Genomic DNA, 45025 nt, shown 5'->3' on the forward strand with positions numbered 1-45025 from the left:
CAATGATCTACTTGTTGGTCAAGCAACTTGCTTGCGACAACTTAATTAATAATACAGTGTCATGTTTGAAAAGTCAACAACTAATTTTTATAAATTATTTATTGCCTGTTGCTTAATGCAACTCCTTAAAAACCCAACTCAATTAATATACATGAATACACTACTCAGGTCAACACATTTCTACAAAAAAAGAAACGTGTCGAGCGACACGCTTCTTTTTGTTTAAAACTATTGACTATCTGAATTACCATCGGATTCATCGTCAGAATCATCTTGATCAATTGTTTGCGGCTGACCACCCAATTCAGGGGCATCCGTTTTATATTCAGTTGACTTACCCTTGTTCTTATTCAGAGCTGACGTTGGCTTCTTCTTATCAGATTCTTCTAACGCCTTCATCGTATCTGACTTCTTATAAGAATAGTCACTTGCCTTATCTGGCTTATAACCAGGTAAGGTATGGAAACGTAAGAGGTCTCCTGTCTGCACTTGATCAGAATAGCTTAAACTATCGTTAACATACTTTTGATTATCATCGATAATTTGCTTAGCTCGCAAATCTTCCTTTGGATCAATCTTAGTACCGGTTGAAGTAACATAATAATCACCACCGTACTTAATATAATCCTTAGAAGCAAAGGTACTATTTCTGAATGGTACCACTTCTTTACGATCCTTAGCTAACAAGTCTTGCCCAAATTGAATGTTATTCTTGGTTGAAATGCCCAACAAGTGCATCAAAGTTGGCATGACATCAATTTCACCACCATAAGTGTGATTAACGCCACCCTTACCTTCTAATCCAGGTGAATGGACAATAAACGGTACCTTTTGCCAATTAGCCAAATCATAAGGTGTTACTGAATCCTTACCCATTAGCTTTGCAATCGCATCTGGATGGTTTTCTGAAATACCATAATGATCACCGTATAGCACAAGCACTGTATTATCATACATACCTGAGTCTTTTAGATACTTCTCAAATTCACCAAAAGCTTGATCTAGATAACGCGCTGTTTGGACATAGCCATCCACGGTCTTGTCACCTGTCTCAGTTTTTTCAATTGAAATGTTCTCTTTGTCCAAGTCATATGGGTAATGATTAGTCACTGTAATCATCTTGGCATAATAAGGTTGTGGTAGACGTTCCAAATATTGCGCAGATTCCTTCAAGAAAATCTTGTCTTTCATCCCATACCCAATATTGTAATTATCTTTATCACCACCCTCAAAGAATGGCTTACTAAAGAAATAATCATAACCCCAGTTCTTATAGGTGTTATCACGATTCCAGAAACTAGCGACATCCCCGTGGAAGGCCGCTGTGGTATAACCCTTTTGGTCCAAGATATTTGGCACCGCTTGGTACGTATTCGTTGAACCATAGTTCACCATTGAAGACCCAGATTCAGTTCCATACAAACCAGTTTCTAACATGGTCTCGGCATCTGCGGTTTTACCTTGTCCAACTTGGTTGTAGAAATTATCAAATGATAATGAATCTTGGCTATGGTAGAAACGATTAATATTAGGCGTTACTTCTTTCCCATCAACCTTATAATCAATCATAAATTGTTGGAAAGATTCCAAATGGAACATAATCACATTCTTGCCCTTTAATGAACCGTAGTATTCAGGGTTTGGTGTCGTTTGATTCTCTTTAACAAACTTATCAACCTTTTCTAAAGTTTGAGGTGTTGCTTGTTTTTTAACTTCTGCGGTCTTTTGTGTTTTATAGATGTTATAAGCCGCGTACTCGTTTAATCCGAGATATTTAACAATATAGTTATTGTCAAAAGTTCGCACCAACAAACCAGAACGGTCTGTTTCAGCGAGACCATAACCAACAAACATCAAAAAGACTCCTAAGATCGTGGTCAAACCAGCAATGCGCTTACGAACTGTCTTACGATTAACGTGAATTTGCTTAAACGCAATCAATAAGACCAAAGCCACTAAGTCAGCAAAAATCAGGAAATCGGTCCCTTTAATAATACCGCCTAACGCCAGTCCCAAGTTATTTCCAGCCGCCCCACTTGAACTCATAATATTCAATGATAGGAAGTCTGAAAATTCTCGATAATATAACACATTTGAAAACAGCCAAATTGACTGTAACAAATTCATGAAAAGCATCGTCCAATAAGATGCTTTCCCTCTAAAGTACAATCCCAAACTGATAAAAATAATCGCCGTTGGAATCGGATTTAATATCAACAAGAATTGCTGCATTGGCCCTTTGGCCCCTAGGCTAAAATCATTTTGGTACACTGAGTAGGTTTTTAACCAAACAAAGAATACATTCAAAATGAAAAAGCCCATTGTTGAATTAAAAAGAAATGAACTACATTTTTTTGCAGCACTCGTCACACGTTGCATGTCTACTTACCCCATCTTACATAATCATAAGTTAAATTATATGTGAAACACATTAATCCATACTTAACTTACTTGCTTTTCTGCAATTGCTTAGAAGTCGTTGGAATATTGAAAGCAAAAATTCCTGCAAACATTCCAAAATAATACGTGATCAAGCGCCATAGTATCATCGCAATCACAAGTTGCGCATGTGATGGTAAGAATTGTGCAAACAAAACTGAAAATCCAATTTCAGCCCCACCAGCGCCACCAGGAATTGGAAATAGTGAAATCACCATCACAATTAACACATTTAAAGCCATCACTAATAACAAATCAACATGGTTCGCCCCTAATCCCAATAAAATAAAATAAGGAATTAGGTAAAAAGCCATTAATTGCACAAAAGTCACGGCCATCGCTTTAAGCACTGGCATGTAGTTTTTGCGCATCATATCACTTTCTTGATGAAAATTAGCAACCTTTTCTTCAAGAACATTTTGCCATTGGTTTGCCTTTTTTTCTGAAATTGGTCGCACCACTTTAGTAAAGGTTTGCACTAACCAATCGGTTGCCTTAGGCCAGTACATGACCATCAAGAGTGCAATGATGACAAACAAGTGCACTAGAAAACCTAAAAAGAGCACAACCGTCCAACTATGAATCGTTTCGGTTAAATACTGATACCCAATAACCAAGGCAATCAGAAAATTAACGACAATCATCCCTTGATAAATAATAAATTTCATCGTCAAAATAGAGCCAGCGCGACCAACGTCAATACCAGACTGGGCCAAAGCGACCATTTGCATAGGTTGTCCACCCGCAGCAAATGGCGTGATGCCATTCCCTAATTGTTCGACCAATGGCACCCGTAACGCATCTCGCCAAGATATTTTCTCATGAATATCATCCACGAAAATTTTGACAACCACTGCTTCTAAGACAAGATAGATAATCATTGCCAAAACAGCTAGTGCCAGCCAGCCCCAATTTGCATTACCCATACTATGCGCAAATTGTTCCCAGCTCACATCACGAAAGGACCACCAAAAGATAATCACACCCAAAACAAGCATTAAAACAAAAACGATACTATTTTTTTTTGTCATTTTTTGACCTCAGCTTGTTCCGTATAAAATTTTTGCCAAATTTTTGCCACATTATCTGCTGAATAACGTTCTGAAGCCGCTAAGGCATTATTTGAAAGTTCCTTTTTCAAATCAGCATCTTGTTCAATTTGCTCAAGCGCTTGTTGCATTCCATCACGGTCAGTTGCTGGCAAATAATAGCCTTCAATAATTGCTTTGTATAAATCTAAGTCACGCAAAACAGTTGGCGTTCCCGTGCTAAAGGCTTCCAATGCTGACATTGGAAAGAGTTCTGTATAACTTGGTAATAAAAAGACATCTGCCATATTGTAATAGGCATTCATCTCGCTCCGATCAACAATACCCGTGAAAGTCAAATTCTCCGGCGGATTATCAACCACACGCTTTAGTTCCTCATACCCTGCCGTCATGGCACCAAAAGAAAAACCACCAGTCCAAACGAATTGCCACTGTGGATTTTGTTCAGCTAACTTAATGAAATCCCAAACACCTTTACGCTCTTGCACTTGTCCAACACCGAGAATAATATATTGGTCTGCTGTAAACCCAATTTTTTTGCGCCATTCGACGCGTTCTTCATCAGGTAAGGGATAAAAAGTATCTTTTGAAACGAAATTAGGAATATACGTGACCTTTTCACGTTTAACCCCTAGTGCAACCAATTTATCGATAAACGTTGGATTAACAACCACGATATGATCCATGCGCTTATAAAATGTCATGACATACCAATAAAACATTGATTTAATTGGTTGCGGTAATTTAATTGAATCTTCGAGTGTTTCAGGCAAAAAATGCACGTAACCAATTTTGCGTCCACGTCCAGGCAAAAAAGTACTGATGAAAAAAGTGGGATTAATTGTGTGGTAATGACTGATATCAGCTCGACTGTATTTATTGAATGTTAATGGAAATTCATTTGGAAATTTAGCTTCCAATAAATTAACTAGCTCTCGATAGGCTGAACCAACCCCTTGACCTGGTACGGTTTCAGCCGCAGAAAACATCGTAATTTTAATCATTTTGTTCTCTCCTAAATGGATGTAAAAATGAGCGAACATATTCAGCATTGTTCATCTCAGCGCTTTCATCATCCTCATCATCGTGGTAAATCTCGATTGCTTCTTGATAGAAGTCATAGACCCCTTGACCAAATGTTTTTTCATCAATTTGATGTAACAAATTAGCTCGAGCGTCTGGCTGCCCCAAGATTTGTCCAGCTTGTTTAGCTTGCAGATACTTCACTAATGCCGGTACGAGTTCGTAAGGCTCGTCAACAAGCGTTCCGATATTTTCATCATGAATCAGATCATCCATGTATTCACTACGGATCGCCACAACCGGTGTATCAGCAGTAATTGACTCAATAAAAGTAATCCCTTGTGTCTCAGATGTCGAAGCAGAAGCAAAGACGTCTCCTAACCGATAATAGCTATACGTATCATCGTGCTCAATTTCGCCAACAAAAATAACACTATCCTTGATGTCCAAACTTGCTGCATGTTCCTCTAAAGCACTACGAGCTGGACCATCACCGACAATGATAAATTTAGCAGTTGGTACATCTTGCAAAACCATCGCAAATGCTGATAGTACAGCATCGATGTTTTTTTCAAAAGCAACACGTCCAATTGACACAACAATCGGTGTCTCAGGCGTTAATCCCAACTGATCATATAACGCAGCACTCTTGTCTTCACTAGCGGCATGTGCAATTTTAACACCCGTTGGAATAATGACAACCGGTGCTTCCACTTTATAAGCTTGTAACGTTTCAAATGTTTGACGCGATGGTGAAATAATTCCCGTCATCCCGTGCATAAAGTTACGTGCAATCACTGCCACGCCTCCGGGTCGAATAATCTTACCATTCGCAATGTAATGCAAATAGTCCTCATAGTTCGTATGGAAAGTATGGACAATCGGAATTTTCATTTGGCGTGCGACAAATTTTCCAATCATGCCTAGAGAAAATTCAGTTTGAGTATGCACAATATCTAACTTTAGATCTTTAGCAATTTGTAGCGCTTGAAAGCCACCACGATAAGTCATACGACGGTCTTTAAACCACACAAAAGGAACACTTGAAAAGCGATAAATATGCGGTTCCACCATGTCTTCATCCACTTTAGGATCTGTCGACGTAAAAATGTATACTTGATGCCCTTGTGCTTCAAGTTGTTCTTTCAATGTTTTAATTGACGTTGCAACCCCTGACACCTGCGGGAAATAAGTATCTGTGAACAATCCAATATTCATGCCTAATCACCTTTCAAAAAGTATAATCTATTTATCCATTTTAACAGTAATACCGATAAAGGTATAGTTTACCGGAAAGGAGTTTTCTTCTGATAGCTTCCCCCTTGGAACTAAAAAAAACCTTAGCATTCCGCTAAGGTTTTTTAATATTTAATTTGAATGTTGCTCACTCCATGCTTTTGGATCCAAACGCCATTCTTGTAAAGCATTCAAATCTTCTTCTGACAACACACCAGCCGTCTTTTGAACATCAAGCAAAGCAGAATAAGTTGTCAACGGAGAAAACTGCGTATCGGCTGCTGCAAAGTTTGTATCGGCTGCTGGTAATTCATAAGAGAAAATTGATAGTACACCCGCAACTTCACTTCCTTCACGACGGACTGCATCAACAGCACCTAAGACAGAACCACCAGTTGAAATTAAATCGTCAATGAGTACAACTGAATCATCTGATGTAATTGCACCTTCGATTTGCTTTCCAGCACCATGGTCCTTTGGCTTTGAACGGACATAAACCATTGGTAGGTCTAATACTTCTGCCACCCAAGCAGCATGTGGAATTCCAGCCGTCGCAACCCCACCAATGGCTGTTGCTTGTGGATATTGTTCCTTTACCAATTCAGCCAATCCATTCGCAATTAAGCGGCGGACTTTTGGAAAGCTAATCGTCTTACGATTATCTGTATAAATTGGGCTCTTCAAACCTGATGCCCATGTAAAGGGATCATTTGGTTGTAGCTTTACAGCTTGAATATCTAATAAGGCTTGTGCTACTTCTTTTTTATAATCAGTCATGTTTAAGCTCCTTGCGTAAATTCAGTCATTACTTTTTGATATGCGGCTACTGGATCAGTCGCTTGGGTAATTGAACGGCCAACCACAATGCCATCAGCTTGCATTTCCTTAGCTCGGCCTGGTGTCACCACACGGCTTTGATCGCCCGCAGCATCCCCCGCCAAACGAATGCCGGGTGTAATTGACAAAAAGCCATCTGAGGTTGCAGCATGAATTGCTTCTGATTCAAAGGCAGATGAAATTGTACCATCTAACCCGGCTTCATCAGCCAAACGTGCCAAATGTGTCACTGACTCAGCCATCGTTGCTTGTACAAGTTGAGTTGCTTGCATACTTGCTTCAGAAAATGATGTTAATTGTGTAATCCCAAGCAACTTAGGCGCTTGTACGCCCACAGCTTGTGCACCTTCTTTAGCTCCGGCAACTGCACCTTGCATCATTTCAACACCACCCGCCGTGTGCAATGTTAAATAATCAATATCTAAACGGGCTAAATTACGTACAGCATGGGCCACCGTATTTGGAATGTCATATAATTTTAAATCCAAAAAGACGGTAAATCCGGCTGCTTTAATCGCTTCAATAAAGCTAGGACCTTCACGATAGAATAATTCCATGCCAATCTTAACTGCTGGGCGCACATCTGTTGGGAATTGATTCAAAAAGTCCCATGCTTGCGTTTTATCTTCAAAATCTAAGGCAATAAACACTTCATTCATATACTGAAACTCCTATTTCTATAGTTATGTATGCCAGCAAAGCTGGCGGGTAATATGCTTAACGCATTGCTTCAACATCGAATGAACGACCTTCAAGCACACGCAATAAGGCTGAAACTGTATCCAAATTCGTAAACAATGGAATGGCATTTTCAATGGCTGTATTACGAATCTTACGTCCATCACTTTCAGCAAGTTCATCTGCTTGCGTTGTGTTAATGGCGATTTGCAAACGACCATCACGCAAAGCAGTCACAGCATTGTTTTCAGATTCAGAAATCTTGTCCACAATTTCAACACGTAAGTCATTTTCGGCGAAGAACTTTCCAGTTCCTTCCGTTGTTACTAACATAAAGCCAAGACGGTCGAAACGCTTAGCCAATGCTAATGCTTCTTCCTTGTCATTATCAGCCACTGTTAGCAACACCGTTCCAAATTCTGGAATCTTGATATTTGATGCTTCGAAAGCCTTATAAAGCGCCTTCTCGTATGTGCGGTCAGATCCCATAACTTCACCAGTTGACTTCATTTCAGGTCCAAGCAATGAATCAACCATTGGTAACTTCGTAAATGAGAAGATTGGTGCCTTCACATGTACTTCGTCACTTTCAGGAATCAAACCAGTTTCAAATCCCATATCGGCAAGCGTTTCACCCAACATCACACGTGTTGCGAGTTGTGCTAACTTCAAATGTGTCACCTTTGAAATGAATGGCACCGTTCGAGATGCACGTGGATTCACTTCAATGACATAGGCTGTATTGTCATGAATAACGAACTGTACGTTCATCAAGCCAACAGTGTTCATGGCTTTCGCCAAGGCGATTGAAGCAGCTGTCATTTCGTCCTTAACCTTTTGGCTCAAAGATTGCGATGGATAAACGGACATTGAATCACCAGAGTGGACACCTGCACGTTCAACGTGTTCCATAATTCCAGGAATTACGGCTGTCTCACCATCTGATAGCACATCAACTTCTGCTTCTTGACCAACTAAGTATGAGTCAATCAACACTGGATGATCATTTGAAACTTGCACGGCACGTCCCATATAATCAGCTAATTCATCTGAATTTGACACGATTTCCATGGCACGTCCACCCAAAACATATGATGGACGAACAAGTACTGGATAGCCAATTTCTTCAGCAGCTGCCAAGGCGCCTGGGACTGTTGTTGCAGTCTTACCAACTGGTTGTGGTAATTGCAAAGTCTTAATAACTTGATCAAACTCTTCACGGTCTTCAGCACGGTCCAAATCAGCAACTGATGTTCCAAGAATATGAACACCATGTTGTTCCAATGGCGCAGCTAAGTTAATCGCTGTTTGACCACCGAATTGTACAACAACACCCTTTGGTTGTTCTAATTCAATCACATTCAAAACATCTTCAAGCGTCAATGGTTCAAAATAAAGCTTGTCTGAAACTGAGAAGTCAGTTGAAACAGTTTCTGGATTTGAATTCATAATAATGGCTTCGTAACCAGCAGCTTGAATCGCCTTAACTGCATGAACTGTGGCATAGTCAAACTCCACACCTTGTCCAATTCTAATTGGCCCTGAACCCAATACCAAGACACTTTCACGATCAGTCTTAGCTGATTCATTGACTTGTTCATAACTTGAGTAATAGTAAGGTGTTTGTGATTCGAATTCAGCTGCCACCGTGTCTACCATCTTATAAACAGGTTGCAAGTTGTTTTGATCACGTAGTTCCTTAACTTCATGTTCAGTCTTGCCCCATAGCCCTGCCACTGTGCGGTCAGCAAAACCATTCTTTTTAGCAAGTTCCAATGTCTCAATATCACCAACATTAGCTTGTAATGCTTGTTCAATTTCAATGATGTGCAACAATTTGTCTAAGAAGAACAAATCAATTTGAGTCCGGTCATGAATTGCCTCAGGTGTTACACCACGACGGAGCAATTCTGCAACCATAAAGAGACGGTCATCACGAGCTGGCATCAAAGCATCTAATAAGTCAGCATCTGTTGTGCCTTCAAAACGCATGTCATCAAGCCCAGTCACACCAATTTCAAGCGAACGAACAGCCTTGTTCATCGCTTCTTCAATGTTACGACCAATGGCCATGACTTCACCAGTTGCCTTCATTTGTGTACCCAAACGACGATCCGCTGTCACAAACTTATCAAAAGGCCAACGCGGAATTTTAACAATGACATAGTCTAATGCAGGTTCAAATTCAGCCATTGTTGTTCCTGTAACTGGATTTGTAATTTCATCTAAAGTTAAACCAACGGCAATTTTAGCGGCCATCTTAGCAATTGGATAACCAGTTGCCTTTGATGCTAACGCTGATGAACGTGAAACACGTGGGTTAACTTCAATAATGTAATATTTGTATGACTTTGGATCCAAAGCCATTTGGATATTAACACCACCCTCAATATTCAACGCACGAATAATCTTCAACGCTGCATCACGCATCATTTGATATTCACGGTCTGAAAGCGTTTGAACCGGTGCCATAACGATTGAATCCCCAGTGTGAACACCCACGGGATCAAAATTTTCCATTGATGCCACAATCAACGCATTGTCGTCTGCATCACGCATCACTTCAAATTCAATTTCTTTAAATCCAGCAATTGAACGTTCGATCAATACTTGTGTAACTGGTGACAATTCAAGTCCATTTTCAGCAATTTCAAGTAATTCATTGTAGTTGTTGGCGATTCCACCACCAGTTCCACCTAATGTGTAGGCCGGACGCACAATCACGGGATATGAATGTGTATCAGCAAAATCAAGTGCTTCTTGAACAGTTGTTGCAATTGTTGATTCAGGAACTGGTTCGTTCAAACGTTCCATCAAATCCTTAAATTCTTCACGGTCTTCAGCTTCTTCAATGGCTGACAATTTTGTTCCTAGCAATTCAATGCTAAGTTCGTCCAATACACCAGCTTCGGCCAAATCTTTCGCCATGTTCAAGCCAGTTTGTCCACCTAGCGTTGGCACAATTGCATCTGGGCGTTCTTTACGTAAGATACGTTCCAAGAACTCTAAAGTCAAAGGTTCGATGTACACCTTATCTGCCATTTCCGTATCAGTCATGATTGTTGCTGGGTTTGAGTTAACCAAAACAACTTCATAGCCTTCTTCTTTCAATGACATTGCAGCTTGTGTTCCTGAATAATCGAATTCAGCAGCTTGTCCAATCACAATTGGTCCAGATCCAATCACTAAAATCTTTTGAATGTCTTCGCGCTTAGGCATTTGTTTGGTCCTCCTTGTGAGCAGCAATCATTTCTAGGAATTCATCAAATAAGTATTCAGCATCATGTGGTCCTGGCGCAGCATCGGGATGATATTGCACTGAGAACGCTTGATGATTTTTCAAACGTAGCCCTTCAACTGAGCCGTCGTTAATTTCATATTGCGTCACTTCAAGATTTGTTTCCTGAACTGAATCACCATCAACCACGTAACCGTGATTTTGTGATGTGAAATTTGTCTTACCTGTCAAACGGTCCTTAACGGCGTGGTTAAATCCACGATGACCAAACTTCATCTTCATTGTTTGGGCCCCATTAGCAAGTGCAAATAATTGGTGTCCCAAACAAATTCCCATTAATGGCAATTTTTCTTCTAGTTCACGAATAACATCTTGGATACCAGCAACTGATTCAGGATCACCAGGTCCATTTGATAGCAAGACACCATCAGGGTCAGCGTCCAAAATTGTTTGTGCATCAACTGTTGCTGGGAAAACTTGTACATTCACATTACGACGCGCTAGTGAACGTAAAATTGAATTTTTAAGTCCAAAATCAATCAACGCAATCGTTACGCCATCAGTTGGATTGACGTACATGTTTTTACTGCCAACTTCAGCAACTTGATTTGTTGGCAATTCAGTTGCTTGTAAGTCTGAAATAGTTGAATCTGTTACTTCATCAACAATGATTGCCTTCAAAACACCATAATCACGCAATTCTTTTGTTAATGCACGTGTGTCAACGCCAGTAATTCCTGGCAAGTCATGACGTTCAGCCCATTCAGCAATTGACATTTGTGAACGCCAGTTCGATGGACGACGCGCAATTTCATGCGTCACAATCGCAGAAGCTGCTGGCTTAAATGATTCAAAATCATCACGATTAATCCCATAGTTTCCAATCAAAGGATAGGTAAAAGTCAAAATTTGACCATAATATGAGAGGTCAGTGATTGATTCTTGATAGCCTGACATACCAGTGTTAAAAACAAGTTCTCCAACAACTGGCTTTGTTGAACCAAAGCCTTCACCGGCATATACTGATCCATTTTCTAGTACAAGATAGCGCTTCATATCTGCTCCTTTTTATTGTGCTGATGCGTCGTAAACAACTTCCCCATTCAAGAAAGTCATGCTTGTTTGTCCGTAAATCGTTTCGCCGATAAATGGTGAGTTAACACCCTTTGAAACAAATTCATCGGCTGTAATAGTGTGTGCCTGATCAATATCAAACAAACTCATATTCGCAACTTGACCAACGGCTAAAGTCGTTGGTGCGTCTAAATTAAAGTCCTCAACTGGATTAGCAACCATCCAAGTCAATAATTGTTCCATCGTGGCAACACCTGAACGTACTAAGTGGGTATAAAGTAATTGGAAACTTGTTTCAATCCCAGTAATTCCAAATGCTGCACCCATAAAGCTACGATCTTTTTCTTCCACCGCATGTGGGGCATGGTCAGTTGCAACCATGTCCAATGTGCCATCTAACAATCCGGCAATCACTGCTGTACGATCTTCTGGTGTTCGTAGCGGTGGATTCATCTTGAATAAGGCGTTGTCTCCATTAATATCTGTTTCATCTAACAATAAGTGATGTGGTGAAACTTCTGCAGTGACATGCACACCTTGTTGCTTGGCAATACGAACCAACTCAACTGAGGCCTTCGTTGATAAATGGGCCACATGATAGTGAACACCCGTTGCTTTTGCAATCACTAAGTCGCGGGCAAGTTGTGATGACTCACCTAATGGATCCATTCCAGGCAACTCTAACTCTTCTGAGCGAGCACCTAAGTTCATCACCCCACCATCAACCAAACTTTCGTCTTCAACGTGGGCAACCAATGGACGGTTCACACTTGCAGCTGCACGCATCGCATCACGCATTGTCTTGGCGTTTTGAACACCCTTTCCATCATTTGTGAATGCAATTGCACCAGCATCGGCTAGCGCTTGGATGTCATCCACTTCTTCTGAAGTTAGACCGGCTGAGATAGCAGCATATTGCTCTACATCGATCACGGCATTTTTTTCGTTCAAAGCTTGCACTTGTTTAAATGTTTCAACTGTACTTGGTACAGGATTCAAATTAGGCATTGCAAGTACCGTTGTGAATCCGCCACGTGCAGAAGCCTTTGAACCTGTTTCAATCGTTTCTTTATACTCAAATCCTGGCTCACGGAAATGAACGTGTACGTCAACCAAACCTGGCGTCAATAACTGCCCTTTGGCATCAATCACCTCATCCGTTTTCACCATCAATGTTGGAGCCATTTCAGCAATCTTACCATCACGAATAACAATATCGGTCTGAACAAGTTCATTATCATGCTTTACTACGCGTGCGTTTTTAATCTTCAAACTGGTCATTTTTATTCTCCTCAATATCCATTTGCAATGATCATTTAGAATTAGGTACAAAAAAATCCGAGAACATAAGAGTCCTCGGATTTTTCATCAATTGCATGACTGTCGCTTTAGCATAAAGTTAGCCCACTTCAGTCGTGTCAATTTATTCAAAAACCATACCCTTACTAGCCTCTCTGGACTTAAAATTAAAAGGTCATTCGTTGTTGATATAAATATAACATCATTTTACTGAAGAGTAAACTTTTACACTGAAAATATATATTAGTAAAACATTTAACTAACTTTGTTTTCACTCAAAATTTGAATAACTAGTTGATCCATCTCTGGTGGTCGCGTCCACTCTTGATAATGATCAATCGCAACTTCTGCCGGAATGTCAAAATGTTCATTCACAAACTGCTCATATTGCTGAACACTATTAGAGTGTGGAATATTTAACTTTAAAATACGCACTTCTGAAATCATGCCTTCTTCAACTGCATATTCAGCTTGACCATTGTGTAGTAAATTACCAATTTCTTTATATTTAGAGCCATCTAGTCGTGTAATTTCTTCGATAATATCTAACGTTTGAAATCCTGCTAACGCCATGATGTGCCTCTTTCGCCCTTGCTAACGCAATTCAAAATATCTTAGTTAACACCTACTTGTTCTTCAACAACCTTCACAATTTTTTCTGCGTATTGTTGTGCTAATTCATCTGTAGGTGCTTCAACCATGACACGAAGCAAGTCTTGCGTTCCTGAAGGTCGTACTAGGACACGTCCATTACCGTTCATTTCCGCTTCAACACTGGCAATCTCATCCTTAATCTCTGCGTTTTCTAGTGCGACTTTCTTATCTTGCACTTGTACATTAATTAAGACTTGTGGATAGCTTGTCATTTCAGCCGCCAAAGCTGAAAGTGGCTTACCAGTTGCTTTCATCACATGTAATAATTGCAAGGCCGTCAATAGCCCATCACCAGTATTCGCCCAATCCAAGAACACCACGTGTCCTGATTGTTCACCACCAAGGTTGTAACCTGACTTAACCATCTCTTCAACGACATAACGATCACCAACATCAGTCTTAACTGACTTAATATCATTTTCAGCCATTGCCTTATACATACCGATATTTGACATAACCGTTGTGACGATTGTGTCTTGCTTCAAACGACCATTTTCTGCTAGATACTTTCCAGTGATAAACATGATTTTATCACCATCGACGATATCACCATTTTCATCAGCAGCAATCAAACGATCACCGTCACCATCAAAAGCCAAACCAACTTGTGCATTGTTTTCAACAGTGAAGGCTGAGATTGCTTCAGGATGCGTTGAACCAACACCCTTATTAATGTTCAAACCATCAGGGGTTGTAGCCATTGTATTGAAGTCAGCATCTAAATCGGCAAACAAATTAGTGACTAAGTTTGACGTTGCACCATTAGCTGCGTCAATCGCAATTTTCATACCTGACAAGTCATCAGGAATAGTTGTTTGTAGGTATGAAAGGTATTTAGCACCACCTTCAGGGAAATTAGAAACTGTTCCTAATCCTTGAGCTGATGGTCGAGGCAATTCGTCAACGGGTGCATCTAGCAAGACTTCAATTTCACCTTCAAGTTCATCTGAAAGCTTAAATCCATCTGAACCAAAGAATTTAATCCCATTGTCTTCAGCTGGATTATGTGATGCTGTAATTTGCACCCCTGCATCAGCATTCTGTGCTTGTACCAAATAAGAAACACCAGGTGTTGAAATAACTCCCAAGCGTAAAATTTCAATCCCAACTGAAAGCAAACCAGCAACAAGTGCAGATTCAAGCATTTCACCTGACATACGCGTATCACGACCTACCAATACACGCGCTTGGCGATCTTCGGCATGGCGCGTCAACACTGCACCACCCATACGTCCTAAACGGAATGCCAATTCAGGTGTTAACTCTTGATTAGCAACTCCTCTAACGCCATCTGTTCCAAAATAGTGTAAATCTACCATAATTAATTTTGCTCCTTAGGTGTAACAACTACGGTTACATTGTCTGGTTCCATTTTAACATGCTTCTTTGTCGGCAAGTTTAAATTAAGTGTCTTGGTCTGTTCAATATCTTTCAAATCAATATCTAATTGAACATCTTTCACTTTTTCAATATCGTCTGTCTCACCGCTAATCGTCACTTCATTCACATCAGCATCAACATTGAATTCTTTCAAATTACCATTTTTACCATTAAATTTCAAGGGTACTTGACGGCTGCCTTCGCCACCAATAATTGGAATTTTAATCGTCGTCACTTGCGGTGAAATCGATACATTAACAGGTTTACCATTTGCATCTAATGCTTGTAAAGTGACATCTTGTCGAATATTGGCCTTTGTATCACGTGGCACATTGACATTTGCGACGACGCTTTGTACCGATTGGACACTTTCAGTTGATCCCATCACTTCGACCGCATTAACTGATGAAGTTGGTTTGCCGGCATGATAACCATTGGCAATCGCTTGATTGTCAAACTTTGTTTGCACTGAATAATTTGTAACAGCACGTTTAGCAATACTCATTGTCACTTTTTCAGGTTCTAACTTGTAAGTCAAATCGTTACTCATCCCTGATACTTTTAGATTAATCGTGTGCTCACCTTCAGTTAAATTCTTTAAATCCGCATACACTTGAAAATTTTTCGTGTTTTGTGCAGATGTTACCAAGGCTGATGAACCTGATACCGTAATTTTAACGTTTTGTGGAGCCCCACTAATATAATAATCTTCCGTATCAATACCATTCAGTTGAAGTGGCACAGAAAAAGTAGATTTCTTCGTTGCAATTAGACCTAATGTTTTTTCGTGCCCCGTCCCGCCATTTGCTCCTCTAGACTGGGCGTTACGCGTAACTGAACTATCTTGTTGGCTATTGGCATAACCGGCTAATAAAATCGCCAAGATTAGACTGACAATTAAATAGCCAAGCTTACTTAATTTACTGTCCATGTCTAATCCTCCCGCTTAAAGCTAAAATCATTAAAGAAACGTGTAATCGCATGTTGCTCTGACTTTGTCTGCTTAGTAATCAATTGACGTTCAAAATATTTCAAATAATCATCACGTGATAAGTCTTGCATCAATTCAGCATTACGAGTCAATGTCACACCACCAGTTTCTTCTGAAACAACAATCGTCAAGGCGTCGGTAACTTCAGATATCCCAACCGCCGCACGGTGTCGTGTCCCCAATGATTTTGGAATCATGGGATTATCAGATAATGGGTAATAGGCAGCGGCAACAGCTAAGCGCCGGTCCTTAATGATAACTGCCCCATCGTGCAATGGCGTATTTGGAATAAACGTTTGAATCAAGAGCTGGCTGGTTAAATCAGCATCAATCTTAATGCCTGTTTCCATATACTCTTCTAAACCTGTTTCCATTTCAATTGAAATCAAAGCGCCAATATGACGCTTTGACATATATTGAATCGCTTCATCCAAAGCTGTAATCAGCTGGCGCTCATCGTCCTCATTTTTATGATTCTTAAAGAGGGCTGAACGTCCCAAATGTTCTAACCCACGTCGAATTTCGGGTTGGAAAATCACGACTAACGCAATGACCCCCCAATTGATAATCTGATTCGTTAACCATGAAATCGTACTTAAATCAAAATACCAACTCACTAACTTAACGACAACCACAATCCCAACACCACGTAATAGGGTGATGGCTTTGGTGCCTCGAATTAACAAAAATAGTCGATAGAGTAACCACCACACAATTAAAACATCAATAATTTGGGTGATTCTAATGCGACTTAAAATATCTAACATATTTGCCATTTTCTACTCCTATTCACCAAGTTGCGCTAGGAAACTTGCCTCATCCAAATTAATACTCTGTCGAATGGTTCCCCCAATTTTAGCATCAATAAATCCAGCAGATGTTAAATGCTCGAGGGCCTGACGTTCCGCCGTAAACCCATTCAAACCAATTTCTTGTCTTAACGCTGCTGTTGTTTTTTGACTCATTGGTTTTACCGGACTCGTCTGACTAGATAGTCGTGAATGAAAAAGGACCTTCAAGTGTTTGATTGCTGTTAAGTCCGTGCGACTCACTTTGCCTTGGTGCGAAGTTTCATATGCCACCATGGCATTCAATCCAGCTTTAGCCATTTCAATTGATGCTAACGCATATTCAGCTCGTAATTGGTCAGAGTCACTGTGACTCAGCCAAATTCTGATGGCTCGTCCCATATTGCGTAACAAATGTTCAAGATTGAATTTTCCTTGATACCTTGAACGTTCACGTACTGATTGCGCTAAATCATCCTCAATTCGATCTAAACGTCGATTTTCACTATCAAATACCAGTAAACTAATTTGGCCTTTTTGACGCAGCATCACTAAGCTTTGGCGCTCCGCATTAAGCGCTATATTTCTAAATCGTAATTCTGTTCGTAAAATTTTTTGTAACTTTTCGGCCTGCAATGTATGCATCTGCAAATGTCTAATCTTAATGTAATAACGCATCAATGCCTCGTAAACAATGGTCGCATTTGATGCCTTTAATTCATTTTCCAATTCACTAACAGCCGATTGCAACACATAGATATGTGCACGGGGCTCAGACATATACTTGGCAACATCCAAACGTGGTTGTCCAATTTTCTTCTTAGGCGCAGTCATTTTGGCCATGATTGGCAAAAAGATGATGGCTGCTAATAACGACAAGACAATCACCATTGCGGCTATAAAGAGCATCATACTGCGGGCAGGAAACTCAGCCCCCGACTGAATCGTTAAGGGAACTGATAACACACCGGCCATCGTCACAGCACCACGCACACCAGTTAAGCCGGCCATAATTGCATGCTTAAACGATAACTCCGTTGTTTCGACACGTCGGCGCTCCCAAACTTGGTTGAGATACGACCAAAGCACACGAATCCCAAAAATTAATAGCCATGTCATAAAGGCATAGACAAATAACACAGGGACCGGTACTAAATGACTGGCATCACGATGGATATTGATGGCAACTGGCAATTCAATGCCTAGCAAAATAAAAATAAATCCATTCATCAGATAACTAAACACATTCCACGTCGTTCGATTAACTAGATAGAATTCACCATCACTAATGGTCGCATCCTTTAACTGCAAATTCTGCATGATGGCGGCAATTACAACCGCAATCACACCAGAAGCATGGACACTTTCTGCCGCTAAGTAAATCAAAAATGGCGTAAGAATGCTGGTAACGACACTAATAACAGCCGTTGTTGCTTCCACACGTAGCAACCAAATCTGCAAGCGGTTAATGGCTACACCCAATACCAGCCCAATCAACATGGCCACGACGGTCATATACAAAAAGTCAGATGTTGCTCGGAATAATGAAAAAGTTCCAGAAACCGTGGCAGCAATTGCAAACTTAAAGGCGACCAATCCACTCGCGTCATTAATCAGACTTTCGCCAGCCACCAGGTTCATTAAATTCCCTGGTAACTTGGTTTCTTGTCCAATCGATGCAACGGCGACCGGATCAGTGGGTGACAAAATAGCAGCAATCGCAAAAGCCACCGATAACGGCATCGCTGGAATCATCCAATAAATTCCCAAGCCACCAATTAACGTCGTAATGAACACCAATAAAATGGCGTTTCCAACAATTGGTCCTCGTAATTCCCACAATTCCTTTTTCGGAAAGCTCCACGCGTCCGAATACAGCAATGGGGCCACAAATAACAACATGAACCATTCGTTATCCAAACTAATCTTCACATTGAAGAGCGTTGCGACCAGTAAACCTAGCGCAATTTGAATCAGGCTCACAGGAATTCGCTGCAAAAAATGGGACAAAATATTACCGATTAAAATTAACAATGTCAGCCCAATCACAGTTTCAACGATTGCCATATTCTTGCCCTTCTTTCATTTAATCTATTTACCTAAAATGCGTACCTCAGGTTCTAAGGCAACATCAAATTTTGCTTGCACTGTTGCTTGCACATGTTGGATGACTGCAACATAATCAGAACCCGTTGCATCCCCTTTATTCACAATAAAGCCAGCATGCTTAGTCGACACTTGCGCGCCCCCAACTTGATAACCTTGCAAGTCTGAATCCATGATTAACTTACCTGCAAAATATCCTTCTGGCCGCTTAAAGACGGAACCACATGAAGGATATTCAAGTGGCTGTTTACTAGCACGTCGAGTATTAAAATCTTCCATGCGCGCAACAATCGCAGTTTGCTCGTCTGGTGCTAACGCAAATGTCGCGCTCAAAATAATTTCACCAGTTGCTTGAACCGTTGAATGACGATAACCAAAGTCTAACTCCGCATTGGTATATGTCTTAATTTCGCCAGTAGGCGTTAAGACATCGGCCGAAACAAGTGATTCAGCCACTTGTCCACCATAAGCACCTGCATTCATAAAGACAGCGCCCCCAACTGAACCTGGTATGCCGGCAGCCCATTCAAGGCCCGTTAAACTATGTTCTGCTGCGACTTGTGTCACATCAATAATGGCCGCTCCCGCTCCAGCTGTCACCGTATGTGTATCTAATGTAATGTCCGTTAAGTTCGTCAAGAAAATAACAAGACCTGATAAACCATTATCCCCAATAATTAAATTAGAGGCATTCCCCAAAACAGTCACTGGAATCGTTTGATCATGTGCATAACGCACAACATCTTTCAATTCAGCTAATTTTTTAGGCCAAAAAATCCAATCCGCTGGTCCACCAACTCGTGTATTTGTATATGCAGACAAGGCTTGATTTTGTTTAATATCGTAGCCTGGGAACATTTGAATTAAATTAACTTGTTGCATATGACAACCTCTTTCTAAATAACTTTTACAAGGGGCTTCAATACATCAACCCCAAATTGATTTGACTGTTTAACCAAGATTTCAGCGGCCGCCACCGTATCATCCAACGCATTGTGATGATGTTCTAAGTCAATGTGTAGCGCTTCTGAAACGGTATTCAGTTTATGATTTGGTAATTCTGGATACAGACGACGCGATGTGCGAACTGTATCTAGTGATAGATAGTGCGCCGGTTGTAAACCATAATGCTGTAAGCTCGCCTTTAACACACCATTATCAAATGGTGCATTGTGAGCAATCACTAATTGTTCCGGCGTATAAAATTGCTGTACTTGGTGCCAAACTTCTGGAAAGCTTGGTGCATCTGCTACATCACGGGGCGTAATCCCATGAATTTGAATATTACGACGATCAAATTCAATGGATGCATCTGGTTTAATCAAACTATAAAATTGATCAACCAATTGATTGTTACGGACAACCGCGATACCTAGAGAAACTGCACTATGCCGTTTCCCGTTGGCCGTTTCAAAATCCATTGCAATAAAATTCATTTATTCGCGGCCCCCTTTTAATTGATAAACCATATCTTCAGTTTCAAGCGTCGTCGTTTGGTCAACACCCTGCGCTTGTTTTGGTATATACACGAAACCAAATTTTTCATAAATATGGCGTGCAACTGTATTTCGCTTTTGAACGGTTAGCCATAGTTGGTCATTAGAGCTGTATGTTTCACCCCAATTAATCAGTTCATCTAACAGTGCTTGCGCTAGACCATAACCTTGGTAGTCTTTTAACACGGCAATGCCAACCTCAGCATGTGTTGGTTCCGCGAGTGATGCCGTGGCTGTCGCAATCCCATATAGGTTATCTGCATCATCAGCAACCACCAACATGACATTATTTAAAGTATTCTGTAAAGCTTCGATATTATCAGATTCACTAACCACATCGATTGTTTCAACATCTTGTGCAATACAAAATGTATCCGATTCACTTTGCAATGTTTTAAGTAAGGCTAATAGCGCAGCACTGTCTGCACCAGTTGCCAATCTAATTGCTAGTTCCATATCGTTGCTCCAAATCCATTAAAATTTTGGTTGGCTGTGCACCAACCGCATGAATATTAATTTCACGTTGGTCTGTTTCACCTTGATCAAGGCGTGCCAAATCAATCACAAGCACTGCTTGTGGTAAATCGGCTTGAATAAATTGAGACCACTCGACCAATGCCACACTATCTGCATTGAAATATTCAGATAAGCCTAGATCCTCAGCGCCTCCTTCTTCACCCAAACGATAGACATCCAAATGGTATAACATGAATTGATCGGTTTGATATTCTCGAACCAAAGTGAACGTGGGACTTTTTACAGGACGCTTAATTCCTAATGCCCGTGCAAAACCTTGGGTAAAGGTCGTCTTCCCAGCCCCTAATTCACCATTTAATAAGATTGTTGTGCCTGGCAAGATAACAGCTGCCAGGTCTTCAGCTAATTTTTGAGTCGTTTCGACCGAATTACTAATTACTTTCATAATTTTTAGTATATCATTTTTTTCAAATACAGTGTACGATTCCAAGACAATCATAAAAAGCTAGACCCTCAATCTGACGGTCTAGCTTTTTTAATTTCTTTTTAGTTTAATGCTTGTGCAGCTGTAATAATGGCAACCTTGTAAACATCTTCTTCATTGGCACCACGTGACAAATCTGAAATTGGCTTAGCCAAACCTTGTAGAACAGGTCCGATGGCTTCAAATCCACCCAAACGTTGGGCAATCTTGTAACCAATATTTCCTGATTGTAGATCAGGGAATACAAAGACATTGGCATGTCCGGCAACCTTTGAATCTGGTACCTTTGATGCACCCACTGCTTCAACAAAAGCAGCGTCAAATTGAAGTTCACCATCAATGGCAAGTTCTGGATCAAGTTCGTGTGCTAACTTTGTCGCTTCTGCAACCTTATCCACTTGTGGTGCACTGGCAGAACCCTTAGTTGAAAAACTAAGCATGGCAACCTTTGGATCGATACCAAAGACCTTAGCTGTTTCAGCAGATTGTACCGCAACTTCTGCCATCGTTTGTGCATCCAAGTCAATGTTAATGGCACAGTCAGCAAAGACATAACGTTCGTCACCACGTTGCATAACAAAAGCCCCAGAGATACGTGATGAACCAGGCTTTGTCTTCACAATTTGCAAAGCAGGACGCACTGTATCACCAGTTGGGTGTGTGGCACCTGAAACCATACCATCAGCAAGATCCATATAAACGAGCATTGTTCCAAAATAGTTAACGTTCTTTAACCACTTTTCAGCAGTTGAAGCATCTGTTTTACCATTACGGCGCTTAACCAATGCATCGATCATTTCTTGCAAACCAGTTGGATCATAATTTTCAGGGTCAATCACTTTGACAGCTTGCAAATCAAAGTCATTTGCTGCTGCAACTTCATTAATCGTTGCCTCATTACCAAGCAAAATTGGTTCTACTAAGGCTTCCGCAGCTAAACGCACAGCGGCACCTTGAATACGAGGATCATCACCTTCAGGGAATACAATACGCTTACCTTGTCCCTTAATTGTTTCTGATAGTTGTTCAAAAAGTTCCATCTTACAGCCTCCCAAATTTAGCTTTTAATTTAACATGTTCATTATCTCACATTTGGCTTTACTTGCGCCACTATCAACGCCAATTAATTGCTTGAACCTGATGTGTTTGCAAAAATTCATTCGTTTGACTAAATGGTTTTGATCCAAAAAAGCCACGATGTGCTGATAACGGACTCGGATGCGGCGCTTGTAAAATCAAATTTTCTGAACCTTGAATCAACGGTATTTTCTTCTGGGCTGCTTTTCCCCATAAAATAAAAACGACTGGTTGACTTTGTTGTGCGACCAAACGAATCACTTCATCCGTGAACGGTTCCCAAATCAGTCCGGCATGCCCATTTGATTGCCCCGCTGGCACTGTTAAAACTGTGTTCAATAACAACACCCCTTGTTGCGCCCAAACATGCAAATCCCCATTATCTGGTAGCGTTGTTTGCAAATCGTCTGCCAATTCTTTAAAAATATTACGCAGAGATGGCGGTAAAACAAAGTCTGCTGGCACTGAAAAGCTAAGGCCTTGTGCTTGACCAGGATTAATATATGGGTCTTGTCCGAGAATAACCACTTTCGTTTGTGACAAGGATGTTTGTTCTAAAGCCGCAAACACATTGTTACGAGCTGGATATACCGTCTGCGTTTGGTAAACTTCTGTCAAAAAATCATTTACTTGTTCAAAATATTGATTCGGTAGGGCGCGAACGAGTGGTTCTGCCCAATCTGTTTCAAAAAATCTGCCATCACATTGCTCTGCCTTTCATTGGCTTGAATAAAAAAAGGTAACGTCATGATAACGTTACCTTCAATCTTGTCGCTTTTTAATTCATAAGTCAATTACGCATTCAGAACCTTATCCAAAAAGTCCTTTGTACGTTCATGTTGCGGATGATTAAAGACATCCTCTGGCTTACCTTGCTCATTAATGAGTCCATCAGCAAAGAAAACCACACGATCAGCAACTTGCTTGGCAAAGCCCATTTCATGAGTAACGACAATCATCGTCATCCCATCTTTGGCCAAATCCTTCATAACTTGCAAAACATCCCCAACCATTTCAGGGTCAAGCGCAGAAGTTGGTTCGTCAAACAACATAATCTTAGGATTCATTTCCAAGGCACGCGCAATCGCAACACGTTGCTTTTGTCCACCAGACAAAGTTGTTGGCTTCACGTCAGCTTTATCACGTAGACCCACACGATCTAACAACTCCAACGCTTTCGCTTCTGCTTCATCCTTAGAATATTTACCGAGTTCAACCGGCGCCAAAGTCATATTTTCCAAAACCGTTAGATGTGGGAAAAGATTAAAGTGTTGGAACACCATCCCAATCGTCTCACGTGTTTTATCGATATTTGTTTTTGAATCACTCACGTCCCAGCCATTAATCACGATTTTACCTGAATCGGTATCTTCTAAATGGTTTAATGTACGGAGAAATGTTGACTTTCCAGACCCTGAAGGTCCAATCATTACGACAACTTCACCTTCTTGGACTTCTAAGTCGATTCCTTTTAAGACTTCATTTGAGCCATAGCTTTTGTGTACATCTTTTACATCAACAATCGCTGCCATTACTTAATCCTCTTTTCCATCCAATTTGAAAGCCAAGTTAGTAGCGTAATTACTATCAAGTACATTGCACCAATAATCAACCATACGCGGAATCCTTGTAGGTTACGGGCAATAATCAACGTTCCTGTTTGTGTCAATTCAATAATACCAATTGCTGACAAGATTGACGTGTCCTTCAATGTGATAATGAATTGGTTAATGAAACTTGGAATTGTCAAACGAATTCCTTGTGGCATCACAACTTTACGCATTGCCTTACCATATGGCATTCCAAGTGAACGTGCTGCTTCAAGCTGTCCCTTATCAACTGATAAGAAACCACCCTTAACGAATGAAGCGATATAAGCCCCTTCATTCAAGACCAAAGTAATCACACCTGCTGTAAACGCTGGGATTTTACTTCCTGTCAAATTAGGTAATCCGATATAGATAAAGAATGCCAAAACTAGCATTGGTAGTCCACGGAATAAGTAGATAATACTTGTTGAGATACCACGCATAATCTTGCTTGGCATCACACCCATTACTGCTAATAACATACCCCAGATTGATGCTAAGATAATTCCAATCAATGTCAATTGAATCGTCTTAAACAATCCATCCAACAAAGCTGACTTATTTTCTTTCAAAATATTCCAGATAGTTGGCTTAGCTGCCGCTTCATTAGCCGCATTCTTTTTGTAATTATAACTATTGTCGCCTAAGTAATTTTGAACAATTTTGTCATACTCACCAGACTTAACTAATTTGTCATAACCTTTATCAAAACTCTTAAGTAACTCAGCGTTAGCACCCTTCTTAACCCCGAAACCATAACCACCAGTGTTAACTGGCTTCGTGATAATATTCATATCAGTTCCTTGATTAATCGCATAGGCCATAACCGGCTGATCTTCAAACGCCGCAACTGTGTTTCCCACCTTAACGTCGTTATACATTGTGTTTGAATCATTAAAGAATGACAACTTTAAATCATATTCTTTAGCAATGCTTTGCGCGTATTGTGCACCGGCAGTTCCAGTTTTAACCGCAACCTTCTTACCTTTTAAATCATCTAAAGACTTATTGTCTTTATCTTTGCCATTAACCGCAATGACCACACCTGTTTTGTAGTATGGCACACTGAAATCAAATGACTTCTCACGTTCAGGTGTAATTGACATTCCAGCCAACAAACCATCCACTTGCCCAGCTTGGATGGCTTGAACACCCGCGTTAAAGCTCATTGGCTTCAAAGTATAGGTGAAACCTTCTTCCTTTGAAATCGCCTTTAACATGTCCATATCAATTCCACGGTATTCACCATCTTTATCTTGAAACTCAAATGGTGGATACGTTGTATCCGTTGCAATTGTGTAATGCGGCTTATCAGCAGCAAAACTTGTCGTTCCCCCGACAAACATCCCAAACATTAAAACGATCAACGTTAAAATGCTTTTTAGCCATTTATTCATGACAATTCCTCCAACTCCAAAATCAAATGTAAATTCATTTCTTAGATAAGCATACTAGACCATTTTCATTTCGCGTTAAATCATGTCAGGTTTTCTTACATAAAAAAAGAACTACTTTTCAGTAGTCCTTTAAAATTTAGCGCTTCATCGCCCGTTGTAAATCACGTTCTTGATCACGACGTTTTAACGTTTCACGCTTATCATAATTATGTTTTCCAGTCGCAATGCCAATTAACACTTTGGCAAAACCACGTTTAATATAAACTTTGAGCGGGATAACCGTCTTCCCTTTTTGCGACACTGCTTCAGCTAACTGATTAATTTGTTGCTTATGCAACAACAAACGCCGTGATCGTAAAGGTTCATGATTGAACTGATTGCCTTGCTCAAATGGACTGATGTTCACGTTCTCTAACCACGCTTGGTTCTGACGAATTTGCACAAAGCCATCGGCAATCGTAATTCGTCCGGCGCGAATCGACTTAATTTCAGTTCCAGTCAACTCAATCCCCGCTTCCATCGTCTCACCAATATTATAATCATGGCGAGCTTTACGATTGGTTGCAAGCGCATCATTAACGACTTTCTTCTTTTTGGGCATATTATCCCTCCCATAAATTAAAAATTATTTATGTTGTTGACGCCGCTTTTGATCCTGCTTGGGCGCACGATGGTCCGTTGGTTGCCCCTTTTTGGGATTCTTATCACCTTGGCGACTGCGATTATGTTGGTTCGGCTTTTTACCGCCCTTACCACCTTTACCGCCACGACCACCAAAAGCACCCTTACGGTCATCAGCGACCTTAATATCGGTAATTGGTGCCGCCGCTGGGTCAACCAAAATGAAGTCTAAGGCACTTTGTTCCTTATCCACACGAATCAACTTTACGCGGACCGGTTGACCGATTTGATAGATATGATGGAAACGTTGACCAATCAAGGCCATATGTGATTCATCATAATTATAATAATCATCAGTCAAGTTAGAGGTGTGAATTAGGCCTTCAACGGTATTTTCAAGTGATACGAACATACCGAATTTAAGTACACCGTTAACCACGGCATCAAACTCTTGACCAACCTTATCTTCCATGAATTGGGCTTTCTTCATGGCATCTGTATCACGTTCAGTATCAACGGCACGACGTTCACGCACAGACGTATCTTCTGCAATCACAGGCAAATCATCACGATAACGTGCTTGCGCCTCGTTACCAAGACCAGCTTGTTCATACCATTTAATCAAACGGTGCACTGTCAAATCGGGGTAACGACGAATTGGTGATGTAAAGTGCGTATAGTAATCTGCACCGATTCCAAAGTGTCCCAATGGTTGGTCAGAATACTTCGCTTGTTGCATTGAACGCAACATCATCGTTGAAACCATCTGCTCTTCTGGCTTACCTGCAAAGTACTTATGAATATTTTGCAAGTCAGCTGGCTTGATATGCTCAGGATCAGCCTTAACAGGGCATCCTAATGCCTTCACAAAGTCTAAGAATTTACTTACACGCTCGCTATCTGGCGCCTCATGAATACGATATAAGAATGGAACCTTTGCTAAATCAAAATGCATCGCTACCGTTTCATTGGCTGCTAACATAAATGATTCAATAATGCGTTCTGACGTACCACGTTCACGCAGTTCAATGTCAGTTGGCTTACCTTCTGGATCCACAATAATTTTAGCTTCAGGTGCTTCAAATTCAATCGCACCACGTTCTTGACGCTTTTGCGACAAGGCGTTATGCAAAAGTTGCATATCTTCAAACATCGGAACTAATTCGCGATATTCTTCACGCGTCTCCTCATCTCCGTCAAGAATGGCGTTAACACCTTTATAAGTCATACGCGCATGTGAACGCATCACAGACTTATGCAAACGATGGTTAACCAATGTTCCATCTGGCGTGAATTCCATTTCAGCAGACATGGCCAAACGTTCCACACCTTCATTTAATGAAGCAATACCATTCGAAATATTACGCGGTAGCATTGGAATCACGCGGTCTGTTAGATAAACAGATGTGCCCCGCTTATAAGCTTCTTGATCTAATGGTGTTCCTTCTGGCACATAGTGGGAAACATCCGCAATATGCACACCAAGATGGAAATTACCATTATCCAAACGCCAAACAGTTACAGCATCATCCAAGTCCTTTGATTCAATTGAATCAATCGTAACCAAAGATTGATCCGTAACATCTTCACGTCCTTCACGTTCTTCATCCAAAACATGATCAGGAATCGCTTCCGCTTGTTCTAAGACGTCTTCAGGGAAAACGTGCGGTACATCATGATTATAAACAATTTGCAAGATGTCCACACCAGGTGCATCCTTGAAACCAATTTTCTGTACGATGGTACCCGTCATTTGCTTAGGTGTATTCAAACTTGGGTAATCTTCAATGGTCGCCACAACGACTTCACCATCTTCAGCAACCATCCCACCTTCTTTAACCAAGAAGTCGTATGTCGCAAACTTTTTATCAGTTAGCACAATTTGACCAATAAAGCCGGCATATTCTGAACCAAGTTTGAATTCACCAACCATTTGTTCACGTGAACGGTGCATGATTTCAATCACTTGTCCTTCAGGACCACGATTGCCATCACCCTTATTTAAAATTTTTACGCGAACTTGATCTCCTTGTAACGCAAACAATGTATTGTCAGGATTTACAAAAATATCATCTGCATTGTCATCATATCGAATAAATCCAAAGCCACGTTCGTTTGCTCTAAATTCGCCGATTACGCCTTCTTTATCGGCATTATATTGAAACGCTCCAGCGTCGTTTACTTTAACTTTTTCAACACGTTCTAGCGCAGCAAGCGCTTGAACGACTTTCGTAAAGGCATTATCATCTGGCAAGCGTAGGCCATCCACAAGGGTTTGAGCCGGGAATGCTTGCGCAGAATTAGCCTTCAAAAAACCATATAATTGGTCTTGTAAATTATTTTCTGCCATGTATTTCTCTCTTTTCTATTTAAAACTTGAATTTCATTTGTATTCTAATAAAGACCTCCCGCAAAAAATTACGAGAGGTCTTTAAGATAATTGGTTTAGTGTGATGATAGATAGACTAGCGCCAAACCTAAAATAAACCAAATTGCACCCAAGATTGCCGTAATTCGTTGCATAACGGCTTCAAAACCACGGGCCTTCTGTGTTGCAAATAAATCACCTGCGCCACCAGATAGTGCTGATAAAGCATCTTGTTGTTTTGATGGTTGCATCAAGACAGTCACAATCAACAAAAATCCAACAACAATCATTGCAATTAACAACATATTATACATAATTGGCGCCTCCGTTTTCTTAATACTCGCTATCTTTATTAAATATACTAACCTAGAATAGCATAATTAGACCAATAACTCAACTAAGCACCATCAATAAAAAAAGACTGAGATTATATATAATCTCAGTCTTTCAATTAATTTTAATTAACCTACGTAGTTAACAATAGCTTCACGTGCAGCCTTGTCAATGTTGTAGAAGCTGTCAATTCCCTTGAATTGTGCAACATCTTCACCCAACAAGTCTTCAATACGCATCAATTGGTTGTACTTCGCAATACGGTCAGTACGTGACAATGATCCAGTCTTGATTTGTCCGGCGTTAGTTGCAACAACCAAGTCAGAGATAGTTGTGTCTTCAGTTTCACCTGAACGGTGTGAAACGATGGCAGTGTATCCAGCTTCCTTAGCCATTTCGATGGCATCCAAAGTCTCAGTCAAAGTACCGATTTGGTTAACCTTGATCAAGATTGAGTTAGCAGCGCCCATCTCAATACCCTTCTTCAAGTATTGTGTGTTTGTAACGAAGAAGTCGTCACCAACGATTTGAACACGGTTACCCAAACGGTTTGTCAACTTAACCCATGCATCCCATTCGTTTTCATCCAAAGGATCTTCAACAGAGATGATTGGGTACTTGTTAATCAAGTTCTCCAAGTAATCGATGAATTCGTCAGTTGTGTATTCCTTCTTGTCAGGTTCCCCTGCCAATACGTATACACCACGATCTGCATCGTAGAATTCTGATGAGGCAACGTCAAAGGCGATAGCGATATCCTTACCTGGCTTGTAACCAGCCTTTTCAATTGCTTGTAGCAAGAATTCAAATGGTTCTGCGTTTGACTTAAAGTCAGGCGCAAATCCACCTTCGTCACCAACAGCAGTTGAGTGACCGTTTTCCTTCAACAAAGCTTGCAAAGCATGGAAAGTTTCTGATCCCATACGTACAGCTTCGGCGATTGACTTTGCACCAACAGGCATAATCATGAACTCTTGGAAATCAACGTCGTTACTTGCGTGTGCACCACCATTGATAACGTTCATCATTGGTGTTGGCAATACCTTAGAGTTAAATCCACCCAAGTAGTTGTACAAAGGTGTTTCCAATTCGTCAGCAGCGGCACGAGCAGCAGCAATTGAGACACCCAAAATAGCGTTGGCTCCCAACTTACCCTTGTTTTCAGTACCATCCAAGGCGATCATTGTTTGATCCAAGGCCACTTGGTCAGTAACTTCCATTCCGCGCAACTTGTTAGCAATTGTTGTGTTAACATTTTCAACTGCCTTCAAAGTTCCCTTACCACCGAAACGGCTCTTGTCACCGTCACGCAATTCAACAGCTTCGTGTTCACCAGTTGAGGCACCTGAAGGGACGATTCCGCGACCGAAACCACCTAATTCAGTATAAACTTCAACTTCAACAGTAGGATTTCCACGTGAATCCAACACTTCGCGTGCATAAATATCAGTAATTGCAGACATTGTTGTTCTCCTTGTTCTTTTAAAAGATATTTGAATCTATATTTTAGATCCTTACATTGCTTATTGTAACATATATCACGAAGTCTGCATAGAAAAGACCTTTTTGCCTTTAATTTGTTTTCTTCGCTTCATGCGTTAGCTTGACTAATTCAATAAAATTATCTGGATCCAAGGCTGAATTACCAACCAAAACCCCATCAATATCATGTTGACGCATAATTTCATAAACGTTTTCTGGCTTCACCGAACCACCATATAAAATACGCAAATCTTCAGCAATCTCAGGGTTAAACATATCTGAAACCGTCTCACGAATCAGATAGAGATCTTTTTGTGCCATGTCAGCACTCATTGCCGTCCCACTCCCAATCGCTTGTGTTGGTTCAAAAGCCAACACAACATCCGTCATTTGCTCTGGTGTCACGCCTTTTAAAGCCTCAATAACCTGGTTTACAATCCAATGCATATGTTCATTATTTGACACTGTTTGAATTTGCTCATCAATGGCAATGATTGGTTTTAACCCATTACGCAAAGCAGCCAATGCTTTCAAATTAACCATTTCGTCTGTTTCACGGAAATAGTGTCGGCGTTCAGAGTGCCCAATAATGACATATTGCACACCTAAATCCGCCACCACTTTAGGGCTTGTTTCACCAGTATATGCCCCTTCTTCTTTCCAATAAACATTTTCAGCACCAATTTCAACTGCTGTTCCTTTTGCTGCCTCAACCATACTCTGCAAAAGGACATCCTGTCCCGCTAAAATCGGCTCAACACTGGGATAAGCTGTAATTGCATTTGCGACTGATTCAATATACGTCCGCGCATCTTCTGGTAACTTATTCATTTTCCAGTTTGCCATGACGATTGGTTGCCGTGCCATAATCTCACCTCACTCAATTGATACCTTCTATTATAACATTTTTCGATGCTGCTTTATAAAAACAAAAAAGCTAGCCACATAATGGCTAGCTTTTAAATTTACTCAGCTTCAGGTACTTCGGCCTTAACTAAAGCAATCACATCTTCATTTGTTTCAGCATCAATTGCCTTTTCAGCCAATCCTTCAAGATCAGCTGCATTTAAGCGGCTCATCAATGAACGCGTTGACAAAACTGATGTGGCAGACATTGAGAATTCATCCAATCCCATTCCCATCAAGATAGGAACCGCAATTGGATCTCCGGCCATTTCACCACACATTGCAGCAAACTTGCCATACTTATGCGCTGACTTAATCACATAGTTAACAAGGCGCAAGATTGATGGGTTATATGGTTGGTACAAGTATGAAATCTTGTCATTTCCACGGTCGGCAGCCATTGAATAACCAATCAAATCGTTTGTTCCGATTGAGAAGAAATCAACTTCTTGGGCAAATTTATCAGCAAGTACAGCTGCCGCTGGAATTTCAATCATGATTCCAAGCTTGATGTTATCACTAACTTCAACCCCTTCTGCAACTAACTTAGCCTTTTCTTCTTCAAACAAATCACGAGCTTGGCGGAATTCAGACAATGTTGCAACCATTGGGAACATAATCCAAAGGTTTCCAAATGCTGAGGCACGAATCAAAGCACGTAATTGTGTACGGAAAATATCTTGACGATCAAGTGAGATACGGATTGCACGATAACCCAAGAATGGGTTTTCTTCTTCAGGTAATGGCAAGTAAGGCAATTCCTTATCTCCACCAATATCCATTGTACGAACAGTCACATTTTCGTCAGGTCCAACACCTTCCAATACGGCCTTGTAGGCTTCGAATTGTTGCTCTTCAGTTGGCAATTCTTGTGAATCCATATATAAGAATTCAGTACGGTAAAGTCCAACACCTTCAGCACCATTTTCAACTACACCATCTAAGTCCTTAGGCGTTCCAATGTTTGCGCCCAAAGTAAAGTGCTTACCATCAGCTGAAAGGGTCTTTTCATCCTTCAACTTAGCCCATTCAGCCTTCTTGGCCGCATATTCGTCAGCTTTTTCTTGATAAGTCTTAATCTCATCATCCGTTGGATTTTGTAGCAAGACACCATCCATACCGTCCAAGATAACAACTTCATCTTCTGCGATTTCTGCCGTGGCATTTTCAGTTCCAACAATCGCTGGAATTTCAAGTGTACGGGCCATAATTGCCGCATGGGCAGTACGACCACCAACGTCAGTAATGAAGCCCTTAACGTACTTACGGTCAAGTTGTGCTGTATCTGAAGGCGTCATATCATGCGCCACAATCACGACTTCTTCGTTAATCAACGCTGGATTAGGTAGCGTCTTGTTCAACAAATGACTCATCACACGCTTCGTGACATCTCGAATATCAGCAGCACGCTCTGCCATGTAGGCATTCGTATCAGCCATACTTTCAAACATCGTAATGTAAGTATCTGACACTTGCTTTACAGCAGCTTCAGCATTGGTCTTATCATTATCGATAGCTTGTTCGATACCACCAGTGAATTCTGGATCTTCCAATACCATGATGTGGGCATTGAACACTTCTGCTTCGTCTTCTCCCATTGAAGCCGCAGCCTTATCACGAATCTGTTCCAAATCTGCTTTTGATTCCAAAAAAGCCGCCTCTAAGCGGCTTTTTTCGGCTTGAACATCATCAATCGTTCGCGTATCAAAAGACAAATCAGGATCTTCTAGCTTATATGCCTTAGCGATTGCAACACCGTTTGAAGCTGCAATTCCTTTGATTTGTTTTGTCATAGCCTTTTCCTTCGAAGTTCAACTTAAAATTAAGTTCTCGTGTAGATGTTTGTAAAAACTAAAAAATTAGTCAGTCAAACCTTCTGCAGCCATTGTTTCTGAGATTGCTGAGATAGCATCTGCAGCGTCATCACCATCAGCTGAGATAGTAACGTCAGCACCTTGACCAACACCAAGTGACATAACACCCATGATTGACTTCAAGTTAACATCCTTACCTTGGTATGAAAGAGTAATGTCTGAAGCAAACTTTGATGCTGCTTGTACCAACAATGTTGCTGGACGTGCGTGAATACCTGCTTCGGCTACAATGTTAAATTCGCGTGATTCCATGATTAAATCTCCTTTTAATATGTTATTAATAATATTTTATAAACGTTGTTCGTTCTTTAACAAGCTCGGCCAACGCTTTACGTAAATTATTTTATCAGTTTATGCAAACAATGGCAAGCGCTTACATCAGAAAACTACGCATTATCTTCATCACTTTTGCGGTAAATAATTCGGCCACCTTGATGGGCTTCACCCACAATCGCATTTTGATATGGATAACTGCGCCAAACTTCAAAAAATTCAGGGAAATTTTCCGCTTCTAATGTAAATTCGCTTTTCACTCCGGTACGTAATTCATCCAGAATTTGTGTGAAATCGATACTACTATTCGTCATTACTCTTCAAACTTTCGTTGTAAGCATAGGCATTTTGTCCGGCAATGGCTGCATCCCCTACGGCTGTTGTAATTTGACGTAAATGTTTCTTTCGCACATCACCAATGGCAAAAATACCTGGTAAACGTGTTTCCATTTGATCGTTCGTTTCAATCCAGCCTTCTTGATCAGTAATTGCCAAATCAGCAACTGATTCAGTAACCGGCAATAATCCGATATAAATAAAGACACCTGCCGTCGCATGTTCAGTGATTTCACCGGTTTGATTATTCTTTAATGTAACCGACTCAACCTTTTTCTCGTCACCATTAATTGTTTGAACTTCTGTATTCCAAATAAAATCAATGTTGTCGGCCGCAAACGCACGCTTTTGCAAAATTTGTTGCGCCTTTAAAGTATCTTGACGATGGACAACCGTGACATGGTTAACGATTCCGGCCAAATAGGTTGCTTCTTCGATGGCTGAATCACCACCACCAACAACGACAACTTCTTGGCCCTTGAAAAAGGCACCATCACACACAGCACAATAAGACACACCACGGCCAGCAAAATCTAATTCACCTGGAACACCAAGTTTTTTGTATTCAGAACCAGTTGCAACAATTACCGAATTTGCTTGGTAATCATTCATATCAGTCACAACATGCCACGTCTTATCTTCATTGGCTTCAATATGTTGGACTGTACCAAATTGATACTCAGCACCGAATTGCGTTGAAGAAGCATACATTTTTTCCGATAAATCTGCTCCCATGATTGAGCTATATCCCGGATAATTTTCAACTTCAGCTGTATTATTCATTTGCCCACCGTAAATACCACGATCCAGCATTACAACTGACAAATTGGCACGCGATGCATAGGTTGCTGCGGTCATACCACCAGGTCCCGCTCCAATAATTACGACATCAAACTTTTCAGTCATCTGTATACCCTCCTTGAACATTTCTTTTGTTCATTTTAACTGTTTATCTACACAATTACTATCACTATTAAAGCTATTTTATCACTTACGTTTAGTAAGTCAAATGTCAGCTGATTCAAATAAAAAGACACCAATTTCTGGTGTCTCAATCATCATTAATCTAAAGTCTTGGCTAAGTCTTTAATATATTCTTTTAGTGCCGCGCCAGTTTGTGGGTGAGTTAAACCAAATTCAATATTCGTTGTCAAAAAGCCAATCTTTGAACCAATATCATAACGCTTACCCGTAAATTCATGTGCATCAACGTGTTGACGCTTGTTCAATGAATCAATGGCATCGGTCAATTGAATTTCATCACCCTTACCAGGTTCTGTTTGCTCAAGTTCTTCGAAAATTTCAGGTGTTAACAAATAACGCCCAATAATCGCAAGATCTGAAGGTGCATCCTCAGGTTTTGGCTTTTCAACAAAGTTAGACACGCGATAGAGGCCTTCCGCCAATTCTTCTTCGGGTGTAATCACACCGTATGACGAAACCTCTTCATTAGGCACGCGCATCACAGCAAGTGTTGAGTCCCCAGTTGATTCAAAGCGATCGATTAGTTGCTTAGTTAATGGTACTTCACTTTGCATCAAATCGTCACCCAGTAACACAACAAAAGGTTCATCCCCAATAAAGGCTTTCCCCGTCAAAACTGCATCCCCTAAACCACGTGGATGTGACTGACGAATAAAGTACAGATTAATATCGGTTGTCTCTTGTACTAACTTCAATAAATCTGTCTTATTTTTTTCGCGTAGATTGTTTTCTAATTCAGGATTTGAATCAAAATGATCTTCAATTGAACGCTTTGACTTTCCATCAACAATTAAAATTTCTTCAATGCCTGAAGCCAATGCTTCTTCAATAATAAATTGAATCGTAGGCTTGTCTACAATTGGCAACATTTCCTTAGCTAACGCTTTTGTAGCTGGCAAAAAACGTGTCCCTAACCCCGCTGCAGGAATAATTGCTTTACGTACAGGTTTCATGATTCCTTATTTTCCTTCCTGTTGGACTGGACGATCCATCAATTCTTGAATCGCCAGTTTAATATCGAGTCCTTCATACAAAACTTTATAAATCGACTCAGTAATTGGCATCGCAACATGCTTCTTTTGCGACAATTCATAAGCCACTTTGGTCGTTGAAATACCTTCAATCACCATCCCCATATTTTCAACGATTTCATCAAGGGTATGCCCCTGTCCAAGCTGTAACCCAGCCCGATAATTTCGTGAATGTACAGAAGTCGCTGTTACAAATAAATCACCAACACCTGACAAGCCCATAAACGTCACAGGATTAGCACCAAAACCTTGTCCTAAACGACTAATTTCGGCTAAACCACGTGTGAATAAGGCTGCTTTTGCATTGGAATCGTAGCCTAACCCCTCTAAGGCTCCAGCCGCAATTGCGATAACATTTTTTAGCGCTGCACCGATTTCTGCACCGACAATGTCATCCCCAGTATAAACTCGGAAGTTTGAATTCGTCAACGCATGTTGAAGTGCTTCTGCCACCTTCAAATTTTCACTCACAGCTGTAATCAAAGTTGGGTCATGTTTAACCACACCTTCAGCATGCGAAGGGCCTGCAATGACTGCTAATCCATTTCGCGAGGATGCTGGAACTTCTTCTTCTAGAATTTCTGAAACACGCTTATAGGTATGTGGCTCCAACCCTTTAGTCGCCGCAACTAAAATGACTTGTTGGTCTAAATCGGCTAAAACATCGGCCAATTGTTTAGCAACACCACGTGTGGCTCCAGTTGGTACAACACTCAAAATGATATCTGCCTTATCTACAGCTTGTGTCATATCACCAGTTGCCCAAAGACCTGCATGTAATTCATTATCACCCAAATACTTTGGATTCTTATGTTCGGCATTAATCACTTCGGCTTGTTCTGGTCTATGCGTCCACAATGCAACCTCGTGTCCATTTTCTGCCGCTACATTGGCCAATGCAGTTCCCCAAGAACCCGCACCTAGTACCCCGACTTTTGTCATAACGTCTATTTCCTCTCTTAGTCCTGATGTTCTGAATTTTGTTCAATCAAAACATTCAAATTATTATTGAATGTCTCTGTCGCATCAAATCCCATTTTCTTAGCACGGAAATTCTTTGCAGCTGTTTCAATTAATACCGCTAAGTTACGTCCCGTTTGAACCGGTAACACATAGCGTGGTAAATCAACACCTTGAATTTGGGTAACTTCTTCACCATTACCCAAACGATCAACTTCTTGATCATCACGCCATTTTGCCAAATGTAAATTAAAAGCAATCGTGGCATGTGAGCGCACAGCGCCGGCACCAAATAAGTTCAAGACATCAATAATACCAACTCCACGTAATTCCATAAGATTTCGTAGAATTGCAGGTGGTTCTCCCACGAGACGTTCTTCGTCTTGTGCGTAAACATCAACACGATCATCAGCAATCAATCGATGTCCGCGTTGCACCAATTCTAAGGCCGTTTCAGACTTTCCAACCCCTGAATCACCAGTGATTAGAACCCCTAAACCAAAGATATCAACCAATACCCCATGCACCGATTGACGTTCTGCTAATTGTCCACTTAAGAAGTAGGTCATATTAGCAAGAATTCGTGATGATGTTAGCTCGGTTGCTAATACCGGAATTTGGACTTCATTAGCGACATCCATAAATTCTTGTGGTAGCTTACGCCCTGTTGAAACAACCAACGCTGGTGTATCAGGTTGCATCATTTTATGCGCGACCATCATCAACTCATCATGTGACATTCGGGCCGCAAATGACGTTTCTGTAATCCCCATCAATTGGATCCGTTCTGGCGCATAATAATTAAAATAACCTGTCATCTCCAAACCAGGTCGTGAAATATCTTCTGTCGCCACCGGGCGATTTAAAAAATCAGCTCCAGATACAATTGATAAATGCGTATTATCTAGTAAATCTTGTACAGTTATTTGTTTTGCCATGTTTTATTTCCTCAACCTATCTATGACTTTTGCTCCCGATTAAAGTAACTAGAAATAATTAAATTTACAAAGGACATAATTATTGAAACCAACAATGTCCAGCCAAATCCATAGAAATGAAAACCACTTCCAACAATGTTAGAAGTCAACCATAAGACGGATGCGTTTACAACAAATCCAAATAGGCCAAATGTTAAAAGGGTCAGTGGTAAGGCCAATATATGTAAGACCGGCCGCACTAACGCATTTAAACAACCTAGGACTAGCGCAGCTAACAAGGCTGACCAGATTGACTCAACATACATCCCTTGTGGCAACAATCCAGCTAATGCTAAAAAAATGACCGTGTTAATTAACACAGTTTGAAAAAAACCAAATTGTCGCAGTGTGTAAACTTTCATGCTCTGCCCTCCAGTTAATTATTATTATAGCAATAAATTAAATTCAAACCAAAAATATATACAAAAAACGCCGATCGGCTGATCGGCGTTTTGAGTTTGGCAATGTTAGGAATGACCTGTCCTAACGCAGGTGACGGTTACCCGCCAGTCAACGTACACCAGTTATTGCTAACTGTTAGTCATGTGCAGATGAACGTGTTCCACAACACCTTCACCACCTACCAGCAATGCGGCTGTTAATATAGGCCGTTTATAAAAATCTTCTAAATGAAGATTCTCTCGACTCATCGCATAAAGAAATAATATCATATTACGACAACCAATGCAAGAAACGGTATCATTTTTAAATTCACCATTGAAATACGCATCAAAAATGGAGAAATACTCGTTTTGTCCCTGGCATAAAAACATGTTATTATAGTAATTAATGATGTTTTATTAAATAAACATGAGACATTTTTAAAAATGAGTATGAGTGAGGTCATGTGTATGAAAATTATTGGTAACACTTTGGAGAATATTCATAAATTTCGCCACGAAAATATTCGCGACAAACGATCAGGAATATTACCAACAAAAACAGCTTTAGTAAATAACCCCTATGCAAAATTAAGTCTCTTATATTTAGATACCAATAAAACGTACTACTTAGCTGACGCCTCAAGCGCCATTGCTCACGCCTTACGTTACAGTGATGGTGCGATTGAAATCACTTCATGGAGCGCCACTGACTTAATTGGTCTAAAAAATAGTTACGCTCAACCTGGTTTTGACAACTATTTCCAAATGTTAGTTCAAAATACAGCCATTGCTTATGCCACTGAACATACAGAAACGGCAGATGATCTTGAATCATAAAAAAAGCTCGACATCTTTATATTGATGTTGAGCTTTTTGTTTATTTAAAAATCATTGTATATAAGACGGTTGCAACAATTGCACCCATAATTGGTGCAATAATTGGTACCAAGGCATAACTCCAGTGTGATGAGCCCTTATATTTTAGTGGATAGAACGCGTGTACTAAACGTGGTCCTAAGTCTCGAGCAGGATTCAAAGCCGGTCCAGTAGCACCACCCATTGACGTTACTAAACTCGCAACTAAAATACCTAGCGTCAAACCAGCAACTGGCTTATACTCTGGCACTGCACCAATTGCCATCGCTGCAAAGACAAGGACAAAAGTTCCAAAACCTTCATTAATCATACCGTTTAAACGAGAATTTGCGGCGTCATTCGTCGCAAATGGTGCGAAAATGGCATCAACATCTCTTGTCGCATCAAAGTAAGGCTTGTACATCCAAACCAAAATGATTTGTCCAACAATTGCACCCATCAATTGCACTGAAATATATGGAATTACTTCAGCCCAGGGAAAATCATTTACAGTTGCCAGCCCCAATGTAAACGCTGGATTAATATGTGCCGAAATTTGACCGAATGCCATCGCAGGAATTCCAACCCCGGCTCCATAACCAAATGCAATATTTAACCAACCCGTATGTGTCCCTTTTGTGTTCTTTAATTCTGTGTTGGCCACAGCACCATTTCCCAAAATAACCAGAAACATTGTTCCAAAGAACTCTGCAAACAAACGTTCCGTTAACCCGAAATCCATAACTTACCCCTAATATTTAATTTTGTCGCTTATTTATAATATTGTTTTGCGACCATTAACAATTATAAGGGAGCTGTTCTAAAAAAACCACTTGTAAACGTTTTCACAAACTAATAAAAAAATACAGTCACTCTCATGACTGCATTTCGTTATTAATCTATCTCAATTGATTTAATCTCAATTTTATCAATCGGCTTTGATTTTTCTTGATTATCATTTTCTTCAACTTTGACATTGGCAATTTTATCAACCGTATCCATGCCCTCAATCACTTGACCAAATACAGTGTAATTACCATCAAGACTTGGATATCCACCCTTTTTATAAGCATCATAAATTTTTTGCGGATATTTCACAGCTTTAATGTCTTTAGTTTGATCATCCTTGTTCTGATTAATAAAGAACTGAGAACCATTTGTATCAGGACCAGCATTAGCCATCGATAATGCACCACGAATATTGTACAATTGATCACTAATTTCGTTTTTGAAGCCATTTCCACTATCAATCTTTTTATCTTTTTCATACCAAATTGAGTGGCCGCCTTGACCCGTTCCATCTGGATCACCAGCTTGAATCATAAAGTCCTTCACCACACGATGAACCGTTGTCCCATCATAATAACCATCTTTGGCGTGCTTAACAAAATTTTCAACAGCTAAAGGTGCTTGTTTATTGAATAATTTAACGGTAATATCACCCTCTGTTGTTTTTATAGTTGCCTTTGTTTCGTCTTTACCAACTGTTTTTGACAGTTGTGGCAACTCTAATTTATCCAATTGCTCTTTTTTGGCTTTATCTGCCTTTTCTGATTTAGCCTTGGCTGCTTTAGCCGCTTCATTCTTTTGATGATTATTGTAAGCAGCACCACCAAGTGCCCCACCAATAATTACAAGCGCTACTAGCGCCAATAAAAACTCAGGTTTTATTTTTTTCATATGCTTTTCCTCACTATTGATTGGTCATTTTAAATTCTAAGAAATAGTCATTATAACGTTGCGTCCAGTCTGGGCCTAAATTCTGATACGTTTCAAGTCGATCCAAAACCGCCTGGTCTGGATACCAAGCCTTATCTTGCGTTATTGACTTGGGTAACAACTTCATTGCATCTTGATTTGGCGTCGCATAACCCACATACTCTGCATTTTGAGCTGCCACTTCAGGTCGGCTCATATAATTAATAAATGCATAAGCGGCCTTTTTATTTTGGACGGTCTTAGGAATCACCATATTATCAAACCACAAATTACCACCATCTTCCGGCACAACATAGTGCAGGTGCTTATTTTGTTGCATCATTTCAGCTGCATCCCCAGAATAGTCAACCGCAAGTGCCGCCTCATCTTGTGCCATATATGTTTTAATCTCGTCAGCAACGATTGCTTTTACATTTGGCATCAAACTTGATAACTTCCCTTGAGCTGCTGCTAATTCGGCCTCATTTTTGGTATTTACAGACTGTCCAGAAGAAGCTAGGGTCATCCCCATAATATCTCGAGCCGAATCAATTAACATAATCTGCTTACGATACTGCGCTTGCCATAAATCATTCCATGAGGTAATACTACCTGGTTTTACATACTTGTCATTATAGACAATCCCCAATGTTCCCCAAAAATAAGGCACAGAATATTTATTATTAGGATCAAACGGTTCATTCAAAAATGCTGGATTATAATGCTGGAGTCCACTTAATTTGTCATGATCCAGTGGCATCAGCAAATTATCTTGTCGCATTTTTTCAACCATGTACTCCGAAGGAATTGCAACATCATAATGTGTCCCCCCCTGCTTAATCTTTGTATACATCGCTTCATTTGAATCGAAGGTTTCATAATTGACCCGATAACCCGTCTCTTTTTGAAATGACTTTAAAATCGCTGGGTCAATATAATCACCCCAATTATAAATGGTCAACGTCTCTTTTTGATTGGGTGCATTGTCTGATTTCACTTGATGATTTTCTAAACGATTCATCCCCCAACTAAAACCTAATAGTAATGCAACTGCCAAGCTAATCCCTAGTGTCAAATTAATCAATTTTTTCATACTTATCGCACCGCCGTTCCTAGTGTGCGTTTCTTCTTAGACCCACGCTGCTGATATGTTGATAAGAAATAATAAATCACAATGAGCACTAAGGAAACTAAGAACATTAGCGTTGACAATGCATTAATTGACAAATCAATCCCTTGACGTGCACGCGAATAAATTTCAATCGATAGCGTTGAAAAACCATTTCCAGTCACGAAGAAAGTCACTGCAAAATCATCTAATGAATAAGTAATTGCCATAAAGAAGCCTGATAATATACCTGGCCATGCATAAGGCAACACAATTTGACTCAGTACTTGATAGTCATTGGCGCCTAAATCATGCGCAGCATCAATCAAAGCTGGATTCATTTCATTAAGGCGTGGCAATACCATCAAGACAACAATCGGAATTGAAAAAGCGATGTGTGCCAGCAATACAGACAAGAATCCTAATTTCATACCAATCAAGGTAAACAGAATTAGGAAACTCGCACCAATAATAACATCCGGTGAAACAATCAAAATATTATTCAACGACAATAGCGTATTACGGGTCCCACGTCGACGGGTATGATAAATGCCCAGGGCACCAAACGTTCCAATCAGCGTCGCAAATAATGCTGATAACAAAGCAATAATAAAGGTATTAGCTAAAATACGCATTAAACGATAATCTGAAAATAATGTTCGGTAATGTTCTAATGAAAAACCAGAAAAATTATTCATATAATCGCCAGCATTAAATGAATAAAAAATTAGGTAAAAAATAGGTAAATACATGACAACAAAAACAAAGATTAAATATAACGATGCCGCTTTATGTTTCATCTTTTATTTACCTCCTTGTTTCCGATCACGTGTCAAATACATGGTAATCGCCATCGCAATGATTAAAATAATACCAATGGTTGAACCCATTCCCCAATTTTGCGTCACTAAAAAGTGTTCCTCAATTGCGGTACCCAACGTAATCACACGGTTTCCACCGATTAAACGTGTAATCATAAATAGTGACAAGGTTGGAATAAATACTGCTTGAACACCTGTTCTCACACCATTCATAGACAATGGAATAATCACTTTACGTAATGTTTGGGCCGAACTTGCCCCTAAATCACGGGCAGCGTTCACTAAACTCTGATCAATCTCGACTAATGAATTAAATATAGGCATAATCATAAATGGAATTTGCACATATGCGGCGACTGCCATAAATGCACCATCAGTAAACATAATTTGTTGTGGCCCAATGCCAACAAAAGTCAAAAATTCATTCAACGTCCCTTGTTTTGCAAATAAGCCAATAAAGGCATAGGCTTTTAGTAATAAATTAACCCATGTTGGTAAAATCACCAGCATTAACCAGAATTGCGCATGTTTTAAACGACTCATGATTAAAGCCATTGGATAACTAATGGCCAGTGTAATCACAGTCACCATAAACGCGAAGAATACTGAATTAAACGTCATGCGAATGTAAGTTCCAGAGCTAAAATAAGTTTGGTAGTTATTGAGCGTAAAGTTCCCATGCACATCCATAAATGACTCAAACAATAATAAAATCACAGGTGCAATTACAAACAGCAGTAGCCATGCATAATAAGGCACACTATAATTGAATGCTTTAGTCTGATGCATCAGGCGCCTCCTCTTCTTCATATTGCTCCAAACGCGCATCAAAGTCTTCTTCTGACTCGTTTAAACGCATAATATGAATATCTTCTGGATCAAAATACAACCCATAGCGCTGACCGACCTCAGCCGAATTTGTTGCTTGAACTTGCCAGTGATTTTGATCATCATCATGTGCTGTTATTTCATAATAATCACCACGGAATGATTCATCATCAATCGTTACCACTAATTTTCCTTCAGAAACGTCAACTAAATCCAAATCCTCCGGTCTTAACACCACTTCAACAGGTTCATTAGGTCGCATTCCGCCATCAACATTTTCAAATTCCTTACCAGCAAACGCAACTAAGTAATCTTCACGCATCACGCCTGGAATAATATTTGATTCGCCAATAAATTCAGCCACAAAATGATTAATTGGTGCATCATAAATGTCAACCGGCGTCCCATTTTGCAAGATTTCCCCATCATCCATGACGAAAATCCAATCAGACATGGCTAACGCTTCTTCTTGATCATGTGTCACAAAAACGAAAGTAATGCCTAAACGCTGTTGAATATTACGCAATTCATATTGCATCGTTTTACGCAATTTATAGTCTAAAGCCGATAGCGGTTCATCCAACACCAATATTTCTGGTTCATTTGCCAAAGCTCGTGCAATCGCAACACGTTGTTGCTGTCCACCTGATAATTCAGAAATTTCACGATCTTCATAACCTGACAATTTCACCAAAGCCAGCATTTCCGAAACTTTCTCAGTCATCTCGCGTTTACTTTTACCTTTTAGCGTCATGCCAAAGGCAACATTTTCAAACACATTCATATTCGGAAAAAGGGCATAATTTTGAAAAACAGTATTAATGCGCCTTTTTTCAGGCGGTACATTATTAATATTTTTTCCTTCAAAATAAATATTCCCTGCTGTTGGCGTTAAAAATCCGGCCATCAATCGCAAAATCGTTGTTTTACCAGATCCAGACGAACCCAATAATGTATAAAATTTACCACTTTCAATTTCTAAATCAATTGATTTTAAAACAACATTATCACCATACTGCATGGCAACATGTTCAAATTCGATAATAGGTTGAGTCATCTCAACACACCACCTTTCTTTGCATCCTTTAAAGTATACAAAATTTTAAAATACAGCGATACGTTTAAACCAAAATTTTAAAGATAAACAAAAAGACGTTATGAATAGCATTCATAACGTCTTTTACAATGAGTTGATTTAAATTAGTCTTCACGCTTACGGCGATATAGACCACCAAATCCAAGTGACATCAAAGCTAATCCAATCAATCCAAGATTTGCTTGTGATGTGGCACCTGTATCAGGCAAAGCTTCTTGCGTTGCTTGTGCCACGATTTGCTCAATCCCACCTTCTGTTTGTGCATAGTCAATCTGGCGCAACCATGCTTCCTTTTGTGCATCCGACAATGGCAACTGTTTAATTTGTTGCTTTGCCTTATGCTTCAAGGCTTCCAATTCACTGTTGCCATCACTTGGTTGCTTAGGCTGTTGTTGCTTGGAATTACCTTCACCCGGCTTACCATCTGGCTTTTCATTGCCTGAATCACCTTCGTCTGGCTTACCATCTGGCTTTTCATTACCTGAATCGCCTTCGTCTGGCTTACCATCTGGCTTCTCATTACCTGAATCGCCTTCGTCTGGCTTACCATCTGGCTTTTCATTGCCTGAATCCCCTTCATCTGGCTTACCATCTGGGTTTTCATTGCCTGAATCCCCTTCATCTGGCTTACCATCTGGGTTTTCATTGCCTGAATCCTTACCAGCTTGATCATTTTGATTCTTGGCGTCTTCAACAATTTGATCGATTTCGCTTTGGTCAGCACCCTTATCAATGGCGTCCTTAATCGCATCCTTAGTTTCTTCATCTAAGTTGTCTAA

At 40.2% G+C, this 45025-nt stretch carries 42 protein-coding genes and 1 pseudogene; 1 reads left to right on the forward strand and 42 read right to left on the reverse strand.

Annotated elements, in window-relative coordinates; all coding sequences use genetic code 11:
- Positions 1–228: 228 nt before the first annotated feature.
- The 35 genes and pseudogenes from IV67_RS01035 to IV67_RS01205 form a co-directional block, all read right to left on the reverse strand.
- On the reverse strand, positions 229–2379 hold the full coding sequence (locus IV67_RS01035) for an LTA synthase family protein (protein WP_057786257.1): 2151 nt from the start codon (positions 2377–2379) through the stop codon (positions 229–231).
- Positions 2380–2447: 68 nt separating this feature from the next.
- Entirely contained in the window at positions 2448–3470 is a 1023-nt protein-coding gene (locus tag IV67_RS01040) for a lysylphosphatidylglycerol synthase transmembrane domain-containing protein (RefSeq protein WP_057786259.1), read from the reverse strand.
- Positions 3467–4492 (reverse strand): glycosyltransferase family 4 protein, encoded by a 1026-nt coding sequence (locus tag IV67_RS01045; protein WP_057786261.1) that lies wholly within the window; start codon positions 4490–4492, stop codon positions 3467–3469. The genes IV67_RS01040 and IV67_RS01045 overlap by 4 nt, the downstream gene beginning before the upstream one ends.
- Positions 4485–5729 carry a glycosyltransferase family 4 protein gene (locus IV67_RS01050; RefSeq protein ID WP_057786264.1) on the reverse strand — a complete coding sequence of 415 codons (1245 nt, stop codon included), beginning with the start codon at positions 5727–5729 and terminating at the stop codon, positions 4485–4487. Before IV67_RS01050 ends, IV67_RS01045 begins: the two co-directional genes overlap by 8 nt.
- 150 nt (positions 5730–5879) lie before the next feature.
- Positions 5880–6524 carry an orotate phosphoribosyltransferase gene (pyrE, locus tag IV67_RS01055; RefSeq protein WP_057786266.1) on the reverse strand — a complete coding sequence of 215 codons (645 nt, stop codon included), beginning with the start codon at positions 6522–6524 and terminating at the stop codon, positions 5880–5882.
- 2 nt (positions 6525–6526) lie between these two features.
- Complete coding sequence (pyrF, locus tag IV67_RS01060) at positions 6527–7243, reverse strand: orotidine-5'-phosphate decarboxylase (protein WP_057786268.1); 717 nt, start codon at positions 7241–7243, stop codon at positions 6527–6529.
- A 58-nt stretch (positions 7244–7301) separates the two neighbouring features.
- Positions 7302–10481, reverse strand: a complete 3180-nt coding sequence (gene carB, locus IV67_RS01065; RefSeq protein WP_057786270.1) for a carbamoyl-phosphate synthase large subunit — start codon at positions 10479–10481, stop codon at positions 7302–7304.
- Complete coding sequence (locus IV67_RS01070; RefSeq protein ID WP_057786272.1) at positions 10474–11556, reverse strand: carbamoyl phosphate synthase small subunit; 1083 nt, start codon at positions 11554–11556, stop codon at positions 10474–10476. The genes carB and IV67_RS01070 overlap by 8 nt, the downstream gene beginning before the upstream one ends.
- A gap of 12 nt (positions 11557–11568) precedes the next feature.
- Positions 11569–12855 carry a dihydroorotase gene (locus tag IV67_RS01075; protein WP_057786274.1) on the reverse strand — a complete coding sequence of 429 codons (1287 nt, stop codon included), beginning with the start codon at positions 12853–12855 and terminating at the stop codon, positions 11569–11571.
- A gap of 273 nt (positions 12856–13128) precedes the next feature.
- On the reverse strand, positions 13129–13446 hold the full coding sequence (locus IV67_RS01080) for a hypothetical protein (protein ID WP_057786276.1): 318 nt from the start codon (positions 13444–13446) through the stop codon (positions 13129–13131).
- A 41-nt stretch (positions 13447–13487) separates the two neighbouring features.
- On the reverse strand, positions 13488–14846 hold the full coding sequence (gene glmM, locus IV67_RS01085; RefSeq protein ID WP_057786277.1) for a phosphoglucosamine mutase: 1359 nt from the start codon (positions 14844–14846) through the stop codon (positions 13488–13490).
- 2 nt (positions 14847–14848) lie between these two features.
- The gene (locus IV67_RS01090) at positions 14849–15838 is read right to left on the reverse strand and encodes a CdaR family protein (RefSeq protein ID WP_057786279.1); all 990 of its coding nucleotides are present in this window, start codon (positions 15836–15838) and stop codon (positions 14849–14851) included.
- Between the two features lie 2 nt (positions 15839–15840).
- The gene (cdaA, locus tag IV67_RS01095; protein WP_083486637.1) at positions 15841–16665 is read right to left on the reverse strand and encodes a diadenylate cyclase CdaA; all 825 of its coding nucleotides are present in this window, start codon (positions 16663–16665) and stop codon (positions 15841–15843) included.
- A gap of 18 nt (positions 16666–16683) precedes the next feature.
- Positions 16684–18753 (reverse strand): Na+/H+ antiporter, encoded by a 2070-nt coding sequence (locus IV67_RS01100; RefSeq protein ID WP_057786284.1) that lies wholly within the window; start codon positions 18751–18753, stop codon positions 16684–16686.
- A 24-nt stretch (positions 18754–18777) separates the two neighbouring features.
- Entirely contained in the window at positions 18778–19674 is an 897-nt protein-coding gene (gene murB, locus IV67_RS01105; RefSeq protein ID WP_057786286.1) for a UDP-N-acetylmuramate dehydrogenase, read from the reverse strand.
- Between the two features lie 14 nt (positions 19675–19688).
- Positions 19689–20228 carry a 3'-5' exonuclease gene (locus tag IV67_RS01110; protein ID WP_057786288.1) on the reverse strand — a complete coding sequence of 180 codons (540 nt, stop codon included), beginning with the start codon at positions 20226–20228 and terminating at the stop codon, positions 19689–19691.
- On the reverse strand, positions 20229–20744 hold the full coding sequence (locus IV67_RS01115) for a GNAT family N-acetyltransferase (RefSeq protein ID WP_057786291.1): 516 nt from the start codon (positions 20742–20744) through the stop codon (positions 20229–20231).
- A complete protein-coding gene (gene tsaE / locus IV67_RS01120; RefSeq protein ID WP_057786339.1) occupies positions 20728–21210 on the reverse strand; it encodes a tRNA (adenosine(37)-N6)-threonylcarbamoyltransferase complex ATPase subunit type 1 TsaE in 483 nt (160 codons plus the stop codon). Before tsaE ends, IV67_RS01115 begins: the two co-directional genes overlap by 17 nt.
- Positions 21211–21311: 101 nt before the next feature.
- Complete coding sequence (pta, locus tag IV67_RS01125; protein ID WP_057786292.1) at positions 21312–22289, reverse strand: phosphate acetyltransferase; 978 nt, start codon at positions 22287–22289, stop codon at positions 21312–21314.
- Positions 22290–22362: 73 nt separating this feature from the next.
- Positions 22363–23004 (reverse strand): annotated as a pseudogene (locus IV67_RS01130) (uracil-DNA glycosylase); the annotation flags it as partial.
- 116 nt (positions 23005–23120) lie between these two features.
- Positions 23121–23858, reverse strand: a complete 738-nt coding sequence (locus IV67_RS01135; RefSeq protein ID WP_057786294.1) for an amino acid ABC transporter ATP-binding protein — start codon at positions 23856–23858, stop codon at positions 23121–23123.
- Positions 23858–25312, reverse strand: coding sequence for an ABC transporter substrate-binding protein/permease (locus IV67_RS01140; protein ID WP_057786296.1), 1455 nt, complete (start codon positions 25310–25312; stop codon positions 23858–23860). Before IV67_RS01140 ends, IV67_RS01135 begins: the two co-directional genes overlap by 1 nt.
- A 136-nt stretch (positions 25313–25448) precedes the next feature.
- On the reverse strand, positions 25449–25913 hold the full coding sequence (gene smpB, locus IV67_RS01145; protein WP_057786298.1) for an SsrA-binding protein SmpB: 465 nt from the start codon (positions 25911–25913) through the stop codon (positions 25449–25451).
- A 24-nt stretch (positions 25914–25937) separates the two neighbouring features.
- Entirely contained in the window at positions 25938–28283 is a 2346-nt protein-coding gene (gene rnr, locus IV67_RS01150; RefSeq protein ID WP_057786300.1) for a ribonuclease R, read from the reverse strand.
- 95 nt (positions 28284–28378) lie between these two features.
- A complete protein-coding gene (gene secG, locus IV67_RS01155) occupies positions 28379–28615 on the reverse strand; it encodes a preprotein translocase subunit SecG (RefSeq protein ID WP_057786302.1) in 237 nt (78 codons plus the stop codon).
- A 147-nt stretch (positions 28616–28762) separates the two neighbouring features.
- Entirely contained in the window at positions 28763–30097 is a 1335-nt protein-coding gene (eno, locus tag IV67_RS01160) for a phosphopyruvate hydratase (protein WP_057786305.1), read from the reverse strand.
- Between the two features lie 109 nt (positions 30098–30206).
- On the reverse strand, positions 30207–30983 hold the full coding sequence (gene tpiA, locus IV67_RS01165) for a triose-phosphate isomerase (protein WP_057786307.1): 777 nt from the start codon (positions 30981–30983) through the stop codon (positions 30207–30209).
- A 98-nt stretch (positions 30984–31081) separates the two neighbouring features.
- Positions 31082–32815 carry a phosphoenolpyruvate--protein phosphotransferase gene (gene ptsP / locus IV67_RS01170; protein WP_057786309.1) on the reverse strand — a complete coding sequence of 578 codons (1734 nt, stop codon included), beginning with the start codon at positions 32813–32815 and terminating at the stop codon, positions 31082–31084.
- A 66-nt stretch (positions 32816–32881) separates the two neighbouring features.
- Positions 32882–33148: a phosphocarrier protein HPr gene (locus IV67_RS01175; protein ID WP_057786311.1), complete on the reverse strand. Its 267-nt coding sequence runs from the start codon at positions 33146–33148 to the stop codon at positions 32882–32884.
- A 134-nt stretch (positions 33149–33282) separates the two neighbouring features.
- On the reverse strand, positions 33283–33483 hold the full coding sequence (locus tag IV67_RS01180) for a hypothetical protein (protein WP_236698224.1): 201 nt from the start codon (positions 33481–33483) through the stop codon (positions 33283–33285).
- On the reverse strand, positions 33473–34411 hold the full coding sequence (gene trxB / locus IV67_RS01185) for a thioredoxin-disulfide reductase (RefSeq protein WP_057786313.1): 939 nt from the start codon (positions 34409–34411) through the stop codon (positions 33473–33475). The genes IV67_RS01180 and trxB overlap by 11 nt, the downstream gene beginning before the upstream one ends.
- Before the next feature lie 155 nt (positions 34412–34566).
- Positions 34567–35442 carry a UTP--glucose-1-phosphate uridylyltransferase GalU gene (galU, locus tag IV67_RS01190; RefSeq protein ID WP_057786315.1) on the reverse strand — a complete coding sequence of 292 codons (876 nt, stop codon included), beginning with the start codon at positions 35440–35442 and terminating at the stop codon, positions 34567–34569.
- Positions 35443–35448: 6 nt separating this feature from the next.
- Positions 35449–36462, reverse strand: coding sequence for an NAD(P)H-dependent glycerol-3-phosphate dehydrogenase (locus tag IV67_RS01195; protein WP_057786317.1), 1014 nt, complete (start codon positions 36460–36462; stop codon positions 35449–35451).
- Between the two features lie 17 nt (positions 36463–36479).
- A complete protein-coding gene (hprK, locus tag IV67_RS01200; RefSeq protein WP_057786320.1) occupies positions 36480–37418 on the reverse strand; it encodes an HPr(Ser) kinase/phosphatase in 939 nt (312 codons plus the stop codon).
- Positions 37419–37438: 20 nt separating this feature from the next.
- Complete coding sequence (locus IV67_RS01205) at positions 37439–37819, reverse strand: phage holin family protein (RefSeq protein ID WP_057786322.1); 381 nt, start codon at positions 37817–37819, stop codon at positions 37439–37441.
- A gap of 489 nt (positions 37820–38308) precedes the next feature.
- Between IV67_RS01205 and IV67_RS01210 the strand changes: the two genes are divergently transcribed.
- Positions 38309–38677: a hypothetical protein gene (locus IV67_RS01210; RefSeq protein ID WP_057786323.1), complete on the forward strand. Its 369-nt coding sequence runs from the start codon at positions 38309–38311 to the stop codon at positions 38675–38677.
- Between the two features lie 40 nt (positions 38678–38717).
- Here IV67_RS01210 and IV67_RS01215 read toward each other — a convergent pair whose 3' ends face one another.
- From IV67_RS01215 to IV67_RS01245, 7 genes are all read right to left on the reverse strand, one after another.
- Positions 38718–39437 (reverse strand): MIP/aquaporin family protein, encoded by a 720-nt coding sequence (locus IV67_RS01215; protein ID WP_057786325.1) that lies wholly within the window; start codon positions 39435–39437, stop codon positions 38718–38720.
- Positions 39438–39589: 152 nt separating this feature from the next.
- On the reverse strand, positions 39590–40375 hold the full coding sequence (locus tag IV67_RS01220; RefSeq protein WP_057786327.1) for a peptidylprolyl isomerase: 786 nt from the start codon (positions 40373–40375) through the stop codon (positions 39590–39592).
- Between the two features lie 13 nt (positions 40376–40388).
- The gene (locus IV67_RS01225) at positions 40389–41486 is read right to left on the reverse strand and encodes an ABC transporter substrate-binding protein (RefSeq protein ID WP_057786329.1); all 1098 of its coding nucleotides are present in this window, start codon (positions 41484–41486) and stop codon (positions 40389–40391) included.
- A gap of 2 nt (positions 41487–41488) precedes the next feature.
- Positions 41489–42301 (reverse strand): ABC transporter permease, encoded by an 813-nt coding sequence (locus IV67_RS01230; protein WP_057786331.1) that lies wholly within the window; start codon positions 42299–42301, stop codon positions 41489–41491.
- A 3-nt stretch (positions 42302–42304) separates the two neighbouring features.
- Entirely contained in the window at positions 42305–43132 is an 828-nt protein-coding gene (locus IV67_RS01235) for an ABC transporter permease (protein WP_057786333.1), read from the reverse strand.
- Positions 43098–44207 carry an ABC transporter ATP-binding protein gene (locus IV67_RS01240; protein ID WP_057786335.1) on the reverse strand — a complete coding sequence of 370 codons (1110 nt, stop codon included), beginning with the start codon at positions 44205–44207 and terminating at the stop codon, positions 43098–43100. Before IV67_RS01240 ends, IV67_RS01235 begins: the two co-directional genes overlap by 35 nt.
- 143 nt (positions 44208–44350) lie before the next feature.
- Positions 44351–45025, reverse strand: a 675-nt coding sequence (locus IV67_RS01245; protein WP_201782718.1) for an LPXTG cell wall anchor domain-containing protein, incomplete at its 5' end; no start/stop codon positions are given.

It is taken from the genome of Weissella minor, from assembly GCF_001437425.1.
In the GTDB taxonomy this organism is placed as follows: Bacteria; Bacillota; Bacilli; order Lactobacillales; family Lactobacillaceae; genus Weissella; species Weissella minor.

Bases quoted from the DNA above. Each gene is read 5' to 3' on its own strand.
- hprK (WP_057786320.1), bottom strand. From the start codon at position 37,418: ATGGCAAAACAAATAACTGTACAAGATTTACTAGATAATACGCATTTA.
- IV67_RS01195 (WP_057786317.1), bottom strand. From the start codon at position 36,462: ATGACAAAAGTCGGGGTACTAGGTGCGGGTTCTTGGGGAACTGCATTG.
- IV67_RS01035 (WP_057786257.1), bottom strand. From the start codon at position 2,379: ATGCAACGTGTGACGAGTGCTGCAAAAAAATGTAGTTCATTTCTTTTT.
- trxB (WP_057786313.1), bottom strand. From the start codon at position 34,411: ATGACTGAAAAGTTTGATGTCGTAATTATTGGAGCGGGACCTGGTGGT.
- IV67_RS01040 (WP_057786259.1), bottom strand. From the start codon at position 3,470: ATGACAAAAAAAAATAGTATCGTTTTTGTTTTAATGCTTGTTTTGGGT.
- pta (WP_057786292.1), bottom strand. From the start codon at position 22,289: ATGGAACTTTTTGAACAACTATCAGAAACAATTAAGGGACAAGGTAAG.
- pyrF (WP_057786268.1), bottom strand. From the start codon at position 7,243: ATGAATGAAGTGTTTATTGCCTTAGATTTTGAAGATAAAACGCAAGCA.
- IV67_RS01230 (WP_057786331.1), bottom strand. From the start codon at position 42,301: ATGAAACATAAAGCGGCATCGTTATATTTAATCTTTGTTTTTGTTGTC.
- glmM (WP_057786277.1), bottom strand. From the start codon at position 14,846: ATGGTAGATTTACACTATTTTGGAACAGATGGCGTTAGAGGAGTTGCT.
- IV67_RS01050 (WP_057786264.1), bottom strand. From the start codon at position 5,729: ATGAATATTGGATTGTTCACAGATACTTATTTCCCGCAGGTGTCAGGG.
- IV67_RS01175 (WP_057786311.1), bottom strand. From the start codon at position 33,148: ATGGAATCACGCGAATTTAACATTGTAGCCGAAGCAGGTATTCACGCA.
- ptsP (WP_057786309.1), bottom strand. From the start codon at position 32,815: ATGACAAAACAAATCAAAGGAATTGCAGCTTCAAACGGTGTTGCAATC.
- IV67_RS01225 (WP_057786329.1), bottom strand. From the start codon at position 41,486: ATGAAAAAATTGATTAATTTGACACTAGGGATTAGCTTGGCAGTTGCA.
- IV67_RS01070 (WP_057786272.1), bottom strand. From the start codon at position 11,556: ATGAAGCGCTATCTTGTACTAGAAAATGGATCAGTATATGCCGGTGAA.
- murB (WP_057786286.1), bottom strand. From the start codon at position 19,674: ATGCAACAAGTTAATTTAATTCAAATGTTCCCAGGCTACGATATTAAA.
- carB (WP_057786270.1), bottom strand. From the start codon at position 10,481: ATGCCTAAGCGCGAAGACATTCAAAAGATTTTAGTGATTGGATCTGGA.
- IV67_RS01205 (WP_057786322.1), bottom strand. From the start codon at position 37,819: ATGAAAGTTTACACACTGCGACAATTTGGTTTTTTTCAAACTGTGTTA.
- IV67_RS01135 (WP_057786294.1), bottom strand. From the start codon at position 23,858: ATGGCAGCGATTGTTGATGTAAAAGATGTACACAAAAGCTATGGCTCA.
- IV67_RS01140 (WP_057786296.1), bottom strand. From the start codon at position 25,312: ATGAATAAATGGCTAAAAAGCATTTTAACGTTGATCGTTTTAATGTTT.
- IV67_RS01210 (WP_057786323.1), top strand. From the start codon at position 38,309: ATGAAAATTATTGGTAACACTTTGGAGAATATTCATAAATTTCGCCAC.
- IV67_RS01110 (WP_057786288.1), bottom strand. From the start codon at position 20,228: ATGAATTTTATTGCAATGGATTTTGAAACGGCCAACGGGAAACGGCAT.
- IV67_RS01045 (WP_057786261.1), bottom strand. From the start codon at position 4,492: ATGATTAAAATTACGATGTTTTCTGCGGCTGAAACCGTACCAGGTCAA.
- IV67_RS01090 (WP_057786279.1), bottom strand. From the start codon at position 15,838: ATGGACAGTAAATTAAGTAAGCTTGGCTATTTAATTGTCAGTCTAATC.
- secG (WP_057786302.1), bottom strand. From the start codon at position 28,615: ATGTATAATATGTTGTTAATTGCAATGATTGTTGTTGGATTTTTGTTG.
- IV67_RS01115 (WP_057786291.1), bottom strand. From the start codon at position 20,744: ATGGAACTAGCAATTAGATTGGCAACTGGTGCAGACAGTGCTGCGCTA.
- smpB (WP_057786298.1), bottom strand. From the start codon at position 25,913: ATGCCCAAAAAGAAGAAAGTCGTTAATGATGCGCTTGCAACCAATCGT.
- eno (WP_057786305.1), bottom strand. From the start codon at position 30,097: ATGTCTGCAATTACTGATATTTATGCACGCGAAGTGTTGGATTCACGT.
- IV67_RS01075 (WP_057786274.1), bottom strand. From the start codon at position 12,855: ATGACCAGTTTGAAGATTAAAAACGCACGCGTAGTAAAGCATGATAAT.
- IV67_RS01080 (WP_057786276.1), bottom strand. From the start codon at position 13,446: ATGGCGTTAGCAGGATTTCAAACGTTAGATATTATCGAAGAAATTACA.
- rnr (WP_057786300.1), bottom strand. From the start codon at position 28,283: ATGGCAGAAAATAATTTACAAGACCAATTATATGGTTTTTTGAAGGCT.
- IV67_RS01215 (WP_057786325.1), bottom strand. From the start codon at position 39,437: ATGGATTTCGGGTTAACGGAACGTTTGTTTGCAGAGTTCTTTGGAACA.
- IV67_RS01220 (WP_057786327.1), bottom strand. From the start codon at position 40,375: ATGAAAAAAATAAAACCTGAGTTTTTATTGGCGCTAGTAGCGCTTGTA.
- tsaE (WP_057786339.1), bottom strand. From the start codon at position 21,210: ATGAAAGTAATTAGTAATTCGGTCGAAACGACTCAAAAATTAGCTGAA.
- IV67_RS01235 (WP_057786333.1), bottom strand. From the start codon at position 43,132: ATGAAGAAGAGGAGGCGCCTGATGCATCAGACTAAAGCATTCAATTAT.
- cdaA (WP_083486637.1), bottom strand. From the start codon at position 16,665: ATGTTAGATATTTTAAGTCGCATTAGAATCACCCAAATTATTGATGTT.
- IV67_RS01240 (WP_057786335.1), bottom strand. From the start codon at position 44,207: ATGACTCAACCTATTATCGAATTTGAACATGTTGCCATGCAGTATGGT.
- IV67_RS01180 (WP_236698224.1), bottom strand. From the start codon at position 33,483: ATGACGAATAGTAGTATCGATTTCACACAAATTCTGGATGAATTACGT.
- IV67_RS01100 (WP_057786284.1), bottom strand. From the start codon at position 18,753: ATGGCAATCGTTGAAACTGTGATTGGGCTGACATTGTTAATTTTAATC.
- pyrE (WP_057786266.1), bottom strand. From the start codon at position 6,524: ATGACTGATTATAAAAAAGAAGTAGCACAAGCCTTATTAGATATTCAA.
- tpiA (WP_057786307.1), bottom strand. From the start codon at position 30,983: ATGGCACGGCAACCAATCGTCATGGCAAACTGGAAAATGAATAAGTTA.
- galU (WP_057786315.1), bottom strand. From the start codon at position 35,442: ATGAAACCTGTACGTAAAGCAATTATTCCTGCAGCGGGGTTAGGGACA.